This is a genomic window from Collinsella aerofaciens ATCC 25986 (genome assembly GCF_964259375.1).
Taxonomy (GTDB): domain Bacteria; phylum Actinomycetota; class Coriobacteriia; order Coriobacteriales; family Coriobacteriaceae; genus Collinsella; species Collinsella aerofaciens_BO.
Genome location: NZ_CAXVJM010000004.1, coordinates 44,322 through 100,165, shown reverse-complemented (window position 1 = coordinate 100,165; position 55,844 = coordinate 44,322). Strand labels below are relative to the sequence as shown.

56 protein-coding genes and 5 tRNA genes (1 of these 61 only partly in view) are annotated in these 55,844 nt (G+C 58.2%); 23 read left to right on the top strand and 38 right to left on the bottom strand.

The features are described 5' to 3' along the window. From ACEXKH_RS02885 to ACEXKH_RS02875, 3 genes are all read right to left on the bottom strand, one after another. Window positions 1-883: the 5' portion of an L-lactate dehydrogenase gene (locus ACEXKH_RS02885; protein WP_117564413.1), read on the bottom strand. It extends 68 nt beyond the left edge of the window; only the first 883 of its 951 coding nucleotides appear in the window; it begins with the start codon at window positions 881-883; its stop codon lies off the left edge, out of view. Between the two features lie 201 nt (window positions 884-1,084). After that, window positions 1,085-2,248, bottom strand: a complete 1,164-nt coding sequence (locus ACEXKH_RS02880) for a pyridoxal phosphate-dependent aminotransferase (protein ID WP_373573007.1) — start codon at window positions 2,246-2,248, stop codon at window positions 1,085-1,087. A gap of 118 nt (window positions 2,249-2,366) precedes the next feature. Next, window positions 2,367-4,346: an NAD(+) synthase gene (locus ACEXKH_RS02875; RefSeq protein WP_373573006.1), complete on the bottom strand. Its 1,980-nt coding sequence runs from the start codon at window positions 4,344-4,346 to the stop codon at window positions 2,367-2,369. A gap of 203 nt (window positions 4,347-4,549) precedes the next feature. Between ACEXKH_RS02875 and ACEXKH_RS02870 the strand changes: the two genes are divergently transcribed. Both ACEXKH_RS02870 and ACEXKH_RS02865 read left to right on the top strand, forming a co-directional pair. Beyond that, window positions 4,550-5,503 carry a hypothetical protein gene (locus tag ACEXKH_RS02870; RefSeq protein ID WP_373573005.1) on the top strand — a complete coding sequence of 318 codons (954 nt, stop codon included), beginning with the start codon at window positions 4,550-4,552 and terminating at the stop codon, window positions 5,501-5,503. A 136-nt stretch (window positions 5,504-5,639) separates the two neighbouring features. Beyond that, a complete protein-coding gene (locus ACEXKH_RS02865; protein ID WP_373573004.1) occupies window positions 5,640-6,941 on the top strand; it encodes a hypothetical protein in 1,302 nt (433 codons plus the stop codon). A gap of 214 nt (window positions 6,942-7,155) precedes the next feature. Here ACEXKH_RS02865 and ettA read toward each other — a convergent pair whose 3' ends face one another. From ettA to ACEXKH_RS02850, 3 genes are all read right to left on the bottom strand, one after another. Continuing rightward, entirely contained in the window at window positions 7,156-8,835 is a 1,680-nt protein-coding gene (gene ettA / locus ACEXKH_RS02860) for an energy-dependent translational throttle protein EttA (protein ID WP_055251458.1), read from the bottom strand. A gap of 184 nt (window positions 8,836-9,019) precedes the next feature. Continuing rightward, window positions 9,020-9,724, bottom strand: a complete 705-nt coding sequence (locus tag ACEXKH_RS02855; RefSeq protein WP_373573003.1) for an SdpI family protein — start codon at window positions 9,722-9,724, stop codon at window positions 9,020-9,022. Further along, a complete protein-coding gene (locus tag ACEXKH_RS02850) occupies window positions 9,717-9,995 on the bottom strand; it encodes an autorepressor SdpR family transcription factor (protein ID WP_022094448.1) in 279 nt (92 codons plus the stop codon). Before ACEXKH_RS02850 ends, ACEXKH_RS02855 begins: the two co-directional genes overlap by 8 nt. A 460-nt stretch (window positions 9,996-10,455) precedes the next feature. On the opposite strand from ACEXKH_RS02850, the gene ACEXKH_RS02845 reads away from it, so the two are divergent. Further along, entirely contained in the window at window positions 10,456-11,253 is a 798-nt protein-coding gene (locus ACEXKH_RS02845) for a tRNA threonylcarbamoyladenosine dehydratase (protein ID WP_373573002.1), read from the top strand. A 14-nt stretch (window positions 11,254-11,267) separates the two neighbouring features. Beyond that, window positions 11,268-12,050 (top strand): TatD family hydrolase, encoded by a 783-nt coding sequence (locus ACEXKH_RS02840; protein WP_373573001.1) that lies wholly within the window; start codon window positions 11,268-11,270, stop codon window positions 12,048-12,050. Window positions 12,051-12,328: 278 nt separating this feature from the next. On the opposite strand, the gene ACEXKH_RS02835 is transcribed toward ACEXKH_RS02840, so the two are convergent. From ACEXKH_RS02835 to deoC, 4 genes are all read right to left on the bottom strand, one after another. Continuing rightward, the gene (locus ACEXKH_RS02835; RefSeq protein WP_373573000.1) at window positions 12,329-13,192 is read right to left on the bottom strand and encodes a PfkB family carbohydrate kinase; all 864 of its coding nucleotides are present in this window, start codon (window positions 13,190-13,192) and stop codon (window positions 12,329-12,331) included. Between the two features lie 60 nt (window positions 13,193-13,252). Further along, window positions 13,253-13,912, bottom strand: coding sequence for an HAD family hydrolase (locus tag ACEXKH_RS02830; protein WP_373572999.1), 660 nt, complete (start codon window positions 13,910-13,912; stop codon window positions 13,253-13,255). Between the two features lie 63 nt (window positions 13,913-13,975). Then, window positions 13,976-14,818, bottom strand: coding sequence for a Cof-type HAD-IIB family hydrolase (locus ACEXKH_RS02825; protein ID WP_373572998.1), 843 nt, complete (start codon window positions 14,816-14,818; stop codon window positions 13,976-13,978). A gap of 149 nt (window positions 14,819-14,967) precedes the next feature. Continuing rightward, on the bottom strand, window positions 14,968-15,642 hold the full coding sequence (gene deoC / locus ACEXKH_RS02820) for a deoxyribose-phosphate aldolase (protein WP_022094433.1): 675 nt from the start codon (window positions 15,640-15,642) through the stop codon (window positions 14,968-14,970). Window positions 15,643-16,241: 599 nt separating this feature from the next. Between deoC and ACEXKH_RS02815 the strand changes: the two genes are divergently transcribed. The 3 genes from ACEXKH_RS02815 to ACEXKH_RS02805 all read left to right on the top strand — a co-directional run bounded on the left by ACEXKH_RS02815 (window position 16,242) and on the right by ACEXKH_RS02805 (window position 19,266). Next, on the top strand, window positions 16,242-17,288 hold the full coding sequence (locus ACEXKH_RS02815) for a hypothetical protein (RefSeq protein ID WP_373572997.1): 1,047 nt from the start codon (window positions 16,242-16,244) through the stop codon (window positions 17,286-17,288). A 63-nt stretch (window positions 17,289-17,351) separates the two neighbouring features. Then, window positions 17,352-17,969: an ATP-dependent Clp protease proteolytic subunit gene (locus ACEXKH_RS02810; RefSeq protein ID WP_373572996.1), complete on the top strand. Its 618-nt coding sequence runs from the start codon at window positions 17,352-17,354 to the stop codon at window positions 17,967-17,969. Beyond that, window positions 17,962-19,266: a VirD4-like conjugal transfer protein, CD1115 family gene (locus ACEXKH_RS02805; protein WP_373572995.1), complete on the top strand. Its 1,305-nt coding sequence runs from the start codon at window positions 17,962-17,964 to the stop codon at window positions 19,264-19,266. Before ACEXKH_RS02810 ends, ACEXKH_RS02805 begins: the two co-directional genes overlap by 8 nt. Before the next feature lie 141 nt (window positions 19,267-19,407). Here ACEXKH_RS02805 and pgi read toward each other — a convergent pair whose 3' ends face one another. From pgi to ACEXKH_RS02790, 3 genes are all read right to left on the bottom strand, one after another. Further along, complete coding sequence (gene pgi, locus ACEXKH_RS02800) at window positions 19,408-21,102, bottom strand: glucose-6-phosphate isomerase (protein ID WP_373572994.1); 1,695 nt, start codon at window positions 21,100-21,102, stop codon at window positions 19,408-19,410. Between the two features lie 200 nt (window positions 21,103-21,302). Continuing rightward, complete coding sequence (locus ACEXKH_RS02795) at window positions 21,303-21,806, bottom strand: iron-containing alcohol dehydrogenase (RefSeq protein ID WP_373572993.1); 504 nt, start codon at window positions 21,804-21,806, stop codon at window positions 21,303-21,305. Window positions 21,807-21,968: 162 nt separating this feature from the next. Further along, complete coding sequence (locus ACEXKH_RS02790) at window positions 21,969-22,580, bottom strand: phosphatase PAP2 family protein (protein ID WP_195521232.1); 612 nt, start codon at window positions 22,578-22,580, stop codon at window positions 21,969-21,971. Window positions 22,581-22,762: 182 nt separating this feature from the next. Here ACEXKH_RS02790 and ACEXKH_RS02785 point away from each other — a divergent pair, with 182 nt between their 5' ends. Next, window positions 22,763-24,268 carry a Y-family DNA polymerase gene (locus ACEXKH_RS02785; RefSeq protein WP_373572992.1) on the top strand — a complete coding sequence of 502 codons (1,506 nt, stop codon included), beginning with the start codon at window positions 22,763-22,765 and terminating at the stop codon, window positions 24,266-24,268. Next, window positions 24,261-24,686: a hypothetical protein gene (locus tag ACEXKH_RS02780; RefSeq protein ID WP_373572991.1), complete on the top strand. Its 426-nt coding sequence runs from the start codon at window positions 24,261-24,263 to the stop codon at window positions 24,684-24,686. Before ACEXKH_RS02785 ends, ACEXKH_RS02780 begins: the two co-directional genes overlap by 8 nt. A gap of 26 nt (window positions 24,687-24,712) precedes the next feature. On the opposite strand, the gene ACEXKH_RS02775 is transcribed toward ACEXKH_RS02780, so the two are convergent. Further along, the gene (locus ACEXKH_RS02775; protein ID WP_138112100.1) at window positions 24,713-25,096 is read right to left on the bottom strand and encodes a heavy-metal-associated domain-containing protein; all 384 of its coding nucleotides are present in this window, start codon (window positions 25,094-25,096) and stop codon (window positions 24,713-24,715) included. A gap of 175 nt (window positions 25,097-25,271) precedes the next feature. Between ACEXKH_RS02775 and ACEXKH_RS02770 the strand changes: the two genes are divergently transcribed. Further along, window positions 25,272-25,976, top strand: coding sequence for a DUF3793 family protein (locus ACEXKH_RS02770; protein ID WP_373572990.1), 705 nt, complete (start codon window positions 25,272-25,274; stop codon window positions 25,974-25,976). A 46-nt stretch (window positions 25,977-26,022) separates the two neighbouring features. Beyond that, on the top strand, window positions 26,023-26,442 hold the full coding sequence (locus tag ACEXKH_RS02765) for a flavodoxin (RefSeq protein WP_373572989.1): 420 nt from the start codon (window positions 26,023-26,025) through the stop codon (window positions 26,440-26,442). Window positions 26,443-26,577: 135 nt separating this feature from the next. Here the strand turns inward: ACEXKH_RS02765 and ACEXKH_RS02760 are convergent, their stop codons facing one another. The 6 genes from ACEXKH_RS02760 to ACEXKH_RS02735 form a co-directional block, all read right to left on the bottom strand. Next, on the bottom strand, window positions 26,578-27,330 hold the full coding sequence (locus tag ACEXKH_RS02760; RefSeq protein WP_373572988.1) for an amino acid ABC transporter ATP-binding protein: 753 nt from the start codon (window positions 27,328-27,330) through the stop codon (window positions 26,578-26,580). A 12-nt stretch (window positions 27,331-27,342) separates the two neighbouring features. Next, complete coding sequence (locus ACEXKH_RS02755; RefSeq protein ID WP_373572987.1) at window positions 27,343-28,704, bottom strand: ABC transporter permease subunit; 1,362 nt, start codon at window positions 28,702-28,704, stop codon at window positions 27,343-27,345. 118 nt (window positions 28,705-28,822) lie between these two features. Next, window positions 28,823-29,683 (bottom strand): ABC transporter substrate-binding protein, encoded by an 861-nt coding sequence (locus ACEXKH_RS02750; RefSeq protein ID WP_373572986.1) that lies wholly within the window; start codon window positions 29,681-29,683, stop codon window positions 28,823-28,825. Window positions 29,684-29,830: 147 nt separating this feature from the next. After that, window positions 29,831-30,697, bottom strand: a complete 867-nt coding sequence (locus ACEXKH_RS02745; protein WP_373572985.1) for a deoxyribonuclease IV — start codon at window positions 30,695-30,697, stop codon at window positions 29,831-29,833. A 172-nt stretch (window positions 30,698-30,869) separates the two neighbouring features. Further along, on the bottom strand, window positions 30,870-31,889 hold the full coding sequence (locus tag ACEXKH_RS02740; RefSeq protein WP_373572984.1) for a Gfo/Idh/MocA family protein: 1,020 nt from the start codon (window positions 31,887-31,889) through the stop codon (window positions 30,870-30,872). Between the two features lie 93 nt (window positions 31,890-31,982). After that, window positions 31,983-33,170, bottom strand: coding sequence for an aldo/keto reductase (locus ACEXKH_RS02735; RefSeq protein WP_373572983.1), 1,188 nt, complete (start codon window positions 33,168-33,170; stop codon window positions 31,983-31,985). A gap of 162 nt (window positions 33,171-33,332) precedes the next feature. Here ACEXKH_RS02735 and ACEXKH_RS02730 point away from each other — a divergent pair, with 162 nt between their 5' ends. Together ACEXKH_RS02730 and ACEXKH_RS02725 are read left to right on the top strand one after the other, a co-directional pair. Beyond that, entirely contained in the window at window positions 33,333-33,527 is a 195-nt protein-coding gene (locus ACEXKH_RS02730; RefSeq protein WP_138374657.1) for a hypothetical protein, read from the top strand. 114 nt (window positions 33,528-33,641) lie between these two features. Then, window positions 33,642-34,565, top strand: a complete 924-nt coding sequence (locus ACEXKH_RS02725; RefSeq protein WP_373572982.1) for a ketopantoate reductase family protein — start codon at window positions 33,642-33,644, stop codon at window positions 34,563-34,565. Window positions 34,566-34,674: 109 nt separating this feature from the next. Here the strand turns inward: ACEXKH_RS02725 and ACEXKH_RS02720 are convergent, their stop codons facing one another. Together ACEXKH_RS02720 and ACEXKH_RS02715 are read right to left on the bottom strand one after the other, a co-directional pair. Then, window positions 34,675-34,881 (bottom strand): hypothetical protein, encoded by a 207-nt coding sequence (locus tag ACEXKH_RS02720; RefSeq protein ID WP_373572981.1) that lies wholly within the window; start codon window positions 34,879-34,881, stop codon window positions 34,675-34,677. 368 nt (window positions 34,882-35,249) lie between these two features. Next, window positions 35,250-35,813 (bottom strand): ArsR/SmtB family transcription factor, encoded by a 564-nt coding sequence (locus ACEXKH_RS02715; RefSeq protein ID WP_373572980.1) that lies wholly within the window; start codon window positions 35,811-35,813, stop codon window positions 35,250-35,252. A 100-nt stretch (window positions 35,814-35,913) separates the two neighbouring features. On the opposite strand from ACEXKH_RS02715, the gene ACEXKH_RS02710 reads away from it, so the two are divergent. The 3 genes from ACEXKH_RS02710 to ACEXKH_RS02700 all read left to right on the top strand — a co-directional run bounded on the left by ACEXKH_RS02710 (window position 35,914) and on the right by ACEXKH_RS02700 (window position 39,008). Further along, window positions 35,914-36,735, top strand: coding sequence for a class I SAM-dependent DNA methyltransferase (locus ACEXKH_RS02710; RefSeq protein WP_349073662.1), 822 nt, complete (start codon window positions 35,914-35,916; stop codon window positions 36,733-36,735). A gap of 84 nt (window positions 36,736-36,819) precedes the next feature. Beyond that, the gene (locus tag ACEXKH_RS02705) at window positions 36,820-37,860 is read left to right on the top strand and encodes a HesA/MoeB/ThiF family protein (protein ID WP_349073661.1); all 1,041 of its coding nucleotides are present in this window, start codon (window positions 36,820-36,822) and stop codon (window positions 37,858-37,860) included. Continuing rightward, window positions 37,857-39,008, top strand: a complete 1,152-nt coding sequence (locus ACEXKH_RS02700; protein ID WP_349073660.1) for an MFS transporter — start codon at window positions 37,857-37,859, stop codon at window positions 39,006-39,008. Before ACEXKH_RS02705 ends, ACEXKH_RS02700 begins: the two co-directional genes overlap by 4 nt. 113 nt (window positions 39,009-39,121) lie before the next feature. On the opposite strand, the gene ACEXKH_RS02695 is transcribed toward ACEXKH_RS02700, so the two are convergent. The 3 genes from ACEXKH_RS02695 to ACEXKH_RS02685 all read right to left on the bottom strand — a co-directional run bounded on the left by ACEXKH_RS02695 (window position 39,122) and on the right by ACEXKH_RS02685 (window position 41,910). Then, window positions 39,122-39,349 carry a hypothetical protein gene (locus ACEXKH_RS02695; protein ID WP_349073659.1) on the bottom strand — a complete coding sequence of 76 codons (228 nt, stop codon included), beginning with the start codon at window positions 39,347-39,349 and terminating at the stop codon, window positions 39,122-39,124. Window positions 39,350-39,511: 162 nt separating this feature from the next. Continuing rightward, window positions 39,512-40,288: a hypothetical protein gene (locus tag ACEXKH_RS02690; protein WP_373572979.1), complete on the bottom strand. Its 777-nt coding sequence runs from the start codon at window positions 40,286-40,288 to the stop codon at window positions 39,512-39,514. A gap of 311 nt (window positions 40,289-40,599) precedes the next feature. Further along, window positions 40,600-41,910 (bottom strand): O-acetylhomoserine aminocarboxypropyltransferase/cysteine synthase family protein, encoded by a 1,311-nt coding sequence (locus ACEXKH_RS02685; protein ID WP_373572978.1) that lies wholly within the window; start codon window positions 41,908-41,910, stop codon window positions 40,600-40,602. Between the two features lie 273 nt (window positions 41,911-42,183). Between ACEXKH_RS02685 and ACEXKH_RS02680 the strand changes: the two genes are divergently transcribed. The 5 genes from ACEXKH_RS02680 (at window position 42,184) to ACEXKH_RS02660 (ending at window position 45,706) form a co-directional block, all read left to right on the top strand. Continuing rightward, complete coding sequence (locus ACEXKH_RS02680; RefSeq protein WP_373572977.1) at window positions 42,184-43,086, top strand: LysR family transcriptional regulator; 903 nt, start codon at window positions 42,184-42,186, stop codon at window positions 43,084-43,086. 48 nt (window positions 43,087-43,134) lie between these two features. Continuing rightward, window positions 43,135-43,671: a ribonuclease HI gene (gene rnhA / locus ACEXKH_RS02675; RefSeq protein WP_171021500.1), complete on the top strand. Its 537-nt coding sequence runs from the start codon at window positions 43,135-43,137 to the stop codon at window positions 43,669-43,671. Between the two features lie 73 nt (window positions 43,672-43,744). Beyond that, a complete protein-coding gene (locus tag ACEXKH_RS02670) occupies window positions 43,745-44,851 on the top strand; it encodes a Gfo/Idh/MocA family protein (RefSeq protein ID WP_373572976.1) in 1,107 nt (368 codons plus the stop codon). Between the two features lie 2 nt (window positions 44,852-44,853). After that, complete coding sequence (locus tag ACEXKH_RS02665; RefSeq protein WP_373572975.1) at window positions 44,854-45,264, top strand: acylphosphatase; 411 nt, start codon at window positions 44,854-44,856, stop codon at window positions 45,262-45,264. A gap of 61 nt (window positions 45,265-45,325) precedes the next feature. Next, window positions 45,326-45,706, top strand: coding sequence for a Fur family transcriptional regulator (locus ACEXKH_RS02660; protein ID WP_171025146.1), 381 nt, complete (start codon window positions 45,326-45,328; stop codon window positions 45,704-45,706). A gap of 77 nt (window positions 45,707-45,783) precedes the next feature. Here the strand turns inward: ACEXKH_RS02660 and ACEXKH_RS02655 are convergent, their stop codons facing one another. The 3 genes from ACEXKH_RS02655 to ACEXKH_RS02645 all read right to left on the bottom strand — a co-directional run bounded on the left by ACEXKH_RS02655 (window position 45,784) and on the right by ACEXKH_RS02645 (window position 47,675). After that, window positions 45,784-46,581, bottom strand: coding sequence for an HAD-IIB family hydrolase (locus ACEXKH_RS02655; protein WP_373572974.1), 798 nt, complete (start codon window positions 46,579-46,581; stop codon window positions 45,784-45,786). Between the two features lie 83 nt (window positions 46,582-46,664). Beyond that, window positions 46,665-47,243, bottom strand: coding sequence for an urease accessory protein UreE (locus ACEXKH_RS02650; RefSeq protein ID WP_373572973.1), 579 nt, complete (start codon window positions 47,241-47,243; stop codon window positions 46,665-46,667). Window positions 47,244-47,246: 3 nt separating this feature from the next. After that, the gene (locus ACEXKH_RS02645; protein WP_117817160.1) at window positions 47,247-47,675 is read right to left on the bottom strand and encodes an FKBP-type peptidyl-prolyl cis-trans isomerase; all 429 of its coding nucleotides are present in this window, start codon (window positions 47,673-47,675) and stop codon (window positions 47,247-47,249) included. 120 nt (window positions 47,676-47,795) lie between these two features. Between ACEXKH_RS02645 and ACEXKH_RS02640 the strand changes: the two genes are divergently transcribed. Next, window positions 47,796-48,809, top strand: a complete 1,014-nt coding sequence (locus ACEXKH_RS02640) for a dipeptidase (protein WP_373572972.1) — start codon at window positions 47,796-47,798, stop codon at window positions 48,807-48,809. 74 nt (window positions 48,810-48,883) lie between these two features. Further along, a complete protein-coding gene (locus ACEXKH_RS02635; protein WP_373572971.1) occupies window positions 48,884-49,660 on the top strand; it encodes a M48 family metallopeptidase in 777 nt (258 codons plus the stop codon). 6 nt (window positions 49,661-49,666) lie between these two features. Here the strand turns inward: ACEXKH_RS02635 and folB are convergent, their stop codons facing one another. The 10 genes from folB to ACEXKH_RS02585 all read right to left on the bottom strand — a co-directional run bounded on the left by folB (window position 49,667) and on the right by ACEXKH_RS02585 (window position 55,844). After that, the gene (folB, locus tag ACEXKH_RS02630; RefSeq protein ID WP_118226560.1) at window positions 49,667-50,152 is read right to left on the bottom strand and encodes a dihydroneopterin aldolase; all 486 of its coding nucleotides are present in this window, start codon (window positions 50,150-50,152) and stop codon (window positions 49,667-49,669) included. 43 nt (window positions 50,153-50,195) lie between these two features. Further along, window positions 50,196-50,777, bottom strand: coding sequence for an HD domain-containing protein (locus tag ACEXKH_RS02625; RefSeq protein ID WP_195239171.1), 582 nt, complete (start codon window positions 50,775-50,777; stop codon window positions 50,196-50,198). Window position 50,778: 1 nt separating this feature from the next. Continuing rightward, complete coding sequence (gene folE, locus ACEXKH_RS02620; RefSeq protein WP_117766073.1) at window positions 50,779-51,336, bottom strand: GTP cyclohydrolase I FolE; 558 nt, start codon at window positions 51,334-51,336, stop codon at window positions 50,779-50,781. 67 nt (window positions 51,337-51,403) lie between these two features. Next, entirely contained in the window at window positions 51,404-51,985 is a 582-nt protein-coding gene (gene nrdG / locus ACEXKH_RS02615) for an anaerobic ribonucleoside-triphosphate reductase activating protein (RefSeq protein WP_373572970.1), read from the bottom strand. 427 nt (window positions 51,986-52,412) lie between these two features. Continuing rightward, window positions 52,413-54,635 carry an anaerobic ribonucleoside-triphosphate reductase gene (gene nrdD, locus ACEXKH_RS02610; RefSeq protein ID WP_195239173.1) on the bottom strand — a complete coding sequence of 741 codons (2,223 nt, stop codon included), beginning with the start codon at window positions 54,633-54,635 and terminating at the stop codon, window positions 52,413-52,415. Window positions 54,636-55,257: 622 nt separating this feature from the next. Next, a tRNA-Val gene (locus tag ACEXKH_RS02605) sits at window positions 55,258-55,332 on the bottom strand. Between the two features lie 3 nt (window positions 55,333-55,335). Beyond that, window positions 55,336-55,411, bottom strand: a tRNA-Gly gene (locus ACEXKH_RS02600). Window positions 55,412-55,541: 130 nt separating this feature from the next. After that, window positions 55,542-55,617, bottom strand: a tRNA-Gly gene (locus ACEXKH_RS02595). Window positions 55,618-55,659: 42 nt separating this feature from the next. After that, a tRNA-Cys gene (locus tag ACEXKH_RS02590) sits at window positions 55,660-55,733 on the bottom strand. Between the two features lie 35 nt (window positions 55,734-55,768). After that, window positions 55,769-55,844, bottom strand: a tRNA-Gly gene (locus tag ACEXKH_RS02585).

Below are 55,844 nucleotides of genomic sequence, written 5' to 3'. Positions count from 1 at the left end.
GCTCGTCATCGTCCAGCGGCACGGGAACGCGGCAGACAACGCCGTCGCGGCCAACGACAGTCGGCATAGAGATGGCAAGATCGGACAGGCCGTACTCGCCCACCATGAGCGAGGAGACGGGCAGAACGGTCTGCTCATCGCGCATGACGGCGGTGCAGATGCGCTTGACGGCCATAGCGACGCCGTAGTAGGTGGCGTGCTTCTTCTCGATGATGGTGTAGGCGGAGTTCTTGACGTCCTCGGCGATGCGCTTCTCGGCAGCCTCATGCTCCAGGTGGCCGTGAAGCTCACAGAAGGTGTTCAGCGGCACGCCGGCAACCTGGGCACTGGACCAAGCGACGAACTCGGAGTCGCCGTGCTCACCCATGACATAGGCCTGGACATCGCGCGGGTCAACCTCGACGTGGGCGCCAAGCATCTGCTGCAGACGGCCGGTGTCGAGCACGGTGCCGGAGCCGATGACATGGCCCTCGGGCAGGCCGGACATCTTGATGGCGGCATAGGTCAGAACATCGACCGGGTTGGAGACGATGAGCAGAATGCCATCGAAGCCGGACTTCTTAATCTCGGGGATAATGGACTTAAAGATGCTGACGTTCTTGTTGACCAGGTCCAGGCGGGTCTCACCGGGCTTCTGGGCAGCGCCAGCAGTGACGACGATCATGGCGGCGTCGGCGACATCGGAATAATCGCCGGCGTAGATCTTCATCGGCTCGGCAAACGTCATGCCGTGCGCGATATCCAGAGCCTCACCCTCGGCGCGGTTCTTGTCCACGTCGATGAGGACCATCTCGGAGAACAGACCGCTCTGCATCAGCGCGAACGCCGAAGACGAACCGACGAAACCGCAGCCGACAATAGCGACCTTCTTCTCGTTAACCATAAGAAACTCCCATCTCACTCCACAAACAAGCCGCCCGGGAACGACCCGAGCGGCTTGCCGTAATCCCAATACATCCAATCGGGACTTTGATTATGCTCCTATTCGCAGCCAAAAATCGACCGTTTACCGAAATTGTTTGCAGGATTCGTAAAATAACTGCACGAAATCGGTTTCGAGCTATTGACGAGGCGAAATAGCTTTCTAATACAGGCCCGCCTCGCGAATGGCCTCGACAGCCAAAGCAATCTGATCGGGTGGCAGAACCAGCGCCATGCGCACGTGCCCCTCGCCCGAAGGACCAAAGCTCGCGCCCGGCGTCACCACAACGCCGGCCTTCTCCATGAGCTCCTCGCAAAACGCCATGGAATCGGCGCGGCCACCGGGAAGCTTGGCCCACACAAACATAGAGCCATGCGCGTTGGGACGCTCCCAGCCCAGGCCCTCAAGACCGTCGCACAGGGCATCGCGGCGCTCCTGGTACTTCAGACGCTGCGCCTCGACCTCATCGCGCGGACCGTTCAGGCAGGCGATAGCAGCCTTCTGGATCGGGAAGAACATGCCAAAGTCGATCTGGCCGCGCAGCTTGGCAAAGGCAGAGACCACATCCTCGCGACCGACCAAAAAGCCGATACGCGCACCGGTGACGTTAAACGACTTGGAAAGCGAGAAGAACTCCACGCCCACCTCGAGCGCACCGGGATACTGCAAAAAGCTGCCACCCGGCTCGCCGTCGAACACGATGTCGGAGTACGCGTTGTCATGGACGATGAGCAGGTCATGCTCGCGGGCAAAAGCGATGATCTCCTCGTAGACCTCGGGTGTGCCCACCGAGCCCACCGGGTTCGCGGGCAGCGACACGATCATGTACTTGGCGCGGTCGGCGACCTCGGGATCGATGCCTGCCACGTAGGGCAGGTAATTGTGCTCGGCAACCAGTGGATAGTACTCGAGCTTGGCGTCGGCAATCTTAGCGCCCGCCTCAAAGACCGGGTAGCACGGATCGGGAACCAGAATGGTGTCACCCGGATCGAGCAGGGCCAGGCCCAAATGGCCCACGCCCTCCTGCGTGCCGTTGCACGACTGCACCATGGACGGCGTAATGCCCGAAACGCCAAAGCGACGCTCATAGTAATCGCACACAGCTTGCTTGAGTTCGGGCAGGTCGCGCAGGGCATACTTCCACATCTCGGGATCTTGGGCTGCTTGCGTGAGTGCCTCGACCACGTGATTGTACGGCTTAAAGTCGGGCGTGCCCACGCTCATGTTGTAAATGGTCTTGCCCTGAGCCTTCAGCGCGAGCAGTTTGTTGTTGAGCGAGGCGAAGACCTCCGCGCCAAAGCGGTCGAGACGCTGCGATGCCTGCATGGTGCCACCTTTCGATATAAAAAACGCGGCGCTCCGACAAGAGCGCCGCGCGATACGGGCCATCAGATTGCAAAAGTGTAACGCTTGCAACCCCCGCATTGGTTCAATTTGGCCAACCTTAGTCAATTGGATTGAGCGCGTCGATCTGCGCAAGCCACAAACGCGAGCTGGCGTCACTCGGCATACGCCAATCGCCGCGCGGGCTGAGCGTCACCGAGCCCACCTTGGGACCATCGGGCAGGCAGCTGCGCTTAAACTGCTGGGCAAAGAAGCGACGATAGAACGTACGCAGCCACGTGTGGATGGTGGCCTCATCGTAGACGCCCTCGAAGCTCTTGAGCGCCATGTGGTAGATCTTGCCCGGCTCAAAGCCAAAACGCAGCAGGTAGTAGAGGAAGTAGTCGTGCAGCTCGTACGGGCCCACCAAATCCTCAGTCTTCTGCGCAATCTCGCCGTCGCCCGTGGGCGGCAGAAGCTCGGGGGACACCGGCGTGTCGAGGATATCGAGCAAAACCTCGGCAATGCGCCCGCCAAAGACATCGGCCGCATAGCGCACCAGATGGCGCACAAGCGTCTTGGGCACGCTCGCGTTGACGGCGTACATGCTCATGTGGTCGCCGTTATAGGTAGCCCAGCCGAGCGCCAGCTCCGACAGGTCGCCCGTGCCGATGACAAAACCACCAGCCTGGTTGGCCAGATCCATCAGAATCTGCGTACGCTCGCGAGCCTGGCTGTTCTCGTAGGTCACGTCCTGTACGGTCGGATCGTGCTCAATGTCCTTGAAGTGCTGCTCCACAGCCGCGTGAATCGAAACCTCGCGGAAGCTCACACCCAGGTCGCGAGCGAGCGACTCGGCGTTCGACTTGGTGCGATGCGTCGTGCCAAAGCCGGGCATGGACACGGCCGTGATACCGGTGCGCGGCAGCCCCAGAATATCGAAGGCGCGCACGGTCACAAGCAGTGCCAGCGTGGAGTCCAAGCCGCCCGAAAGGCCGATGACCGCAGCCTTGGTGCCCGTGTGGGCAAGGCGGGTCTTGAGGCCAGCAGTCTGCAGGTCGAGGATGGTCTCGCAACGCTCGGCCAGGTCACCATGGTCGGCCGGCACAAAGGGCGCGCGGGGGAAGACTCGGTCAATGTCAAGTGCATCGCGCAGGACAGACTCGTCTGCCAGCACGCCCCCAAACGAAAACTCAACGGTCGTGGCCTCCGGCGCATCGTCCGCGCGCGTCCACGTCGTCGAGCGACGGCGCTCGGCAACCAGACGGTCAAGATCGACATCGGCGATGGCCATGTCGCAGGTAAGCAGCTTGGTCGCGGCGAGCTTGGAGCCGTTTTCGTAGACAAGGTTCTCGCCCGCAAAGACCATGTCGGTCGTGGACTCGCCCTCGCTCGCATCCGCGTAGGCATAGGCGCAGTACAGGCGCGCGCTTTGATTAGAGATAAGGCTGCGGCGGTAATCTGCCTTACCGATGATCTCGTCGGAAGCGGAGGGGTTGAGAATCACCGTCGCACCGGCAAGCGCCATCTCGGTCGAGGGCGGCGCCGGCACCCACAGGTCCTCGCAGACCTCAACGCCCAGCACCATATCCTCGGCACCCTCGTCACAGCAGCGGTAGACAAGCTCCGAACCCAGCGGAACCGGACCCTGACCGGCAAACTCGACCCACACAGGATCTGCGGGCGCCGGAGCAAACCAGCGGCGCTCGTAGAACTCGCCATAGTTGGGCAGATACTTCTTGGCCGTAAGACCCAAAAGCTCGCCCGCGCAGCACACGGCGGCGCAGTTGTAGATATTCTCGGCAACTGCAACGGGAAGACCGATGGTAAAGACAATCGGCAGCTCACGAGTCTCATCGAGGATATGCACCAAAGCAGCCTCGCAGGCATGCAGTAATGTGCGGTTATGGAACAGATCGGCCGCGGTATAGCCGCACAAGTTGAGCTCGGGCAGCACCAGAGCACGAACGCCGCGCTCGACAGCCGCGCGAACAGCCGCTAACGCAACCTCGGCATTGCCCTCGACATCGGCCACGCGAATCTGCGGCGACGCCGCCGCCACACGCAAAAAGCCATCAGACTGAGAAAGATGAAGATTCATAAGAATGCTCCCGTGCGTAGACGCCATTCACAACAATTAGCAAGCCCTATTGTAGTTCAACCGCCGGGTGTAACCGCATCCCACCAACTTGGTGAGCTATTGATGAGTTGATGGTATCTGTTAAACGTCACGCCCGATTCACATCTGGTGGGTACCCTGAGGTCTACACGAAACGAAGCAGATTTACACCGGGAGGACCCCGTATGACAACCAAGTACACCGACGCGCCGCGCACACGTGTCATGACGCCGGCATCGCTCAACAACGGCGTTCACGAAAACCATTCCATCGGGCAGACCATGGCCATCGCGCCCAAAAAGGGCCTGTTCGACGACATTTCCATTCCCCAGATCATCGCCGGCGCCGCAGCTGCCGCCACGAGCGTCGCGCTTGCCTCCAAGATCGGTATCGCCGGATCGGTGATCGGCGCCGCCGTGAGCTCGGTCATCACCGTTGTGTCCTCACAGGTCTACCGCCACTTTATCTCTGCCAGCGCCGAAGCCCTCAAGGGCACGCACGCCGACGTCGACTACCCCGCCGGCGCCTACGAGCCCGTTGAGTTTAATGCCGAGGAGCACCTGGGCGGCGCCGCGACTACGCAGGAGATGCGCCAGATTGCGGGACGCGCGACCACGGCCCGCGTCGCCCCTAACAGCCTGCGCGCCAAGGCCGCGGCAGAGCGCAGCCAGACGCAAAAGAAGGTCATCATCTTCTCGATTGCCATCGCCATCGTCGCGGTCATCGCCTGCGCCGGCGCCATCCTTATCACCACCGCCGGCGAGGGTCTGGGCGAGCGCCCCGAGCCGATTCTGTCGTCGCGCACGACAGAAAGTGACGCAAATGGCAACACCCATTCGCAAGACCAGCAGGCACAGACGGACGGCACGCAAGACAGTTCTACCTCTGCCGACTCGTCATCGAACACCCAAAACCAATCGCAAGGTGCCAATTCCTCTACGAACAGCAGCGGCACGCAATCCGGCACGACCGACTCAAGCCAAACGACTGACAGCTCGCAGCCGAGCACGGGCGACCAAACGAGCGACACCACATCGGGAACGGGATCTACCGACAACAGCAGCACTAACAGCTCGAGCGGAACCGCGTCCGGCACGGCATCTGACAGTTCAAGCCAAGGCACGACATCGGGCAACTAGGCGCTGCATCCCCAGATAGGCAACCTGTACAACGGGCGCGAATCGATAGCGGTTCGCGCCCGTTTGCCTTGGGTGCCGCCATGGCAAACGCTATGCGATGGTAAGATGCTTTACGTGTGTAAAGAGGAGATTTGCCATGAGCAAGACAATAGTTAGGCCCACGCTATCGCTGGGCAACCGCATCTATCTGTATCGCCTGCTGCGCGATGCGATTGGGTGCGGCAAGCAAACGTTTATGACGCAGGTCGAGGAGGCACTCGCCGCTGGCGACATGGCCGCTTATGACCTGGGCTTCGAGTCCACGCGCGAGCTGCTCGAGGAGCTCGATGACTGCATTAAGCTGACCGTCTTTAAGGGCGGTCGCCTGTATGCCACCGTCATCGCCAACGAGGCATGGGATGCCGCCCTTGCCAAGGGCGAGGACAAGCCCAAGGCTGCCAAGGGCGCCAAGCAGTCCTACAAAAAGAAGAAGCGCGGCGAGAAGGACCTCAAGGCCGTGCGCCCCAAGCGCGTTAAGCGTCCCGAGCCCGTGGCCGAAGTCGCTCCGGCGCCCGAGCCCGAGACAGAGATCGAAGTCGCTATTGAGGTAACGGCAGAAGCCGAAACCGAAATCGCCGCCACGACCGATCCCGAAGTCACATCCGAGCAGGAAGCCACTGTGGAGCTCAACGAAGCTCCCGAGTCGACAACCAAAGAAGCCGCTGACCAACCCGAGACGCCTGCGTTCCAAAACAGCGAAGTCTTTGGCGACGAGGCCGAGGACGATCAGTCCGACGAGCCCGCCGATCAAGGCGCTACCGAGTCGGCGCCGGAGCCCGAGACGCCGCAGCCCGCCATCTCGCTCACGGTCGTCTATGACCCCGAGAACGCAAACGCCGGCATCACCACCATGGCATCCACGCCCATCGAGGCAAAGTCGAGCGTCGAGAACGAGAACGCGACGCAGGTTGAGGTTGAAACTGCAGCTGCAGACGCGCCCGTCATCGTGAAGCCTGCAGATTCCACGATCAAGCCGGAAGCGACGCCGGAGCCCGCACCCGTCATCGAGTCCGTGCCCACCGCTGCTTGCGACCAAATTCCCGCACCTGCACCGGCTCCGGTCCCCGCTGCAGCACCGGCCACCGCACCTGCAGTGCCCGCCATCCCCGAGGACTTCCCCGTCGATTTCGCAACCGAGGTTTTCTGCCCCGGCCCGCTTCTGCACCAGCTGTCGACCTATCTCCCCTACGGCGCCGACACGCTCGGCATTGTCGGCGAGTACTACTGGATCGCCCGCGAGCGCGGTACCATCGAGGCCGCGCGAAACCGCGCAAGCTTCCCCCTGCGCTACACGCAGGCCGGCGAGCGCCGCGAGGTTGCCGTGCGCATCCGCCGCAACACCACCGGCGGCCTCGGAGCCGCCTGGGCCATCGATAAAGTCGAAGAACCCGAGCATTAACGACAAACGGCTCAAATCCAAATCAGGATTTGAGCCGTTTTTATTTGTTGATGTTGCGCAACCAACAGCGAGCGGGCCGCAAGTGCCCCAGGTTGCCGTGAAAGAGGAGCGACGCGTACTTCGGTACGCGAGCGACGGCTTGAACGGCAAGATGGGGTGCTTGCGGCCCGCGCAGCGTCGAGCAGTTACGCGGTTTGGAAAACCGCGTAACGATCTAGTCACGCGTGAGCTTGCGGTGGATACGATGCGGCTGGGCTGCGTCCTCGCCCAGGCGCTCGATGCGGTTGGCCTGATAGGCCTCGAAGTTACCCTCGAACCAATACCAGTTGCCCGGATTCTCGTCGGTGCCCTCCCACGCCAGAATGTGCGTGGCGACGCGGTCCAGGAACATACGATCGTGGCTAATGACCACCGAGCAGCCCGGGAACTCGAGCAGCGCCGCTTCGAGCGAGGACAGCGTCTCGACGTCGAGGTCGTTCGTGGGCTCGTCGAGAAGCAGCAGGTTGCCGCCCTGCTTGAGCGTAAGCGCCAAGTTCAGACGGTTGCGCTCGCCGCCGGAGAGCACACCAGCGCGCTTCTGCTGGTCCTGGCCCTTAAAGCCAAAGCTCGCCACATACGCGCGGCTCGGAACTTCGGTCTCGCCGACCATCATGTGGTCCAGGCCGTCCGAGACGACCTCCCATAGGTTCTTATCGGGGTCGATGCCGGAACGGTTCTGGTCGACGTAAGAAATCTTGACGGTCTCGCCCACCTCGAGCTCGCCCGAAGTCAGCGGCTCCAGACCCACAATCGTCTTGAACAGCGTGGTCTTACCGACACCGTTGGGGCCGATGACGCCCACGATGCCGTTGCGCGGCAGGGTGAACGAAAGGTCATCGATGAGCACGCGACCGTCGAACTCCTTGTGCAGGTGATGGGCCTCGAGCACCTTGTTGCCCAGACGCGGGCCGACAGGGATGCGAATGTCAGTCCAGTCGAGCTTCTGGCTAGCGCGCGCCTCAGCCTCCATCTCCTCGTAGCGGGCCAGACGGGCCTTGTTCTTGGCCTGACGGGCCTTGGGCGAGCTGCGCACCCACTCGAGCTCGGCCTCCATGCGCTTGGCGAGCTTGGCGTCGCGGTTGCCCTGTGCCTCGATACGGGCGGCCTTGGTCTCCAGATACGTGGAGTAGTTGCCCTTGTAGGGATAGAGGTGACCGCGGTCGACCTCGCAGATCCACTCGGCAACGTTATCCAGGAAGTAGCGATCGTGTGTGACGGCCAGCACCGCGCCCTGGTAGTTGTGCAAGAAGTGCTCGAGCCACAGGATTGACTCGGCATCCAGGTGGTTCGTGGGCTCGTCGAGCAGCAGCAGGTCGGGAGCCTCGAGCAGCAGCTTGCACAGGGCCACGCGACGGCGCTCGCCGCCGGAAAGTACGTTGACCGGCATGTCGGAATCGGGCAGCTGCAGGGCGTCCATGGCCTGGCCGAGCTTGGAATCGATATCCCAGCCGTCGGCGGCGTCGATCTCGTCCTGGAGCTTGCCCATCTCGGCCATGAGGGCGTCCATGTCGCAATCCGGGTCGCACATCTCCTCGCCGATCTTATTGAAGCGATCGACCTTGGCGATCATGTCGCCAAACGCCATGCGCACGTTCTCGATGACGGTCTTGTCGTCGTCGAGCGGCGGCTCCTGCTGCAGGATGCCCACGGTGTAGCCGGGGGTAAGCCTGGCATCGCCGTTGGAGACCTCCTCGATGCCGGCCATGATCTTGAGCAGGGTCGACTTGCCCATACCGTTGGGGCCCACGACGCCGATCTTGGCACCGGGGTAGAAGCTCAGGGTCACGTCGTCAAGGATTACCTTGTCGCCATGGGCCTTGCGAGCCTGATACATCTGGTAGATAAACTCCGCCATTTGCCTGTTTTATCCTTTCTACCTGCTGTTTCCCTATTCTTGTTTCGCTTTAGTGGAAACGAAATGAAAAAACCAGCTCTGAAACGTAACGAAAAAGGGGCATGGTTGCCCACACCCCCTAATACTACCTGGGAAAAGTCCCCCGGAACATACTATGAACTGCGTACGCTAGTTTTCCGCAACCTTAGCGAACGGCCCGCTGCGATTTGCGCCACAGCAGATACGAGTAGACGTAGACGGCTCCGACCGAACCAAACGCCAGAACCGCAATCACCGCGGCGACGACTTCACTCGAAAGTACGCTGCCTGCCACGCCCATCACAATCAGGCCAATACCCAGCACCATAAAGCAGGCGCCGCCAAAACGCTGCGTACGGCGCCAGTTCTCGGGATCGGCAAGCGCCCAAGGTGTCTTGATACCGAGCGTATAGTTCTGCTTCACACGCGGCAAGTAGTTGCCTACGCCGATGAACAGCAAACCGACAACACCGGAAATCAGCACGTTAACCGAACCGACCGCCGGCACCACGCCCCAGACCGTAAGCTCTCCCAGCCAGCTTATCGCGCACATGAACAAGGTGAAGGCGATTACGAAGCCCTGGTAAAACTTGCCCGAGGTTCGATATGCCTCACCTTTGGGATCGATGCGCGGCACCACGCAGAACATTGCGAGAAGCGCCAGAGGCAACACGCCGAGCGCGGAGGCCATCCAGCTAGGACCCCAACCGTCGACGGCGCCGTTCGCGCCCCAGTGCGTGGGAATCTGCGCCGGCAAGCTCGGCATCACCATGAGGTGCGCAGCAACATTAATAGCACAGACCACAACAAGCATGGCCCACACGCGCGACGATACCCCCGTGGGGTGAACGCCCTTGTTTTCGTTATTCATCCTTATCACCTTCCGTGTTTGTAAAGCCCATAAACCAACCGATCAAGTCCTGCATGACGGTGGTGTTTAAGCTGTAAACGATGTTTTGGCCATGACGTTCGTCAGTCACCAACCCGGCGTTTTTGAGCGTCGCCAAGTGATGGCTCAGCGACGGCTTACTGATATCGAAATGCTCGGCAAGCTCCCCCGCCGTGCAATTGCCCTCGCGCAGCAACTCCAAAATGCGCCGTCGCGTCGGATCGGCAAGCGCCTTAAAACCCTCTCCCGGCATAAGACCTCCTCTCATCATCTCTCATGACGTGCACACTATACTCGATATTTAGATGTTTGTCTAACTGTCTAATACAGTAACATATATAGAACATTCGTTCGTGTTTAGTTACAATGGAAGTTGAAGCAGATGGGCCAGCTCCCTCTACCCGAGAAGGAGATGGACTATGAGTATTGACGATGTCCTGACGTTGTTATTGCTTGTAATCGCGGCTGTGGAGCTCGGCATCCACATTGGAGGTCGAATGAAATAGCCGCCCCCGCGTAATGCGAAGACGGCCACTTCTCACGCCATAAACGTGTTTCGGAGTTGGCCAACCCGCTGCAACGGGTGCCATCTGCTTCAATCTTATGCGAATCCCGATCCCATTTCAACAAGCTCCAAGGGCTCAAATGGAATCGCAATAATACCTATAATGGCGATAGCTAAAACACGACCGACTCCCCATCGGAGGATATCTATGACCGAAACCGCAGCCGCAGCCCCCATCGAGACACGCGACACCAAGCTCGAGATCATCATAGGCCGCGAGGCACTCGATAAGCTCGCCGATGCTACGGTGCTAGTGCTCGGCTGCGGAGGCGTGGGCTCCAACTGCTGCGAGGCACTCGCCCGCGGCGGCATCGGTCATTTCGTCATTCTGGACAAGGACATCATCGCGCCCAGCAATATCAATCGCCAGGCCATCGCCTTTCACAGCACCATCGGAAAGCGCAAAGTCGACGTGATGGAAGCCATGATTCGCGATATCAACCCTACCGCCACCGTTATCAAGCGAACTGAATACCTGTTGAGCGATAACATCGACGAGTTCTTTGCGAGCGTTTTGGAGCAGACAGAGGGCAAGATCGACTACGTCATCGACGCCATCGACACCATCTCGGCAAAGCTCACCATTGCCAAATATGCTCAGGACCACGACATTCGTTTGGTTAGCTCCATGGGCGGGGCCAACAAGCTCCATCCCGAGTGCCTCCGCTTTGCCGACATTTTCGATACGGTACGTGACCCCATGAGCCGCATCATGCGCAAAGAATGCAAGAAGCGCGGAATCAAGAGCCTGCATGTACTGTTTAGCTGCGAGGAATCGGTTAAGACACAGCCCCGCGACCCTTCCAACATCCACGAGCGTACCGAGTTGGGCACCGCCAGCTTTATGCCGCCCATCATGGGCCAGATGATCGCCGGCGAGGTTATCCGCCAGATCAGCGGCCGCGGCACCGAACGCGTACGCTCCGATGGCCAGCGCCTGGACTAGCAGGATGCCCTGCGATGGAACCGCGATTCTTTGACGCGCATTGTCACCTTGATTTGATGCTCAGTCCCGATGCTGCAGCCAGTGAGTCGGCGGCATTGGATCTGGGACTCTTTGACTGCGGCGTCAATCCACACGACTTTTCGGCCGCTAACGAGCGCGCCCGTCGCCAACCAGGCATCATCGCCGGCATTGGGCTCCACCCCTGGTGGCTCGCCGACGGCCGCTGCGGTCCTGCCGAAGTCAATCTGCTTTGCGAAGTTGCTGCCCAAGAGCGCTACATCGGCGAGGTGGGACTCGACTTTTCCGCGCGCTTTGCCGGAAGCGAACCGCTTCAAATACAAGCATTTGACCGGCTTTGCGATGCGCTCGTGCAGCATCCTCTTACCGGGCGCGTGATATCAATTCACGCCGTTCGTTCAGCAGGAGCCGTACTGGACGTCCTCGAATCGAATGGACTACTCGCCCCAAACCCCGACTCCCCCGCTATCATCTTCCACTGGTTTAGCGGTACTTCGGACGAACTCGTCCGCACGCGTAATGCGGGCTGCTATTTTTCCGTCAACGAACGCATGCTCGCGTCCAAAAGAGGACGCGAATACGCACGACAGATTCCACTCGACCGTTTACTGCTCGAGACCGATGCACCAGCGGAGGCAAACACAGAAACAAGCGCGCAGTCGCTCATCAGATCGCTTGCATGGACCTCAGAACGCATCGCCTCACTCAAAAACTGTGACGCAAAGCATATTGAGTCAGCGGTTTTAGCAAATGCACGCTCTGTTTTTAGCCTTCGCTGACCCCTGTGGTCAAAAAACGTCAAATATGAGTACTGCTAGCGAAATGGATACATTACTTTGAGCTTTCCGGCCACCAGATTAATCTATGATTGTCCATTAACTAACACTTTCACAGTCACTCATCCTGCATTTTCGCAATCTTAAACCCCTCCAAACGCTCAAATCACGTCTGAAGGGGTCGATTTTGCTGAGACTAAATTAGTCACAGTACTCATATTTGGCTTTTTTGACCACCGGGTCACGGGAAGGAACCAATACAGCTCCCCGGGACTGCTCACCTATTCGGAAATCGGTGCCCCATGGCCCCAGGAGCCTTCCATACCGCATACGGTCGAAGCAAACCCCGCCGCAAAGTCGAGTGCGCGCTCGACGGCCTCGGCACCATCCTCGCCACGCTTGGCGGAATCGAGATAGCACATCAGAAACGAAGTCAGGAACGAGTCACCCGCACCCATGGTGTCCTTCATATCTGTCACTGGCTTGGCATGCTGCCGATAGTAACGCTCGCCGTCATAGGCAATGCAGCCCTCAGCGCCAGCCGTTGCGGACACAAAACATGGGCCCAAGCCCTTCACCCAGGCAAGACGCTCGCGAATCTCATCCTCGCTCGCAGCGTCTGCCGCGCTAAAGAACGCGAAGTCAACGTAGGGAGCAATCTGCTCGTAGTACTCGTCGGTCGAATCATCCGAGAAGTCAAACGAAACGGTAATACCCGCTGCCTTCAGCTTGGGCAGCTCGCGCTCGGTAAAGCAATAGTTACCCGAATGAACCACATCAAACTGTTTCATATACGCCAGATCAAAACGATCGAGCACATAGCGCGCATCACCACGGATGCCGCCCTCGTTAGACCCCAGAAATACACGGTCACCATCAACCACAGTAACGCGAGCCGCACCGTTCTCGCCGATGAGCTGCTTGCATTTGGCTAGCTCAACGCCCTCATCCTCAAGACTCGCAATCACATGCTCGGCAGCAGCGTCATTACCAAAGATGCCCATATACGCGGAGCTCGCGGCACCGCACTTCTTGGCATACACGGCAAAGTTCACCGCATTGCCACCCGGATACATTGTGTTGATATGCTCGTAGCGGTCGACGACGTTGTCGCCAAACCCAAGAGCGTTAACGTTGAATGTCATAGCGCCGTCCCTTTCTCGTCCTAACGAGATCGCCGTAATGGCCGCCGTGCCACCCTGGCCCTACGCAAGCTTCAGCAAATCGGGCAGCTGGTCGATAATCTTGTCCGCGGCATCCTGGCTAAATCCAAAGCGCTCCTCACGCTTGGCAATGACTGTCAGGCCGGCTCGCTTGCCGGCAGTGATGCCAGGCACCGAATCCTCAACGCAGCAGCAGCGATTCGCGGGCAGCCCCAGCAGGTCCAGCGCATGCAGGTAGATGTCGGGCTCGGGCTTGCTCTCCTTAAACTGCTCGCCGCTCACCACATACTCAAAGGCATCCGACAGCCCGCATGCATTGAGCACTTCCTCGATGCTAACCATGGGAGACGAGCTGGCAAGCGCCACGCGAACGCCGCGGCGCGGCAGCTCTCGAATCGTATCCACGGCGCCTGGGTTAATCAAAGCCTGATAGTCGCGCGGACGCTTATGCGCCCATTCGTCCCAACGGGCCAACGCTTCCTCGCCAGTAAAATGCCCCTTACCGGCACGCTCAAACCAATCGACCAGCATATGCAGGAAGAACTGATGCGAGGTACCTACCTGCCCATTCAACTCCTCTTGAGTCAGATTAAGCCCAAGCTCCTTGGCAAAAGCTGCGGTCTCGCCCAGGTAGTAATACTCGGTATCGACAATCACGCCGTCCATGTCAAAGATAACGGCGTCGAACGGAAATGCGGACACGGCACCCTCCCTAACAAAAGGGCGCCTGTAAGCAGGCGCCCGAACCATGCATTATCGGCGATTCTAACCCAGCAGCTTATCCAGCGCCACCGCAATACCGTCTTCGTTGTTATTGGCGGTCACCATCTGGGCCACAGCCTTGACCTCGTCGACGGCGTTACCCATGGCAACACCGGTACCCGCCCACTCAATCATGGACTTGTCGTTCTGGCCGTCGCCAAACGATACGACCTCGCCGGCATCGATGCCGAGCTTGGGCAGGGCACCCTCGAGCGCACGGGCTTTGTCGATACCGGGCGCCGTAAACTCAAAGTACCAGTCGGCCGTAAACATGCCCGAAAGCGTCTGCTTAAAGGGCGCGTACATCTCCTCGTGATGCGCTTGCAAATAGGCCGGGTCGCCCGCAGTGAGTAGCTTGTCCACAGGATAAGTATCCACGACCTCATGCAAGCTCTCGACCTCACGGATCTTAAGATCGCACGCGTCGCGCTCATACTTGACGATATTCTTCTGCGAGCCGTCAGGCAGCGTGATCATGCAATGGTACGAGTCCTCGACGTGCAAATCGCGACCGAGCGAAATCATAGGGATCACGTCAAAATTACGCAGGTGATCAATCAGGCGATGCAATTCGTCGGCAGGCATAGCCTGATCGAACAGCACCTCGTCGGTCTGGGCATCGACGACGTGTGCGCCGTTAAAGGCCACCAGCAGACCGTCATGGTTTTGAAGGTCGAGCTCTTGCGCCAAGGCGTGCAGCCCCCATGCGGGACGGCCCGAAGCCAAAATGAGCTTAATGCCCGACTCCTGCGCCGCGAGCAGCTTCTCGCGCGTACGCGGGCTAATCACTTTCTGATCGTTGGTGAGCGTACCGTCGATATCCATCGCGATGGCTTTGATTGCCATATATGCCTCCCTGTCATTGAACAACCTTGTCTGAGCCATCATACAGAACACCCATCGCGACTCCGTTTACAACGGGCAAAAAGTCATATTGTCTCGAACATGAACGGCGTGTGGTCGTGAAGCTTTATCGCTCAGGTCAAATACGTCTGCTAGCGACGCTCATCCGTCGGTGCGCCCTCGACGATCGCGATGCCCGCCGATGCACCTAACGCGCTGGCGCCGGCCTCGATGAATGCGCAAGCCTCTTCGTAATTATGGATACCGCCCGCCGCCTTGATTGCCACGGCATCGCCGAGCACCTCGTGCATCAGCCGCACGTCCTCGAGCTTAGCACCGCCAAAGCTTCTGCCGGTCGATGTCTTAAGGAATCCCGGCTTGGCCTCCAGCGCGATCTCGCATACACGGCGCTTGGCGGCGTCGTCGCCGTCCAGCTTGCACATCTCGACGATTACCTTGTCAGTGATGCCATGCGCGCGACAAAAATCAGCAATGGTAGTCATCTCGCGCTCGATGGCATCAAAATCGCGGTTCTCGATCGACCCCTGATTCAAAACGTAGTCAATCTCGGTAAAGCCACACGCAGCGTATTCCTCAAACCTCGCAAGCTTCTCCTCAAGCGTCATAGTGCCCTGGGGAAAGTCGATAGCGCCGGCAAGGATGATGTCAGAGCCCTCGAGCATGGCGCGGCCCGTCTCGTACTCCTGCAGGTTCGCAAATACGCAGCGAAAGTTGTACTTTAACGCCTTCTCGACATACTGCTCAAACGTGTCCTCGGGGGCATCGATATAGTCGATGTATTTATTGATGGGTTTGGCAAGCGTCATGCTGGGCCTCCTTGTTCAGGGCTGGCAACCGATTCGTGGTTTCACGCGAAAAACCACGTTCAATGTACGCCCGACATACAAGGACAGCGTCCGCATTCCGACAAGTGGTATGAAATTAACTGTAAACGTATATTTACAGACAGCGAATGGCACCGCACGCGGATGCCGACAGCAAGACATCCCCCCTCAATACACCCTCATGCCCCTTTACTGTTTGCGACCAGAAATGATGAGCTGCACAACGCCGTTAGCGGTCGAATTCGACCTCTGACGACGTCACGCGACTCATCGTATCCGACCGACAACAGAAAAGGGGCACGTTCGCATAGCGTGGCGCGTGACGGTTGCAAAACCACCCCATTTGAAACAAAGGCAAAAAAGTACTTGCAAAGACGCGTTCCGACATATAAGTTGATAAAAGACCGCCGTTGCGGTTTTAAGTAGATCGAGCATATGAAGTTTGAGTTTTAGCGTGTAAGAGAAGGAAGATCGGCAAAGTACAACCCCAAACGCAATGACAACTTAATGAGGTAACTGCCACATGTGAGGCACCCAGGGCATTGCTGTCTCGATTTTGAGCACGATGCCTTCCGCCTTGCATGGGCCGTTCCATCCCGCCCCTGCAGCAACTGCCTCACGGGCTCATTGAAAACCGCATAGCACCCCAACGTCAGCACATCACCCACGGCAAGCACATCACTCACGACAACCAACACATCAACAAACAGCACGAACATCAACCGATTGGAGAAGCTATGACAAACCACCACGCTGAAGACGGCGATAAGAAAAGCATTCTGGATGCCCGCATTGAGCGAGCATATGCAAACGAATATGACGCCGCCTTTGCCGCCGCGACCATCAAGAACTACGCGTCGCTACCGCTCGCGACGATCTTGGCCGATCACCCTCAACTGCTGAAGCGCTGCACAAAGATCATGGGCGACCCCGACATTCGCAAGCTGACAGACCCCTATGCCCCAAAACGCGACAACGATTCGCACATTCTTACCGTAGGCTGCCTAGCCCATATGCTTACGGCGCTCGACACGAAACTCAAGCTCGAATGGGAACCCGACGAGCGTCATGAACTCGAAAGCAAGCGGAACACCCTGCGCACCGCACTGTTCCTTCCGTTGGACGGCCTCAAGCGCTGCAACGTCGAGCTCAATACACAGGCGCGGCAAAAGCCCGGGACCACGGGGCAGAAAACTCCAAGACCCCATGCGGCCATCGTCGACCGCAACCGATATAACCGCATGACCGCGCACTTTTCTGCCGAGGGAGTAGCCATAAGAACGCTGATCGACCTGCTGTGCCTCCTGAGCATCAACGAGCTATTTGAGGGCTATCTCGCCCTTGTTCCCGCGACGGCACCCAAGTCGGTAGCAAAGATCATCGAAACCTGCAGACGCCAGTTTGAGCGCCATCGCAATGGCAGCGAGATGAACGCCAGCATCGCGCAGTACTACGCGGCTCATTACAAAAATGACGGATGCGCCCCTGTCGAGCATCAGCTGCGGCTCGCCTACACCACGCCCGCCGCAACGCTCTATCGCTTTGGAGCCCTTGGCGCTTGCGAGCCGCACGAACAGGCAGCCTGCCCCACAACCGAGCTCGATCTCAGGCTCGGACGAACCCTGTAGCTCGCCAGCCCCTCCGCGGGCAACAATCCTATTCCACAACACAACCAACGGAAAGGAGTCCTCATGGACACCAATCATTCCCCCATCATCAGCCCCCTCACCATGCGTGAATCCGCCCGAGGTATCACGCTCACCAGCATTTACGATGAGATGCTCGCCCGTCGCGAGCTCTCCGTCATGGGAAACATCGAAACCCCGATGGCCCACGACCTATGCCAGCAGATTCGTCTGCTCGATGCCACCGACCCCAGCCGCCCCATCACCATATTTGTCGCCAGCGCCGGCGGAAGCGTGCGATCGGGTCTTGCGATCTATGACGCCATGCGCCTCGCATCGTGCCCCATCCGCACCGTCTGCCTGGAATTCGCCGCGTCCATGGGCGCCGTGATCTTTATGGGCGGCGACAATCGCCGTATGGCGCCCCATGCAGAGCTCATGATTCACGACCCGCTGATCCCCCAGGGGGCAGGCGGCTCGGCACTTGCGCTACAGGAAACCAGCCGGCGCCTCATGCAGACCCGCAAGACCCTCACGCAAATCCTCTCGGACCGCAGCGACCTCACGCCCAAGCGCATCCAGTCTCTCACTGCAAAAGACACCTACCTTTCGGCCAAGCGCGCCGTCGAGCTCGGCTTTGCCCACGAAATCCTCTCGACCACCAAGGAGGTCGCCCATGTCTAACCTCGCCAGCCGCCTCGCCGCATCTGAGTCCGCATCGTCCACCATCCTCTCCAAGGATCGAACGCTTTCCTGCGACACCCGCCAAACGGGACTCAACAACAACGCACTTGTGATCGGCCCCTCGGGAGCCGGCAAGACCCGAAACGTCCTCAAGCCCAACCTGCTGCAAATGAACGCAAGCTACATCGTGCTCGACACCAAAGGCACGCTCTGTCGCGAAGTAGGACCCGTGCTGGCAGCCCACGGTTACCGCGTGCAATGCCTCAACTTCGCCGACCTCAACACCGTCCCGGCCCTTGCGCCCGGCATCGAGCGCTGCGGCTACAACCCCCTGAGGCACATTCGCCGCAAGGCGGACGGCAGGCCCAACCAGCAGGACATCCTCTCGGTGGCAAAGGCCATCTGCCCCATCGAGGACAACAACCAGCCTTTTTGGGATCATGCGGCGGCAAACCTGCTGTCGTGTCTTATCGCCTACGTCACCGAACAGCTACCCGCCGACGAGCAGACGATCAGCTCGGTCATCAAGCTGATCGAGCACCTGCAGGACGGTGCCACGGGTCGATTGTTTGACGACCTGATCACGACCGACCCCCAAAGCTATGCCCTCTCGCTATGGCGGCGCTACGCCATTACGCAAAATGCCGAGCGCATGCACGCGAGCATCGTCGGCATCCTTGCCGAAAAGGTCATGTGTCTGGGGTTCGACGGTGCGGCACAGCTCTATCGTGAGTGCCATCAGGTGGACTTCGCTTCCATGGGACACACCCCCTGCGCCCTGTTTGTAACCGTGAGCGATATTGACCGCAATCTCGATCCGCTGACCGGCCTCTTTATTTCGCAGGCGTTTATGGGCCTCATTCGTGAGGCCGATAGGCAGCCCGACGGCAGCCTGCCCGTGCCCGTGCGCTTTATGCTCGATGACTTCGCAAATCTGCAGATCCCCCAGATCGACAACGTGCTCTCGATTATCCGAAACCGCAACATCTGGGCAACGCTGCTGTTGCAGTCGACCAACCAGCTCGATGCGCTCTATGGCGAGGCACGCGCACGCTCCATCATGGGCAACTGCGACACGCATCTGGTGCTGGCGTTCCAGGATCCCGAGAGTGCCCGGGTGTTTTCTGACCGCGCCGACGCGCTGCCCAGCACGCTCATGGCGACGCCGATCGATCGCTCGTGGCTCTTTGTACGCGGTCGCATTCCCGAACAGGTCGAGCGCTTTAGGCTCGAAGACCATCCGCTCTACGGGGAGCTGCCCGAGGCGCAGCGAGGCCATGCGGAGACCGAGATCTAGGCGCAGGGTTCTCGCAGCGCGCGGCGCCCCGGCGATGTTCCACAAAGGCCGTGCGCCCCGGGACCACGGCAAAGCAAAGGGGCCCGCATCCGATAGGATACGGGCCCCTGACTATAAGACGCGATGCGTTAACAGCAGCGACTACTTGCGGTGAGCGCGGTAGAACTCAATGAGCGCCTGGGTCGAAGCGTCCTGCTCGGCCTTGGCGGCGTCATCGTGGAAGGCAGGGGTGATCTGCTTGGCAAGCTGCTTACCCAGCTCAACGCCCCACTGGTCATAGGAGTCGATGCCCCAGACCGTGCCCTCGACAAACGTGATGTGCTCGTACAGGGCGATGAGCTCGCCGAGCGCGAACGGGGTCAGCGTGTCACCGAAGATCGAGGTCGTCGGACGGTTGCCCTCAAAGCAGCGGGCCGGGACGATCTGCTCGGGCGTGCCCTCGGCGCGTACCTCATCGGCCGTCTTACCAAAGGCGAGCGCCTTGGTCTGGGCCAGGAAGTTGCCCAGGAACAGCTCGTGGACATCCCGGCCGCTGTCGGTTGCGGGGTTAGCAGTGTTGGCGAAGGCGATAAAGTCGGCCGGAACCACCACAGTGCCCTGGTGCAGCAGCTGATAGAAGGCATGCTGGCCGTTGGTGCCGGGCTCACCCCAGAAGATCTCACCGGTATCGGAGGTCACAGCGCTGCCGTCCCAGCGGACGTGCTTGCCGTTGGACTCCATGGTGAGCTGCTGCAGGTAGGCCGGGAAGCGGTGCAGATACTGGCAGTACGGAAGCACGGCGTGGCTCTTGGAGCCGAAGAAGTTGACGTACCAGACGTTGAGCAGGCCCATCAGCGCGACGGCGTTGCTCTCGAGCGGCGTGTTGCAGAAGTACTCGTCGATGGCATGGAAGCCCTCGAGGAACCGTTGGAAGCGCTCGGGGCCGAACACGACGATCAGCGACAGGCCCACGGCGGAGTCGACGGAGTAGCGGCCGCCGACCCAGCTCCAGAAGCCGAAGGCGTTGGCGGGGTCGATACCGAAGGCCTCGACCTTCTCGAGTGCGGTGGAAACGGCGACGAAGTGCTTTGCCACGGCCTCGGCGTTCTGCTCCTCGGAGCCGTCGATGGCACCCTGAGCCTTGAGCTGCTCGAGCATCCAGGTCTTGACCTCGCGAGCGTTGGTGAGGGTCTCGAGCGTGGTGAAGGTCTTGGAGACGATGATCACGAGCGTGGTCTCGGGGTCCAGACCGCGGAGCTTCTCGGCCTGGTCGTTGGGGTCGATGTTGGAGATATAGCGGCAGTCGATACCGGCGTCGGCATAGGGGCGCAGAGCCTCGTAAGCCATGACCGGGCCCAGATCGGAGCCACCGATGCCGATGGACACCAGGTGCTCGATCTTCTTACCAGTTACGCCCTTCCACTCACCGGAGCGCACGCGCTCAGCGAAGGCATACATGCGGTCGAGGACCTCGTGCACGTCGGCGACGACATCCTGGCCGTCAACGATGAGCTGGCCTTTCTCGCTTGCCGGACGGCGAAGTGCGGTGTGCAGAACAGCGCGGTCCTCGGTGGTGTTGATGTGCTCGCCGGAGAACATGGCGTCGCGGCGCTCCTCGAGCTTCACCTCGCGGGCAAGATCGCACAGCAGCTTGACGGTCTCATCGGTCACCAGGTTCTTGGACAGATCGAAGTGCAGGTCGCCGGCGTCAAAGCTCAACTTATTCACGCGGTCGGCGTCAGCAGCGAACCAGGCCTTGAGGTCGATGCCCTCGGCCTCGAGCTTCTCCTGATGGGCCTCGAGCGCCTTCCAAGCGGCGGTCGACGTAGCGTCGATAGGTGCGGCAACAGTTGCCATAAAGTCCTCCTCAGCATACGGGCGCATTCCTCCATGCGCCCGGATAATCAGATGCCCCTATTCTAACGCAGGTCAAGACCGTAATCAGCGAGCGTTGCCAATCGGCCCCCGAACGGCGACCGACCAAAAAAGGGCAGGTTTATTTTGGCAGGTCAAACGCTTTACCTACCATAATTTACCTGCCCCTTCCTGGTGAGCCATTATGCCGCGGCGCATACGCTGCCGAGCAGCTCGCGCAAGGGAGAGCCGATGCCCTCCAACAGCTCGGGTGCGATAATGGCAAAAACGGGAACCTCGCCGGCACCCACAACGGCGGGCACTTTTCCCTCGGAGACGATACATCCGTAGGGAACAAAGCCGTCCTCGCCGGCATCGAGCACGGCCATGCGACGAGCAAGTTCGCGCACAAAGCTCGCCGTATCGGCATCGCCGATCGCCAGGACAAAATCCACGCCCTCATCGGTCGCCAGGGCTACGGCCTCATCGACCAAATCGTCTCCCCCGTCGCCCCCGACCAAGCCGCAACGAAAGAGTATGCGTTCGAGCAGGGTGCGATCGAGCGAGCCCAGCGCCGCCGAAACAAGCTCATCACGCGTGTGCTTGTCGCCTCCCAGCACGACCAGTGCCTTGGTGCCGCCATAGTGGGCAACCAATCGTCCGCACCAGCGAGCCACATCCCCATCCGCAACCAAGCGCGTCGGCATACCAAACCCATAGTTGACCATTGTCCCCACAACCCTTCCGTGCTTTATGGTGGTATCGATCGTTAGGCTCATGCTACGAAGCGAGCTTTTCCGAGCTGTTTCGCGCTCTTTAGGGCTGCGTTAAAATCAGATTCGATCCGACATGGCGTCCAGTTGCGACAATTAGGCGGTCAAAATCCAAGGGCCAAGACGCACGAACAGGATGAGCCAGACAAAAGACAGGCAAAACCCGCCCAGCACATCCGAAACGTAGTGCACGCCCAGATAGACACGGCTGACTCCCACCGCAAGGATGACGCACGCAAGTGCAACCTCGATGGCGGCGCCGAACGGAAGGCCACACACGCCACACCGCACCAACCATATGCCATAGCCATAAAACGCCATGGCCGCCATCGAGTGGCCCGAGGGGAAGCTCAGCCCCGGTGCCTCGACAAGCCGAAATCCCTGTGGACGAGGTCGACGCACAAGTACCTTTAACAGCTGGTCGATTGCGCTGATAGCACCGACATTGAAGGCGGCCCAGACAACATGGGCCCAATTGGGCGCCCACAGCATCGCCGCGGCTAGCACACCGACGACAAACGGCAGCGACGCCAAACTCGAGGCGGCTTTCATCGCGGCCGTCAACACCGGCGACCGAAGCCTCTCGACAAGCAGCAAGTATCCCACCTCATCGATTCTTATAGCCCGTCCTTTGAGGACCTTGATCAGCAGGTAAACAAAGATCGCAAGGCACAGCACGAACAGTATCAAAAGTGCAAGATCACCCATACCTATGGTCATCCATACCCCCTCAGCGTATTTAACACATTAAGGCTACCGACCCACCGTAAGCACTCGGTAAACCGACCAAAAAAACCTGTCCCTTTTTGGTAGGTTTTGACGGTGTCCGGTCGAGCGGGTATTATCGAACAGGTATTCGATAAGAACATGTGTTTGATGAAAGGGCACAGATGGCGCACGAGCAGCACACCTACATCTGTATCGACCTCAAGACGTTTTATGCCAGCGTCGAGTGCGTCGATCGTGGGCTCGATCCGCTCACCACCAACCTGGTCGTTGCCGACGAATCGCGCGGACGCACGACCATCTGTCTCGCTATCACGCAGGCCATGAAGGACCTAGGGATTCACAATCGCTGTCGCCTGTTCGAAATACCCGATGGCATCGACTACATCAAGGCCGTACCGCGCATGCAGCACTACATGGAGGTGTCGGCGCAGATCTACGGTATCTACCTGAAATACGTCAGCCCCCAGGACGTGCACGTCTACTCCATCGATGAGTGCTTTATCGACGTGACGCCCTATCTGGACCTCTATCACACAGATGCGGAAGGGTTCGCCTGCACGCTGCGCAACGAGGTCCTCGCGCGCACCGGCATCACGGCGACGGTCGGCATCGGCCCCAACCTATTCCAGGCCAAGGTTGCACTCGATATTACCGCCAAGCACGTGCCCAGCCGTATCGGCATACTCGACGACGAGACCTTTCGCAAGGAGATCTGGCCCCATCGCCCCATCACCGACATCTGGGGCATCGGCCCCGGCGTGGCGGCCCGTCTCGAGAAATACGGCGTCTACGACCTAATGGGCGTCGCCGCACTCGACGAGAACCTGCTCTACGACGAGCTCGGCGTCAATGCCGAATATCTTATCGACCACGCCTTCGGGCGTGAGCCGACAACCATCGCCGATATCCAAGCTTATCGCCCACAAGCGACCTCGACCACCACGGGGCAGGTGCTCTCGAAGGGCTATGCCTACGAGCAGGCCTACACCGTCTTGCGCGAAATGGTCGATGCCGCCGTGCTGGATTTGATCGACAAGCACGTGGTGTGCAACAGCATCTCGCTCTTTGTGGGCTATGCAAGCGAGCACGCCGACATACGCCGCCTCGATGCCAGCGGTACAGCGCAATATGTGGACGGATGCGGACACCTACGCTCGAGCACGTCGAGCATCGAACCCACCGTAACCGCCGGCCCCGAGCTCGCGCCCCGTGCACCCAAGCCCGTCCAGCGCGATGACGAACGGCGTCGCCTGGTGCGCGAAGCGCAGGCAATCGATGGCATCTTTGTGGGAGAGCATGGCGGCAAACCGCGCGGTGGCTATGCCGCACTCTTTGCGCACTCTAACGCCTCGCGAAAGCTGCCCGAGCGTACCAATTCGTTTAAGAAGATCATGGGCTATTTCGATGAGCTCTGGGCGCAGACTGTCGATCCCAAACGACCGGTCAAGCGCATCAACCTGGGATTTGGCAACCTCATGCCCGAGGAATTTGCCACCATCGATCTGTTCAGCGATATCGAGGCCGATGAGCGCGAGCGCGACCTGGCGCGCGCCGTCCTGGCCGTGAAAGGCAAGTACGGCAAGAACGCGCTCGTCAAGGGATTAAGCTTTACCGCCGGCGCCACCGCGCGCGAACGCAACGAACAAGTTGGAGGACACCGTGCCTAAACCCAAACAACAGCCCGTGCGCCCGCCGACCGCCTTCGAGCGCCTGGCGGACCCCGAGGGCAGACGCCGCGCCGCCGACCCCAACCTCACTGCCAACGGTGCCGTGCGCGCCAACCGCGCCGCACAGTTTATGCCCTTTGCCGCCCTCACGGGATACTACGAACTCGTGCGCAAGCAGGAAATCACCGTCGAGCCAAAACGTGAGCTCACGGAAGAAAAAGCCCTCGTGCTTTCTAAAAAACTCGAGGGTCTCAAACGTGGCGACTTGGTTCGTGTCACCTATTACGATACATACGGCTATCGCAGCCGCACCGGCATTCTCGACGAAGTACTCCCCGCGTTCAAGCTGCTCAAGCTCCGAGACATCGCCATCGACTTCGACGACATCCAAGACATCGAACTGCGCGGACGAGCCTAGCCAAGGAAGCGCATCCAGAGCGACGCTTACAGCGTCATGACGTAGTAGCCCGCGTCTTTCACGGCCGTCTCGAGGACATCACGATCCACCGGCTGCTTAGAGCGCACGCGTGCCGTGTGGTCCGCATACGTCACCGTTGCCCACACGCCGTCCAGCGCATTGAGGGCATTGGCCACGTTCTGAGCGCAGCCGTCACAGCTCATACCGCCGATGAGCAGCTCATCGCTATAGGGATAGTGTGACGCATCGGTATCCACCACAACAACCTTTTTGGCCTTCTTGCCGCTCGCACCATCGCTGCAACAACTCTTCCCGTGTGTCGAAGCGGCAATGCGACGCAGTCCAAAAAACATGCCGACGGCAATGACGGCCAGCACGATGAGATTCGCAGGGCTGAGCAAGTCACTCATGCGTTCCCCTTTCAAGTAGCCCTATCTAGATACCCCCATGGGGTGTCCCCATCTTAACCCAAAATCATGTCTGTTCGGTCAATTAGTTTCCCTCTTCAAACTTTTTTGTTGACCATGGCTTACTTTCGTGTATAAGTTTTCCTAGGCTAACAACTGAGGACCCGAAAGGGGCATCGTGACTCGAACCATTGACATCCCAACATACCAAACGGCTGTCGTGCGCAACTGCTCCCCTACGCTCGCAGGTATCAAGCCGGCTTCGCTCTTTACCTATCCCGGCGTTTACGCCAACCAAAACGGAAAACCCAGCGCCGCCCATATCGAAGAGCGACGCTCTCGCCTGCTCGCCGTCATAGCCCAATGCAACTGCGAGCTCCAGCCACTCGGGATCCATATGAGCGTTTTGGTCTGGCGCCCCTGCGGAGCGCTCATCTATGTGTACCGCCCTGCAGACCTCATGCGATACCTCTCCGACCCCCGCGCCACGACGGCGCTTGCCGCCGAAGGTTACGATGTCCACAACCTGCCCGCATCGCTGGTGCATCTCGCCGCGCGCATCACGCTGGCAAGCAGCAATGCCGCAGAAAGCGCCTATGACGGCAGCGTCTGCGCACTCGCGCGAAATAGGCACTGCGATACGGGGTGCATGTGCGAGTTTCCACACGAAATTGGCTATTTTTTGGGCTATCCCTACGAAGATGTCCATCAGTTTATCGTCCAGCGCGGCGAGAACTACAAGGTCTTTGGGGCCTGGAAGGTCTACGCAAATGTCGAGCAGGCGCTTGCGACGTTTGATGCCTACCGTGCCTGCACGCAATACCTTACCTACATCTATCAACAGGGCTGCACCCTGGGACAACTTGTCCAGGCAACCCGATAGAACATACAAACCGCGGCCGCACGCCGCACAACCGAAAGGAAAACATATGAGCAAGATCGCCGTCGTCTATTGGAGCGGCACGGGCAACACCGAGGCCATGGCAAACTTCGTTGCCGAGGGCGCAACCGGTGCCAGTGCCGAGGCAGAGGTCATCTCCTGTGCCGACTTCTCCGCAGACAAGGCCGCCGGCTATGACGCCATTGCCTTCGGCTGCCCCGCCATGGGTTCCGAGGAGCTTGAGTATGACGAGTTCCAGCCGATGTGGGACGAGGTCAAGGAGACCCTCGGCGATAAGAAGGTCGTCCTCTTTGGCTCCTACTCGTGGGCCGAGGGCGAGTGGATGGACAACTGGAAGGCCGATGCCGACGAGGCGGGCGTCAACGTCGTCGATTCCGTCATTTGCTACGATGCGCCCGACGACGAAGGCGAAGCGGCCTGCAAGGCCCTGGGAGCGGAGCTGGCCTAACGAAGCCGTCAGAAAGTCGCAAGGCAACTGACAGCCGAGTACCGCACAACAACAGTCGCTCATGCCCAAACAAAAACGGGGACCGGATATTCACATCCGGTCCCCGTTTGTTATATCGATAACCTCGACGCGCCGCTACGAGATGTTGCCCAAGAACGCCTTGGTGCGCTCGCTCTTGGGGTGGTCGAAGACCTCGCTCGGCGTACCCTCTTCCACGATAACGCCGCCGTCCATAAAGACGACGCGGTCGGCAACGTCGCGGGCAAAGCCCATCTCGTGCGTCACGACGATCATGGTCATGCCGTCGCGTGCCAGGTCGCGCATGACCCCCAACACGTCGCGGACAAGCTCGGGATCGAGCGCCGACGTGGCCTCGTCAAAAAGCATGACGTGAGGATTCATCGACAGGGCGCGGGCGATGGCCACGCGCTGCTGCTGGCCGCCCGAAAGCTGGCTCGGCATAAAATCGATGCGCTCGGCAAGACCGACCTTGGTCAGCTCCTCGACGGCGATCTTCTCGGCCTCTTCCTTGCTGCGCTTGAGCACCTTCTGCTGCGCGAGCATGACGTTCTTTTTGACTGAGAGGTGCGGGAACAAATTGAACTGCTGGAACACCATACCCAGATGCGTGCGCACCTTGTTAAGGTCGACGCCCTTGGCGCACACGTCCACACCCTCAACGACAATCGAGCCACTCGTGGGATGCTCCAGACGATTGATGCAGCGAAGCATCGTCGACTTGCCCGAGCCCGAAGGACCCAGAACTACGACGACCTCGCCCTTATGCACATCCAGATCGATATCGCGCAGGACCACGTTATCGCCAAAGGCCTTCTGGAGGTTCTTGATGCTGACGACGACCTCGTTCGAGTTATTGGCTTCGCTCATGATAGGACCTCCTTACAGACCGGCGATGTGATCGGCGGGCGTCGCGACGACCTGTCCGGCACTCTTGGTGGGACGCTTCTTTTTGGTTTCGGCCGTACCCAGCAGCCTCGCCTCAAGACCGCTCACCAAGCGCGCAAGCGGCAGGGTGATGACCAGGTAGAACAGGGCGGCAACCACATACGGCGTGATGGAGCCCGTCGTGGCCACGATGGTGCGGGCGTTCATGACGATCTCGACCACGCCCACGGCCGCGAGCAGCGACGTATCCTTGTAAAGCAGGATGAACTCACTAGTCAGCGTAGGCAGGACATTGCGGAACGTCTGCGGAATCATAACGTAGAGCAGCGTCTGGAAGGCATTCATGCCCAGCGAGCGAGCAGCCTCGTTCTGGCCCTTGGGGATCGACTGAATACCGGCGCGGAAGATCTCGCACAGGTAGGCGGACGAGTTCATGGCCATGACGATGACGCCCAGCACATAGTCGTCCACCTTGACGCCGGCAAGCGGCAGGCCAAAGAACGCGATGTAGATCTGCAGGAACGCCGGCGTACCGCGGATGATATTCACATAGATGCCGGCAAGACAACGAAGGATACGCGACTTGGAAATGCGCATGAGCGACAGCGCAAAGCCAAAGGGAATGGCCAACGGAAATGCCACGAGCACGATCGAGAGCGACATAAGGAAGCCCTTAAAGACGATCGGCAGGCTCTGAACCAAAATGACCGGGTTCAGGAACAGGCGCAGGAACATGTTGGAATTCCACGCCTCGACCCACGGCTGCTCCTTAAGATCGGCCAGGAAGTTATCGAATGCCGTCACGCCCTTGATCTCGACGGAAGGAATCTTGGAAATCTTCTTGGTCGAACCGTCGGCGAGCGTATAGGTGCCGCTAAAGGCCTCTTCGCCGCCCTCGACGGGAAACGTCACGCCGTAGACCTCGACACGGAAAAAGCCGCCGGCAGGCGCCGTCTCGCCAAAGTCGATCTTGAGCGTCTGGCCGTCAGCCTTGCACGTGGGCTTCATGGGCGTACGATCCATGAGGTCCTCGCCCGAGAGCATCGTCAATCGCGTGTCATCGGTACCAAACGTCGTGCCGTCGACAAACGTCAGCGAAAGACCGCTCAGTTCCTCGTCGGCATCGGCCTGAACTTCCCAGGTGATGCGCGTCTCGGTACCGCCGACTACAGCGCTACCCGAACCGGTATTGGGTCGGGCGGTAATCTTTGCGGTCTCAAGCGCCTGGGCGGTCGTGGGCGTATATGCCCCCGCACACACCAGCGCGAGCGCCACGGCCATGACGCAGGCTAGCTTTTGGAGCAAGGCGGGCAGTGGAAAACGCTGCTCCGCGGCCCCTTTGTTCAGTCGAGACAAGGTGGCTCCTATCGTAGAAGTTGCCGGCAAAACGAGACGGAAATGCTCTCCGTCAAGAGAAGCGCAAAGGCCCTCTCCGCCAAAACGGAAAGGGCCTGCGCACAATCAAGTAGCTATTTTACTTGATGTTGTACTTAGCCATGAGGGCGTCGACGGTACCGTCGTCGGTCAGGTCCTTGATGGCCTGGTTGATGTCGTCCTTGAGCTTGGTGTTGCCCTGGTTGATGGCGATGGCGTACTCCTCGCCGGTGCTGATCTGCTTGATGGTCTGGCAGGTGTTGAACTGCTCGGCGGTCAGCTGGCTGGCAACGGAGCGGTTGGTGACTACGGCGTCGCCCTTATCGGACTGCAGGGCACTGAAGCACTCGGTAGCGTCCTTGTAGGGGACGATCTTGGCCTTGGGGAAGTTCTCCTGAGCAAAGGCCTCGGCGGTCGAACCGGACTGGACGATGATGGTAGCGTCGGCGCTGTTGAGCTTCTCGCTGTAGTTGTCGGCCGTGATGTCGGTGTTATCGACCTTGGTCACGATGGCCTGATCGTCCATGTAGTAGGAGTCGGAGAAAGTGACTTCCTTCTCACGCTCGGGCGTGTCGGTAATAGCCGCGATGGAAACGTCGTACTTGGCGCCCGAAGCAACGCCCGGAACCAGCGTGTCAAAGTCATTGTTGACGTACTCGACATCCAGGCCCAGCTTGTCGCCAATAGCCTTGATGAGCTCAAGGTCAAAGCCCTGATAATCGCCGTTGTCATCCTTGTACTCAAACGGAGCGTACTCGGCAGAGGTGCCGACGGTCAGCGTACCGTCCTTGACGAGCGCGTACTCCTTGGAGCCGTCGACCTTCTCGACCTTAGCGTCGTCAGAGCTGCTGGAACCGGCATCAGAACCAGAGGTGGCGTTGGACGAGCCGCAGCCCGTCAGTGCGAGGGCGAGCGCCATGGCGCCCGTGGCGGCAAATGCGCCAAGCTTCTTGAGCTTCATAATCAGTCTCCTTCCGGTGACCCCGTTTGATTCAGAGGTCTGCAAAAACTGTTGGATATTATGCACCCGTAAGTGCGAATCTGCAATTAGAAAACTGATTGAAACAAACCCATAACGTGAATGGAACACTCCACTTTGTGACAGTCATTACTGCTGCAACGACCTTAACAGTTTGATTTCAGCTGCATAACCTGCAAGTTCGTTCGGTGTCTCCAAAATGAATGGCAATACGCGCAAGCGGCTATTCGATACAATATTCTGCATAACCTGCATACCGCCGCCAAACTCTTCACTACCCAGATAACCCTTACCGATGCACTCGTGGCGGTCCTTATGGGCGCCGCAGGGGTTCTTGGAGTCATTGATATGCACGGCGCGCAGGCGCTCGATACCCACCACACGATCGAATTCGTCGAGCACACCATCAAGATCGTGGACGATGTCATAACCGGCGTCATTCACATGGCAGGTGTCCAGGCAAACGCCCAACTTGGCCGACAGCTCTGGACGCCTGGCAGCAGCACCCTCGATAATGCGCGCCAGCTCTTCAAAGCTACGGCCCACCTCGGTACCCTTTCCCGCCATGGTCTCGAGCAGCACCGTCGTCTGCTGCCCCTCAAACATCACCTGACACAAGGTGTCGACGATCATCTGAATGCCAGCATCAGTCCCCTGCCCCACATGTGCGCCGGGGTGGAAGTTGTAGTAGTTGCCGGGCAGCGCTTCCATGCGCCGCAGGTCCTCCGCCATGGCCTCCAGGGCAAACTCGCGCGCCCGCTCTTTGGCCGAGCAGGGGTTATAGGTATACGGGGCATGAGCCACGAGCGGGCCAAAGTCATTTTGCTCCATAAGCTCGCGCAGGGCCGCCACGTCATCCATGTCAAGATCTTTCGCCTTGCCGCCGCGCGGGTTGCGCGTAAAGAATGCAAAGGTATTGGCGCCAATGGATAGCGCCGTCTCTCCCATTGCTCGATAGCCCTTCGTCGTCGAAAGATGGCACCCAATCGTCAGCATCTCCAGCTCCCCCTCATCAGTTGCGGTGAAATAGTTCCTGTTTGGCCCCTATTCTGCCGCAAACAGGAACTATTCCACCGCAACTTATAAAAGGGGCATCAGAGATGCAGGCCACCAAGCACTACGGCTACGGGCGCCGGCGTCATGATCCCCTATGCGTCAGCGCCAAGTCCTAGGGGGCTAGACGGATTGCATCGATTATGCGCGCGCAGCGCTGTGTGGCGGCAAGGGGCATGACGGGACTCTCGAGTTTCCCCGCCCGGATGAGCTGGGTCGCATGCTGGATTTCGCCGTAGAAATCATCGACCTCAAACGGAGCATTTATTTCGAGCGTTCGCCCGTCGGAATACTTCACATGGGCGAGCTCGGGGCGATGGAGACGGTCGATTTCCAACGAGCCCCGCTCGCAGGCAATCGTTAAGCGGCTTTCATATGCTGCTTTGCCGTCGCACACCATATGAATGGGTATACCGCCGACACTCATATGGATCTCGTCGGCCCAATCGACGCGGCCGCCCGATCCGTCACGCCAGCGAACTTCACGAGACGAAACATCGCACGCACCCGCAAGTAGATCCTCAAACCACCCGACCGCATAGCAGCCCATGTCATATAGACAGCCACCCTGCAACGGGTCGAGCAGATAACTCGAAGGGGGCTCACCATAATCGAGTTTTTGCACGCTTTCAATCGAGACGATACGGCCGAGCTCGCCCGACGCAAGCAAGTCCTTCACGCGAGTGCGCATCGGGCAAAACCGATTTTTCATCGCCTCCATAAACAGCACGCCGCACTCACGGGAAACCGAGGCGATCACATAGGCCTCTTCTTCATTCAAAACGGCCGGCTTTTCGCACAGCACGGCCTTTCCGGCGCGCAGCGCGCGACAGGCCCAACGCGCATGCATGCCATGCGGAAGAGCCAAGTAGATTACGTCGACATCGGGGTCGGCAATCAACGCATCATAAGCCGCATCGCCGCTATCGTCAGCCGTGGCATAACTGTGCGCGGCATCAATCGAAAACGCCCTGCAAAACTCCTCAACATGCGAAGGAGTGCGACCGGCGGCAGCCACAAGCCGTGCCCCGTCCACCTCCTTGAGCGACGATGCGAATCGATGCGAAATGCGCCCAGCGCCCAAAACGCCCCAACGAACCTCACGCAAATCATCACATGAATCCCGATGGCCCACGACAGCCCCCTTCAGTTGCGGTGGAATAGTTCCTGTTTGGCCCCTATTCTGCCGCAAACAGGAACTATTCCACCGCAAGTTATAAAAGGGGCATCAGGAGCGCGTTTTGCAAAAGGCTTTAAGTGCGGCCGTTACGGGGCCAGGCTGGAAACGTCGGCGCACATCGTCGAGACGCTCGGGAATATCGATGTGCTGCGGGCAGTGACGCGCGCATTTGCCGCACTTGACGCAGTTGCTCACCAGCTTGGGCTCGTTCGTCCGCACCGCGCTCGCCGTAAAGTATTGAGACAGCCCCGTAAACCAACTATGCGCATAGCTCGCGTTGTAGGCGCCAAAGCAGCCGGGAATATTGATACCCTTGGGGCACGGCATGCAGTAGCCGCACCCCGTACAGGGCACGCGATTCGATTTCTCAAACTCTCCCAGCACACGTGCGATGGTATCGAGCTGCTCTGTCGTCATCGAATCCGGCAGTGCACGATCAGCCAGCGCCGCGTTCTCATCCACCTGCGCGGTATCGGTCATGCCCGAAAGCAGCATCGTGACTTGAGGATGGTTCCACACCCACGAAAGGCCCCAAGCAGCCGGCGTCTTCAGATACGGATCGCGTACGTCATCGAACACGGCGCGGGCCCGCGGAGGTAGTTTGCCCGCCAGGCGTCCACCCAAAAGCGGCTCCATCACAAACACCGCGAGCCCGCGCTCGGCGGCTGCCATGAGTCCCGCCGTTCCCGCTTGGTAGTGCTCTCCAGCGTAGTTATACTGGATCTGGCAAAAGTCCCAGTCATACGCGTCAAGCATCGTGAAGAAGTCCGCCGCACTGCCGTGGTACGAAAAACCTATCTGGCGAATACGCCCCGCAGCCTTTTGGCGCGCAATCCAATCCTCGATACCCAGCGCCACCACGCGTTCCCACTGGGCGGGCGAGGTGATGTTGTGCATGAGGTAGTAGTCGATATGGTCAGTCCGCAGGCGGCGCAGCTGCTCATCAAAGAAACGGTCGAAATCCTCCGCGCACTTGCACGAGGCGTGCGGCAGCTTGGTCGCGAGCAAAACCTGGTCGCGCAGGCCCAAGCGTTCAAGCGAAGCGCCCACGCATGCCTCGTTGCCGGGATAAAGGTACGCCGTGTCCAGGTAATTTATCCCCTGCTCCACGGCGCGGGAAATGATAGCATCAGCTGTCTTCGCATCGGGGCGTCCCGGCGCGCCGGAAAACCTCATGCACCCCAGCCCCAACGCCGAGATACGGTTACCGCCTTTGGGGTCAACGCGATACTGCACGGCCCCTCCTCTCCCATCGAAGCCCTGACAAGGCGAAACAAACCCGTCACGCCACCGAAACACATCAGAATCGCAATCGAGAACGTATCGTAACGTAGCAGAAATCGAGCCGTCACGACACCGCTTTAACATCAGCAAAAAGCCCGATGAAAGGAGGCGAGCGTGACCACGCGCGAGGACGCCTACCCCTACCCCGGTGAACAATACATCCTCTCGGTCGACCGTTATCAGATCGAGGTCATGGACCATCTGGACGAGCTTCCCGCCACAGGCGCTGTCATCTTCTGCACCTTCCCCAAGGTGCGCGATGGCGTTGGATATCCCGCACGCGTTTTCGCGGTCTGCCCTGCGGCATAAGCGCACAGCGCAACAGTTTCTTTTTCTTAACAGCAGCCCCGCGCGCTCACCAAACGTCCCGGCGACATACAATCCATCAGGCGCCCCTTACGCGGGCGCCTTATATATGGGGAGATGATTCACGTGCAGATCAACAAGGTCGCCTTTATCGGCAAGGGCGGCGTCGGCCTGCTCTACGGGAGCATGATTGCCAAGGCCCTCGGCAATGACGCCGTCGAATACGTTATGGATGACGCCCGTTTTGAGCGTCACGCGGGCGACGCGCTCACCGTCAACGGCAAGCCCTGTGCGCTAAAATCCGTCCGCGTCAGCGAGGCAACGCCCGCCGATCTGGTCATTCTTACGGTCAAGACGACGGGACTCAACCAAGCGCTCAAGACTATGGAGCGCGTCGTGGGACCCAACACGCTCATCGCCTCGCTGTGCAACGGCATTACGAGCGAGCAAAAGACTGCCGAGCGCTTTGGCTGGAAGCACACCGTCCTGGGTATCTGCCAGGGCATGGACGCCGTATTCCTCGACGGCGCGCTCACCTTTACCAATGCGGGCGAGATTCGCTTTGGCGCGGCAGCGGGCACCGAGCCTGCAACCGTTACCGCCATCGACGAGCTCTACACGCGCTGCGGCATCGCCCATACCGTCGAGAGCGACATTGCGCACCGCATGTGGGCCAAACTCATGCTCAACGATGGCATCAACCAGACGTGCATGGCCTACGGCGGGACCTACGGAAGCGCCACGGAGCCGGGCTCCGAGCAGCGTCGCTGTTTTGTTTCCGCCATGCGCGAAACGCTTGCGGTCGCCAACGCCGAGGGCATTGAGCTGACCGAGGCAGACCTGACGCAGATGGTGCATCTCATCGAGGGAATCGACCCCGCCGGTATGCCCTCGATGGCTCAAGACCGCGTCGCAAGGCGCAAAACCGAGGTTGATGAGTTCGCGGGCACCATCTGCCGCCTCGCAGCCAAACACAATATCCAGGCGCCGCAAAACGAGTGGCTCTATCAGCGCATCCGCGATATCGAGAAAAGCTGGTAGCGCCAACGTGCCGCATTCAACAGCCTTAACAGCAAAGCCGCCGCAAGGGAACCTTTCCCCTGCGGCGGCTTTTATCTTCGTCTATGACCGGCAGCCAATCTCACAACAGTTAGCGTTGCGGCTCCGGCACCTCGTCCTCGTCATCGCGGCAAAGAACCACGCCCGCGCTTCCCAGCAGTGCGGTTGCGATCAGCGCGCCAACCACGATGGGAGTAGCCCCGCATGACCCCTGCATGCCCGCAATGAGCGCGGCCGTAGGACCAAGGCAACCAAGCACCAATGCGACGGCGGCAACGGCAATATCTCGAGCATTCACAAGACCACTTCCTCCACGAGAAAGACCTTATTTCTCATGAACTAGTGTGCCCCGCGCCCATATGCGCGGCGTACTGCCACGGTAAGCGCTCTGTTAGCTCAAGCATACACAAAAAACGGGCGCCCTTACATTGCCCAAAGGCTCGGTGAAGACGCCCGTCCATCATGTGCAATCGATGCCGGCAGATTACCAACCGGCGTAGCAATCGGTAGTTCCGGCTGCGTAACACGAACTCGACCTGGCTAATGCGGCCCGCCGTACACAGTCAAGCCCCATCGCAGAGAGTCAGTTGCCACATTCAGGGTCAACGTAAATCTGCATGTTCGTTGTTCGCGCCCCAAATCCAAAAAACAGTAATCTATATAAAGCTAAGGAATCCAAGGGAAGCCGCGCAGGGTGACGGCTACGGCTTTCTTGTTTTTTCCTTCTGATTCTTTGGGGGAGTTTGCCCATCGTTCGATAACTGCTTCAAGCTCCTCGCCAAGTCTAAATAGCTCGTCAGAATTCAGATGAAGGACGGTGTCGAAGCCAAGCTCAGCCCCGTGCCAGCAATCATCATAGTCATCAAACTTGTCGAGATATCGTGAATAGGCGGCAAAATAAGACTGGCTCGAGGCCCTTCGAACAGCAAGCAGATCGGTAACTTCCGCTCCATCATCAAATTCTTCAAGCGGACCTAAAGGCAGGGGGGTAATGGTCCACCAGCTTTGACGTTTATCGCCTTTGCCTTCGCACTTCGTTATAAGCCCCGCGGCGCTCAACCTCTTAAGGTGATAACTCACGCTTCCCGGAGCAAGCCCAATCTTATCGCTAATCATTCCAACATTACATGGGCCAATATTGCGCAATACTGCAAGGATTCTCATTCGCTCAGAGTTTGCATAAACCCTCAAAGTGGAAGAATCAGTCGCCCTGTTGATACGATCCACCATTTCTACCTCCAATCATCATTCTCCCATAGAAAAAGAAAAGATTTGTTGTAGATTTCTACAACAGTCGTTGTACAATTCTATTTCGAAAGGAGTCTCGCACATGCACATCAATTCACTAAGCGAGTACAACGAGCTCGCCAAGGCATACGACATATTTAAACGGGACGATAATTATCCCGCCTTCTTCTCCCTCCTAAAAAGGGAGTTTATCGATGTCTGCAAGCTGGGCAGGGATGTACATTCACTCGAAGTTGGCTGCGGTACGGGGACGTTCACACATCTCTTCAATGAAGCCGGATTTAACATTGATGGAGTCGACCTTTCTCCAAACATGATTTCTGTAGCACAAAATAAATACCCGGATTTGCGCTTTGCCGTAGCAGATATTTCGAAAGACCCTCTCAATACTAGCGAATACGGTTTATGCGTAGCTCTCGATGATGTTTTGAACTGCTTGCCCGACGAGATTTCTCTAAGGTCTGCAATTATCAATATCGCATCAAGCCTTACTGCGGGCGGTTACTTTCTCTTTGATCTAGTTTCACTTAGCTCTTTCAAAAATTACATGGGCTCAGTCGATTTTCGCAAATATGAAGACGCTTGCGTTCTTTCCTATCCCCTATCCTCGTTATATAACACAGGTCGAGACCCCTTCGTCTTAGGCTTCTCAATCCTGACCTTTGACGGTCGTGCGGCCACCTGGAACAAAAATGACTACACAGCAACCGAGCGCTTCTACCCAAAGGAAGACGTTGAGGCGATTCTTCTCAAAGCGGGGCTATCCATCGCCGCAAAGCGCGATCTCGTTCAGGGCGAACTTGTCGCCCCGGATTCAACAAGCGCTTCTTGCATACAGAAACACCTTTACTTGTGTAGAAAGGAAGCAACAAATGACGATCGAAGAGCAGGCCAAAAAGCTTGATGCGTCTGAAATTATCAAGAACATCTAGCGCAATGGGGCGGCATGCCGAAACGGCATGCCGCCCCATAATCGAAAGGGGAAAAGATGGAGAATATCAGACTAAAATCTGGCGTAGATTTCTTTATTTCTGCTCATTCAAAATCACTGATAATTAGCCCCACATTCGGAACATCCACATTTCAGATAAATGAGCCTTATGATTTAGCGTGGCAAATGCTGAAAACGCTTTCAGAACCAATATCAGTAGCGAATCTAAAGAAACAATTCAGATCTGATGATCCAAATTCATTCGACGTATTCCTTAGCTTTCTTGTAGAGAAAGGGCTAATCACCAGCCAAAGTAACGACTCACAGCTGAATAATCACGACGCGATTAAATACAAACGGCAAATGGCCTATTTCGAGCAATCTGAGACCTTTTCAGAAGAATCCTCTAGATGTCAAAAAGGGTTAGCCACAAAAAGCATTGCAATCATAGGTTGTGGGGGCGCTGGAGCGCCGATAGCGGAGCTGTTGGCGGCTTCAGGTATTGGGACAATTGAATTAATAGACGGCGACACAGTCGAATTAAGCAACCTTGGACGACAGATAGCCTATGACGAACAAGATGTAGGGCAACCAAAGACCACATGCCTTTCAAAAAGGCTCAAGCGCATCAATCCCGATATAGCAGTCAAAACGACCGAGCGCTTCGTTACAGAAGAAAATATATGCGGGGTCCTATCCGAAAATGACTTCACGGTAGTCGCTGCAGATTGGCCAATGCCCGATTTACTCTATTGGGTTGATAAAGTTTCCTTCAAAAATCAAACATGCTATGCCTGCATCAGCAACTCTCTTCCGACAATACGTGTCGGGCCCATTTTCGACCCAAGCAAATCTCTTTGCTATCAAAAATACGAAAATGCGTTAGAACAGAAATGGCCAGAGGTTAAAGAATACGAAAGAGTTGCGAATTCATTCGAATACAACAAATCGGCAACGCCCTGGGCCTGCTATTCCGCAGCATCAATTCTTGTTGGCCAGATTATCCAGAAACTACTAACGGGACATTCCACTTTAGATGGAAAGACATTCCTGCTGAATCTTGAAACTTTAGTTGCCCGCAAGGGAATTGAAATATGAAATCGAGCTATTCCACCTTTCTATCATCCGTTGCGATAGGCCAAATCTGTGATGCTCTTTTACTAACCTACTTGTCTATTTGGGCACTGGCGCTTTCAAATGACGCTTTAGCCCCATCACTCGTTCTCTCGGTTTCATCGATTGCCCGCTCACTTCTATTCCTCCCTGCGGGGAGAATATGCGACAACCATCCCCCTAAAATAATATTTACAACGATTTCGCTAATTCGACTTCTTGCGTTTTTTGGTTATTTCGCAGTAACCGTATTATTTCAACAGAACTTAATAAGTATCCTAATAGCCTCGGCAGTTTTAGGAGGTATAGAGGCTCATTATGCGACTTCATCCCAAGCTGTGGTCATTCAATCCTCCGCCCACCAAGGCATTGCAAACCTTCAAAGGCGCTATTTAACGGCCCAAAAAGCCGCTGCCGTAGGCTCCGCCCTTCTTCTTGGATTGCTTTCAGGGTCAACGGCCAAGCATGTTATGGCCTTACTATCGGCCCTCGCGCTGTTGTCCACTAGCCTCCTCTGGATTAGCCCGATTCTCAAGTTAAGCCCCGAAACGTCTCAGAAAAAGGTCGAATCGGAACCAAAAACTATAGTCGAAACCGTTAAAGCGGTCATGAGCAGCAGAAGCGCCCGTTTGATGTTGCTGTTTATTCTAATTGCCGAAACAGCGACGTCATCTATTCAAGGGCCGGGCTACATATCCTTGTGCGCACAGAATAAGTGGGGGGATGCAATACTGAGCAACCTGCTTCTTGCTTTTTCAATCGGAACAACAGCTGGATCGGCAGCAACGCGTTTATATAAAAAAGGCCCATTGACGTTACGGATACCGTTGCTAGTTCTTGTAATATCTTTTTGCGCGATAGCGTTCTTTTCATTATGGCAAATAGCGATCATCTTATCGTTGCTTTCAGGCATTTGTTGCGGATTGATCTCAACGCAACTTATAACTGAATACCTGAGAAACACGAAAGAACTAAATCGGCCGGGCACGATAACCTCAGTTCTCAACCTCGCCGCTTTCGGTGCCGTTTCCATAGGAGCTTTACTGTTTGGATTTATTGCCAACATAGCAGGCCTGGGAATCGCCTTTGGATTTTTCAGCGCATCTTTACTTTTGGTAGCGTTGCTCATGTGAGCAGCGAAAGAACGGAAACGCAATTGGCTCGAATCGTAATCTTTCGAAGACCCCTTCAAGCATAACTATGACAAAAGCATCAGACATATTTCGGACAGGTCGGAAGCAGATCGCTACGTCTCAGCAGCGCCCTCTTCATTGCCACGGCAGGAATGAAGCCCGACGCCAGAGAGGATGACAATCGCAAAGGCCACAAAGCCAGCGACCATCGCCGTCGCGGCGAAGCTCAGACGCACCTGCGCCTCGACAACCAAGACCACCGCCGACTCCAGACCGCCCACCAAAAAGGGGAATGCCGCAATCAAGACATCCTTCATCTTCACGAACGCATCTGCATCCATACCGGGCTCCTTGCCCGCGGGTACGGACGTGAGATGTTTGACGCCTGCGTCGCAAACGCCAGCACTCCGTTAACTCAAGCACGCACAAAAACGGACGCCCTTACGTTGCCCGAAAGCTCGGCAAAGGCGCCCGTCTGTCATGTCCTATTGGCTTATGACAGATTACCAACCGGTATAGTAGTCGGTGGTTCCGGCAGCGCAGCCGGAGTCATAGACCTTGCACTCGCCCTTGGATCCGGTAAACGTGGAGCCCTGAGCCTTATCGCCCGCGGCCACGACGTAGTAACCATCGGAATCGCGCCAAAAGCCCTCGGAATCCTGGGTCCACTCGCCCGTGCGGTGGTGATACAACACGTTGCTGCTGTAATAAGTCTCGCGGCGGCCGTTATAGTTATTGACGCCGCTCGAGCGCGTCAGGCCCGAGCCGTTCGCGTAATACGCAGCAGACGCGTAAGACGAGCCGGAGCCGGCGTTGTAATACGAAGCCTGAACGGCCTCAGCGGCCTCGGCTTCGGCTGTGGCAGCCTCGAGCGCCTCGCGCTTGGCATCCTCGAGCGTAGAGCGAAGCTCGTCGAGCTCGGTCGACTTGGCGTCGACCTCCCCCATCGTCAACAGGCTACTCGCGCCGTCGATGCAGCCCTGCAACACAGCGCGCTCGTCATCGGTAGCATAGTCGCCATACATATTCATAATGATCTGAGCGCGCATCTCCAGGGAATCGCGCTTCGCCCCCATCGAGGCGTTCCACTCCTGCATAGAGCCATAACCGTCACCGCGGTAGTCGACGGGCTGCACCAGCGTCGCCTCGGACGGCGTAGATCCGACCGTATCGGATAGTGTTGCCGCGTGGGCATCAGTTGCGCCGACGCCCGCCAAAAGTGCCACGGTCAGAGCGGCGGAAAGGGCGGCGGCTTTCGGTTTTCGTGAATCGATCCTCATGTAGCTGGAAACCTCCGTAGTGTGTTTTTGCTGCGTTTGAGCGGCGTGTGATTCGATCGCGCTGCATAGTACCCCGAGCAAATCGAGACCTGCGGTTTTACTCAAAAGGCGCACGTCAATTGCGTAAAACTCACATCCTCTTAACAGGAGTTTTCCACAACTCGAATGCATAAAGCGTGCCAAAAACCCTGTTTTTGCACCCTCTCTATGCAAAAAGGCACCTGTGCAACCATTGTTCGCACAGGCGCCTTGAGCAGGCATTTTATGCAGCTATACCTATCGAGTCGCAAGGGGTCCTTGCACAAGTCGCCTTACTCGTCCAGCGCGGCGAAGGCCTGCTTCAGATCCCAAATGATATCCTCGGCGTTCTCGGTACCGATGGAAAGACGGATCGTGGAGGGCGTGATGTTCTGCTCGGCGAGCTCCTCGGCAGAGAGCTGGGAGTGCGTGGTGGTAGCCGGGTGCACGACGAGCGACTTGACGTCGGCCACGTTGGCGAGCAGCGAGAACACCTGCAGATGATCGATGAACTTCCAAGCTGCCTCCTGGCCACCCTTAATCTCGAAGGTAAAAATCGAGGCACCGCCACGGGGGAAGTACTTCTGATAGAGCTCGTGATCGGGGTGCTCAGGCAGGCTCGGGTGGTTCACCTTGGCGACGTGGCTGTCACCAGCCAGGAACTCAACGACCTTCTTGGTGTTCTCGACATGACGGTCAACGCGCAGCGACAGGGTCTCGGTGCCCTGGAGCAGGACCCAGGCGTTGAACGGGCTGATGCAGGCGCCCTCGTCACGCAGCAGGATAGCGCGGACATAGGTTGCGAAGGCGGCGGGACCGGCAGCCTCGGCAAACGAAATACCGTGGTAGGAGGGGTTGGGCTCAGCGATCTGGGCGTACTTTCCGCTCGCCTTCCAATCGAAGTTACCGCCGTCGACGATCACACCGCCCAGCGAGGTGCCGTGGCCGCCGATGAACTTGGTTGCGGAGTGGACGACGATGTTGGCACCATGCTCCAGCGGACGGAACAGATACGGGGTGCCGAAGGTGTTATCGACGACAACCGGCAGACCGTGCTTCTTGGCGATCTCGGAGATGGCGTCGATGTTGGGGATGTCGGAGTTGGGGTTGCCGAGTGTCTCGAGATAGATGACCGTGGTGTTGTCCCTGATGGCACCCTCAACCTCTTCAAGGTTATGGGCATCGACAAACGTGGTCTCGACGCCAAACTGGGAGAGCGTATGCTCCAGCAGGTTGTAGGAGCCACCGTAGATGGTCTTCTGAGCCACCACGTGGTCACCGGCCTGGGCAAGAGCCTGCAGGGTATAGGTGATGGCAGCAGCACCGGAGGCGACGGCAAGACCTGCCACGCCACCCTCGAGGGCGGCAATACGGCCCTCGAAGACGCCCTGGGTGGAGTTGGTCAGACGGCCGTAGATGTTACCGGCGTCGGCAAGACCAAAGCGGTCGGCGGCGTGCTGGGAGTTGCGGAACACATAGCTCGTGGTCTGGTAGATAGGCACGGCGCGGGAGTCGGATGCAGGATCGGCGCTCTCCTGGCCAACGTGCAGCTGCAGGGTATCGAAACCAAAGGTGTGCTCGGGGTTGTTGATAAACTGGCTCATGATGATCTCCTTGATCGAACAAAAGTAAATAAAAAGAGAGAAGTAAGTCGCTGTCTCCTGATCACGCCAACGGGCGCAAACAGGAGCCCGGCATTCGTCTTGGTAAGCAATTCATATGCGGGCCTCCTTTCGCATCCCGGTTCCGTGGTTGGCTTAATTACCTACCGCCTTTGTGTGTTTTGAATAGTACGAGCATTGTTCCCCTCGGTCAATCACTTAAAAGCGCTAACCTGTTATCGGTTTTTTAGATAGCTATCGAAAGGACGGGCGCCGATGACCCTCCAGCAGCTTCGTTTTCTGATCGCCGTGGCAGAGTCCGGCTCAATCAACGCCGCAGCTCAGCGCCTCTATACCGCACAGTCCAATATCTCCAACGCCGTCAAAAGCCTGGAACAGGAACTTCATATCGAAATCTTTACGCGCTCTAGCCGCGGTGTTGCACTCACCAACGACGGCACCGAGCTTTTGGGCTATGCGCGCCAGGTCGTAGAGCAGGCCGACATGCTCGAGGCCCGCTACGAGGACGGCGGCACCCCGCAAGCCCGCCTCGCCATTTCCGCCCAGCACTACGCCTTTTCGGTCGAGGCCTTTGTCAACGTGGTCGAGCGCTGCCGCGACAGCAAGTTCGAGTTCATCATGCGCGAGACCACCACATCGCAGATCATCGATGACGTCCGTGCGTTTCGCAGCGATATCGGCATTCTGTATCTGGACGACTTTAACGTCCGCGTTCTGCAGAAGGCTTTTGCCGATGCCCGCGCAAGCTTCCATCCCCTATTCGACGCGACGGTCCACGTGTTCGTCAGCGAACGTCACCCGCTCGCACGCCGCCCTCAGCTGTCCCTTGCCGACCTCACGCCCTATACGCGCTACAGCTTTGAGCAGGGAACCTCAAACTCCTTCTATTACGCCGAGGAACCTTTTAGCTATATCCCTTGCGACCGCAACATACGAATCTCGGACCGCGGAACACTTACTAACTTACTTATCACGTCGAACGGTTACACCCTGTCGACCGGCGTCCTCTCCAATGAAATGCAATGGGGTATGGCATCGATCCCGTTAGCAGACGCCTCAACGATGCACGTAGGCTATATCATGCACGACGAGCGCAAGCCCTCTCCCCTCTTGCAGCAATACCTCGATGAGCTCAACCGCATCATCCATGCCAACTAACTGTCGGAAGACGGGGTAGAAATCATAGATTGCTAGCCCCCGGCGGGCATGGCGCTACAATGGTCACTCGCACGAAACATACCCAACGAAAGGAACCATGTGAAGGTCATCATCTATACCGACGGCTCGGCCCGATCAAATCCGGGACGCGGCGGCTACGGCGCCGTGCTCAAATACACCAACCCCGCCGGCAAGACCTTCACCTCCGAGCTTTCGCGCGGCTACGCCAAGACCACCAACAACCGCATGGAGCTCATGGCCGTTATCGTGGCGCTCGAGGCACTCAACCGCCCCTGCGACGTCGAAGTCCATTCCGATTCGCAGTACGTCGTCAACGCCTTCAACAAGCACTGGATTGACGGATGGAAAAAACGCGGCTGGAAGACTGCCAACAAGCAACCCGTCAAGAACCGCGATCTGTGGGAGCGCCTGCTCACCGCAAAGAGCAAGCACAAAGTGGAGTTCATCTGGGTTAAGGGCCACGCCGGTCATGAGCTCAACGAGCGCTGCGACGAGCTTGCCACCACGGCGGCCGACGGCAGCAACCTCGATATCGACGCCGGCTTTAACGAGAGCGACCTGTAATAGCGTTTTCGCGCAGCTTTATATCCCCACGCGCTACACTCATCCTGTAGACCAAACAACGCAAGGGGGACGTATGCTGCGCATCGCGACCATCGGCACATCCATGATCACCGACGACTTTATCCAAGTCGTCAACGCCAACGACCAAGCCGCGTTTGTGGGCACGCTTTCACGCGATGCCAATCGCGGTGCTGCCTTTACCGCCAAGCGCGGTGGCGAGCGAAACTTTACCTCACTCGATGAGCTTGCGGCAGCCGCCGACGTCGATGCCGTCTATATCGGCAGCCCTAACGCACTTCACTACGAGCAGGCCCTTGCCTGCATCGCCGGTGGCAAGCACGTCATCGTCGAGAAGCCCTTCTGCGCCACCGAAGCGCAGGCGCTCGAGGTCTTCCGCGCTGCCGAGGCAGCAGGTGTCGTGGCCCTCGAGGCCATGCGCCCCCTCCACGATCCCGCCTTCCACGCCATCGAGGACGCCCTGGGCGAGATCGCCCCCATCCGCCGCGCCTCATTGCGCTTTGGCAAATATTCCTCGCGCTACAACGAGATTCTCGCGGGACGCGCCACCAATATCTTCGACTGCAATATGGCATCGGGTTCCCTCATGGACATTGGCGTCTACACCGTCGAGCCCATGGTCGAGATTTTCGGCATGCCCTCCGGCCTTACGAGCATGGCTACTCTGCTCGACCCCACCACGCGACAGCTCACGCACGGCCCCATCGATGGCTGCGGTTCCATCCTCGCCAGCTACGGCGGTGGCCGTATCTCCGTCGAGCTCGCGCACTCCAAAATTACGAATGACCTACTGCCCTCGCAGATCGAAGGCGAGCGTGGCACTATCCAGATCGACCATCTGTCCACGCCCCGCAACGTCCGCATCGACTATCGCGGCGACGTCGTACGCGGCTCGGCGACCGAGGCGCCGCGCGAACAGGGCGATAACGGCCGCGTGCTCGACCTGCCCAAATCGAGCAACACCATGGAATACGAACTCGCAGACTTCATCACCGCCATCGGCGGCATCGATAACGTCAAGGAAGAGATTTGGGAGACCCCGGCGGGACGCCACGAGCTTGGCCACTACCGCGATGTCACGCTCGTCTCACTGCGCATCATGGATGCCGTGCGCCAGCAGGCCGGCATAACCTTCCCGGCCGACGCAGGCAAGCAGGCATAGCGATGGGCTTCTTCGATACGTTCTTCTCCAGCGTCACCAGCGGCAGTCGAGAGCCTCAAAAACCATCGAACGTCGAGCTCGAGCTGCGCCGCAGGCTTACTGTGCTCGCAAGCGACGAGGCCACTCAAGACGCTCCCCTGCGCTATTTCCTGCGCTGGGAGGGGCAAGTCCAGGGCGTCGGTTTTCGCTTTACCAACACCAACCTCGCGCAGACACGCGCACTCACCGGCTGGGTGCGTAACATGGAAGACGGCTCAGTCGAGATGGAGATACAGGGGGCTCCGGCAAACATCCTATCTCATCTCGAGGCGCTTCATGCCTCCTACGAGCGCATGGGAACGCGTTTTCGCCTCGTAGACGCCCAGACCCGAGCCCCACTTGCCAATGAAGACGGTTTCATTCCTCGTTATTAGTATTGTGTGCTAAATACGGTATCATTTACCTACGACCGTTGATAGAAAAGAGGCGAGGCGCATGGCGGTGCAAAGAAGGAATACCAGGCAGCGAAAGCTGGTTCTTGACGCCGTGCGCCAAAGCTATAACCATCCCACCGCCGACGAAATCTACAACGCCGTACGCGAACAGGATGACAAGATCAGCCGCGGTACGGTCTACCGCAATCTCAATCTCTTGGCCGACGCCGGCGAGATCCTCTCCATCAAGACGCCGGGCGGCAGCCGCTTCGATCGCACCATCGAGCCGCACGCACATATCATCTGCACCTCGTGCAGCCGCGTCATCGACGTACCGCTCCCCTTCGATGCCCAGCTCGACGCCAAGGCGTCCGAGCAAATCGGCTGGCACGTCACGTCGCACTACACCATCTTCGAGGGTCTCTGCCCCGACTGCCGGTAGCCCTTAGTGGCATGCCCGCAAATCTACTTGCCCATCCGCTACAGCAAAAAGTAGATTTCTAGGTATGTCCCGAAAACCTACTCGGCGAGCAGACGGCGCAGTTCCTCTTCGACCGTGCGCACGTAACGGACGCGGTCGTTGATGCCTCGCATGGTGGGGTTGCAGCTCTCCATCAGATAGGGATGGCCCACGACGTTGAGCATGTCGCGATCGTTCTCATTGTCGCCAAACGCCATCATCTCATCGGGCGAAATCCCCAGGGCACGACCGTAATCGGCAAGCGCGGAGCCCTTGCCCGAACCGAAACCGATAAAGTCCGTCCATTCGGTTCCCGACGTCATCACGTCGACACGGTCGCTAAAGAGGCGCTCGAAATACTCCAGGGCCGCCGGCTGATCCACCTCGGGCGTCTGGAAGGCAATCTTAATGACGTCCTCGTCGATGTCCTCGGGACGGTCGACCACCGCCACATCGCAGTGGACCTCATAGCGCAAATGGTCGACGAACGCATCGTTGCCGCTCATGGTGTAGAGGTGTCCCTCGCACGAAAGTGTCACGTCGGCATGGGGATACGCAACCACGGCATTCGCGATATCCATAGCAAGGCTACGCTCCATGGAACGCTTGACAACGGCACGCCCCTCGCTCATCACCAGGGCTCCGTTTTCGCATACATAGGCGAGCTCATCGGCCACCGGGGCAAACAGATAGCGCAAGCTCGCATATTGACGGCCGCTCGCCGGCATAAACACGATACCGCGACGATGCAGTTCATCGATGAGCCCAAAGGCCTCGGAACGCGGCTCGCGCTCCCCCGGATGCAGCAAAGTGCCGTCCAAATCGCATGCAATCAGCTTGATTCCCTCAAGACCCATATGCTTCCCCCAAAGCCTCTTATCAACAGCAAGACGGACTTTGATTGGTCGCCCCTCAAAGCCCGTCTTGCGCATACGCGCGCTTAGCCGCGCGTCTTTTTTACGATGGTAAAGTCGGGAGCCATGCTCACGACGACCTCCGCCGCACTCGACGCAAAGCGCCGGCTGGCATCGAGCTCGCGCGTGACCACCGAGAGGCGAACGCCCTCGATACCCCGGAGCATGCGGCCCAAAACAGGCTGCACCGGCGTATACATGCGCACGGTATGCTCGTCCGAGTCGCCCCGGAAGAGCGGCGCATGCATGTTGCCGATCTCCCAGCACGCATGCGCGAGCGCAATCGGATCCATGCGGTCGACTTCGACCAAATAAACCTCGGCGCTGCGCAGGCGCACGACAACCGCCACGGGCACCACACCCGAACGGTCAATGGCGAGCACGTCGCCGTCGGCAAGACGACCACCGTCGGTAGCATCCGGCCGAACATCGATCGTGCGCCCCAGCTCCGTCACGCCCGCAAACGCGCATACATCTGCCTGGTCCCAATCGAGCAGTAGCTCATCGACCTCAAAGACACCGCCCAGCTCCCGGCGAAGCAAAAGCTCATAGGACGGGTCGTTGAGATTTCCGAGGCACGTTGTCGAAACCAGATTTGCAGGCATAGCCTAATCCTCGACCTCGACGAGCTCGATATCGAAGTTGAGATCCTTGCCGGCAAGCTCGTGGTTGGCATCGAGCGTCACAGCCTCGGGCGTCACGTCAATGACGACGGCGGGGACGGGCATGCCGCTCGGCGTGGACAGGAAGAGCTTCATGCCCTTCTCGATCTGCTCGATGTTGGGAACCTGCTCGGCCGGGAAGGTCAGAACCATCTCGGGATTGTGCTCGCCGTAGGCATCGGCAGCAGGAATGTGCACGGTCTTCTTCTCGCCCACCTGCATGTCGACAACAGCGGCGTCGAAGCCCTTAATCATCTGACCGGCACCGCAGGTGAACTCCAGCGGCTCGCCGCGATCGTAGGAGCTATCGAACTGCGTGCCGTCGTCGAGCGTGCCGCGATAATGGGTCTTGACCTTCTTGCCCTGGTTGGACATGGTAACCTCCGTGATAAGGGCGGCGCACAACGCAGGCCGCCGTGAACATATGGCGCTAACTATACCCTAGTCATACAATTCAATGACAGTTTGCAAAGAAACGCTGCAACCGGAGGAACCATGGCATATCCCGTATTTGACCTACACTGCGACACCGCCGACCGAATCGGCTGGGCCACGCTCGATCTCGACCTGCGCTTTACCGCCGGCACCGACGGTTATTTCCCCGGCGACGAAACGCATCCGCAAGATTTCGACCTCATCGAGGGCAACGCCTGCGCCATCTCGCTCGCAAAGATCGGCAACACGCCGTGGGCACAGTGCTTCGCCACGTTTGTCCCCGACGAGATTCCCACCGCCCACGCCGCGCGCTTCCAGGCGCAAATCATGGCGCATATGAGCGGCCAGGCAATGCTCAACCACGACCGCATGGTCAACGTACGCAGCGCCGCAGACATTCGCCCCGCGCTCAAGGACGGTAAAGTCGCTTGCATCCACACCATCGAAAACGCCACGTTCTTTGCCGAGGACCCCGCACTGATCGAGGTGCTCAAGAGCTTGGGCGTGCTTATGTCGTCACTCAGCTGGAACGCGCAGGGACCGCTCGCGAGCGGACACGATACCCACGCCGGCCTCACCGCCGCCGGCATCGAGGCGCTTGCGCAGATGGAGCACGCCGGCATGGTACTCGACGTCTCCCACCTCAACGATGAGTGCTTTGACGAGGTTGTCGCCCACGCCACGCGTCCCCTCGTCGCCAGCCACTCCAACTCCCGCACCGTCTGCAGCGTCAAGCGCAACCTCACCGACGACCAGTTCCGCACCATTCGCGACATGGGCGGTATCGTCGGCCTCAACTACTGCAGCGAGTTCCTATCCAACGACGCAACCGACAAGACCGCCGCAGACGTCACCTTCGACCAGCTGGCGGCACATATCGAGCACTGGCTCGACCTGGGCGGCGAGGACGTCATCGCGCTCGGCGGCGACTGGGACGGTGCCACGGTGCCCGCTTTCCTCTCCGATGCCAGCATGATGCCCGAGTTCCAGAACATGCTTTCCAAGCATTTTGGCAAGACCGTGATGCAGAAGCTCTGTAGCGACAACGCGCTTGCCTTCTTTGAGCGTTATTAATTTCACATCCCTTGAGCGGGCCGGCATGCCGAACGGTCGACATGCCGGCCCGTCCCCAATCTGAAGGACCGCTTTTGACGCAGCAGTTTACGATTTCTGTATCCCGGCCGGATGGGACGCCCATCTTCGTCGTCGTTACCAAAAAGCGCGTCAAAAACTTCAACCTACGCGTCACATCAAGCGGTGAGGTCCACGCCAGCGCACCGCTCGGCGCCAGCCGCGAGCGCATCGAGGCATTTGTGAAGCGCAACAGCGCCTGGATTGTCAGCCGACTTGCCCAGCGCAAGCAACGTCAGGCGGCAGCGCGAGAGCCACTCAGTCCCTCGTCCATCATTGCACTTTGGGGCAAGCCCATCACGGTACAGGATGCGCTCGATCACAACTTTGCATCACCCGCACCGCGACCCAAGCAGGCTACTTTCGCAAGTTTTATGGGTACCGACGAAACGGACGAAGGCCCACAGGCCAAGCGGCGCGCAATCCTCGACGGCCTAACGTCCGACGAGCTCCAAGCCCACATCAGCCAGCTTTATACGACCGAGGTCACCGCAGCGCTACGCGACATCGTGCACGCGTACGAAATCGCAATGGGCGTCACCGTGGCCCGCATCTCCGTGCGCAGCATGAAAACGCGTTGGGGCTCATGCACGCCCAAGACCGGAGCCATTCGCATCGCACGCGAGCTCGCCGCCTATCCCATCGAGTGTCTCGACATGGTTGTCGCCCACGAGCTCGTCCACTTGCTCGAGCCAAGCCACAATCAGCGGTTTCACGCCCTGCTCGGCACATACTGCCCCAACAATAGAGCTCTGTCGCAGCGGCTCAAGCAGCCACCCATAGAGACGTATTAGAACCGGTTAGCGCACGCGCTCGATCTCGACGCCGCAGCTTGCCAGGGGAAGACCGACGGGCGCCCAAGGCTTATCGAGCTTAACACGCACGCCAAGCAGCAAGGGGTAACGACGCAGCAGCATCTGGGCCACACCCTCGGCTGCCGCCTCGATGAGTTTAAACGTATGCTCGCGCAGATAGCCATCGACATCGTGGCACACCGAGCCGTAGTCAATCGAGGCGTCCAGGTTATCGTGCTCCCCCGCTGCACGCAGGTCGGCATAGAGCACCAAGGACACGATGAACTTCTGGCCCAGCGCGTTCTCTTCGGGATACACGCCGTGGTTGGCAAAGACCTCGAGACCGTCGATAGTAATGCGATCGGCATGGCGCAGATCGTCATAGCTCACGTGGGGAACCGCCGTTGCGGTGGATATTTCGCCCCTTCCACGGCGGGCGAGCTCGGCGCCTTCAGTCTTGGTTGCATTCTCGGGCAGTTTCTTGTTGCTCATCGCGATCGTCTCCTTCGTTTAGAACCCCGACCGCGTAAAATAACTACACGCGAATCGACAGGTTCTTTTTATCATCGCTCCAGTTGCAAGCATTGCGCGCGGGGCATGCAAAGCAGGCGCGCGACGCTTTGTCGGCTGCATAGAGCAGACGCTCAAGCGGTTGGCTGTTCACGCGCAGCTTTCGATGGCCCAGAATGGCCGTCTTAATGGCTGCGGCATCGGCCGGCTCAAACGCCACGTCATCGGGCATGCCGCCGAGAATCGCATCAGCGACGCGTTCGCTTGCAACATCATGGGATATACCCGATTCATACTGTTCATCTTTGCCGATATCGTGAAGAAGTGCCGTGGCGTAGATGATCTCGCGGTCAAATTCGAGCTGTTCCTCGAGATTCTTAATCCACATAATGCGCGCGACATCCAGCAGATGGTCAATACCGTGGCGGCAAAAGATGCGCCCCGATTCCAACTGTGCAATGTTGCCCAGGTGCCGCCGGAACAGGCCATTGGCACAGATGTAATCGATACGAGGCATGACGCCAAAAGGCGCCAGGCCCGAAGCCATAAAACCGCGACGCGACGTCCCCTCATCGGTCTTCGATGTAAAGTCGTTGACGACCCTCATGCTAACGACCCAGCATCCTAAAGAACCGCTCCTCGAGCGCGGGATCGGTCTCAAAGACGCCGCGACGAGCGAGCGTCACGGTCTTGGTGCCGGGCTTTTGCACGCCGCGCATGGTCATGCACATGTGCTCGGCTTCCATCAGCACAATCGCCCCTTGGGGAGCAAGATATTCCATGAGGGCATCGGCAACCTGCGCACACAGCTGCTCCTGCAGCTGCAGACGACGGGCATAGACCTCAACCGTGCGGGCAAGCTTAGACAGACCTGCCACGCGACCGTTAGGGATATAGCCGATCGCAGCCTTACCATAAAACGGCAGCAGATGATGCTCGCACAGCGAGTAGAACGTAATGTCGCGCTCGATAACCAAATCGTTCGAAGCGACGGCAAAAGTTTTGGACAGGTGCTCCTCGGCACTCTGGTCCATACCGCCGGCAATCTCGCCATACATACGGGCGACGCGTGCCGGAGTCTCCAGCAGGCCCTCACGAGTTGGGTCCTCGCCTATACCTTCAAGCAGCAGCTTAATGGCAGTCTCGACTTTTTCCTGATCGACCATCTGGGCCTCACTTTTTTCGATTTCGCGTTCGCGCTATGGTACCACGCCCTCCGGCATCGACCGCAAGCTACATAGTATGGGTCGAATAGACCGGATCGTCCCGCCAAAGCTCCACAGCATCGCAAAGCGCAACGCCCTCACGTGCAGCACGAGTGCGCGTGGCGTTCATGTCGATCACGCGCTGATTGCTCGAGCCCCTAAAGCGCAACGAGATATCGTACAGATCCTGAACGAACGGGCCGTCCACCAACATGTCGAGGCAGGCCAGGATACGGTCCGTCACCTCGGTATGATGACGGCCACCCGGCATAAGCTCCTCGAGCACGTCACCGGTAAAGCACCAAATGGTCTTGCCCGACCCAGCAGGATAGGCCGCACGCACGCGCTCGATAAAGTCAACAAGCCCCGCCTGATTCTCGGGCTCCATAGGCTCGCCACCCAGAATCGTCAGGCCATCGATAAAGGGATGATCGAGATTCTCGATAATCTTATCCTCGACGGCGCGATCGAACGGCTCGCCCGCAGCAAAGTCCCACGCGACAGAGTTAAAGCAATTCTTGCACCCACGACGGCACCCGCTCACAAACAGAGAAGTACGAACGCCTTCACCATCAGCAATATCGAAATACTTAATGTTCGCGTAGTTCATAAGTAACTCTCCCGGGAGGCCGGGACATATCTTCCCGTCCTCAAACATTCTCGGCCTTCGGCCTGCGAAACTGCGGGCGGGACGATATGTCCCGGCCTCATGCAAAGGGTAACTCAATGAACGAAGCGAACATCGAGCATAGGGTTCGAGGTCCAATAAAAACTGGGTTGCGGCTCAACCGCCATCGCAAGTAAATCGCAGCTGCAGCTCAAATTATTTCCGCTAAGAACTTCGAGGAGTGAGCAGACCGCGCGCTGCATCTCAGCTACGTTAACTTGGCTGAACCGAGAGGGCCGCTTGGGCTTTTGCTCGATATGAGTTCCGCACGCAAAGAAGGCCACTTAATGTGGCCTTCGTCTTGCGCAGGACTGTCCGAAATAGCGAGCAAATGCCCAAGCGGCCCTCTCGGTTCAGCCCCGGAGCGGTATTAGAGATGCAGCACGCGGTCGCGGATCTCCTCGGTTCGACCCTGGTTCCAGAACTGGGTACCGATGTAGCCGCACGTACGACGGGCGACGTTCATCTTCTCCTGGTCGCGGTTGCCGCAGTTGGGGCACTCCCATACCAGCTTGCCATCGTCCTCGACAATCTTGATCTCGCCATCGTAGCCGCACACCTGGCAGTAGTCGCTCTTGGTGTTGAGCTCGGCGTACATGATGTTGTCGTAGATGTACTGCATCACGCGAATGACAGCCTTGAGGTTGTCCTGCATGTTGGGAACCTCAACGTAGGAGATGGCGCCGCCCGGCGAAAGCTGTTGGAACATGCCCTCGAACTTGAGCTTATCGAAAGCATCAATCTCCTCGGACACATGGACGTGATAGCTGTTGGTAATGTAGCCCTTGTCCGTCACGCCCGGGATAATGCCAAAACGGCGCTGCAGGCACTTGGCAAACTTGTAGGTCGTCGACTCAAGCGGGGTGCCGTACAGCGAGAAGTCGATATCGCTTTCGGCCTTCCACTCGGCGCACTTGTCGTTCATGTGCTGCATGACGGCCATGGCAAACGGCGTGCCCTCCTTCTCGGTGTGGCTGTGACCCGTCATGTACTTAACGCACTCATACAGGCCGGCATAGCCCAGGCTGATCGTAGAGTATCCGCCCACGAGCAGCTTGTCGATCGTCTCGCCCTTCTTCAGACGCGCCAGGGCGCCGTATTGCCAAAGAATCGGCGCGGCGTCAGAAAGTGTACCCATCAGGCGCTCATGACGGCACAGCAGGGCACGGTGGCACAGCTCAAGGCGCTCATCGAAGATCTTCCAGAACTTGTCCATATCCTGGTGCGAGCTCAGTGCGACATCAGGCAGGTTGATGGTCACAACGCCCTGGTTAAAGCGACCATAGTACTTGGGCTTGTTCGGGTCGTAGTTCAGCGCGTTGGCAACGTTGTTAAAACCGTTGCCCGAACGGTCGGGCGTCAGGAAACTGCGGCAACCCATGCAGGTGTAGCAATCGCCGTTGCCGGCGGTCTCGCCCTTAGACAGCTTGAGCTCGCGCATCTTCTTCTCGGAGATGTAATCGGGCACCATGCGCTTGGCGGTGCACTTGGCAGCCAGCTGGGTCAGGTAGAAGTACGGGGAATCCTCGTGAACGTTATCGTCCTCGAGTACATAGATAAGCTTGGGGAATGCCGGGGTAATCCACACGCCGGCCTCGTTCTTAACGCCCTCGTAGCGCTGGCGAAGCGTCTCCTCCACGATCATGGCAAGGTCGTGCTTCTCCTGAGGCGTACGGGCCTCGTTAAGATACATAAAGACCGTCACGAACGGCGCCTGGCCATTGGTGGTCATAAGGGTCACGACCTGATACTGAATCGTCTGGACGCCGCGACGGATCTCGTCACGCAGGCGATCCTCAACGACCTCGCGAACCTTTTCGGGAGATGCGGAAACGCCGAGCTCCTCGAGCTCGCGGGCGACCTCGCCACGAATCTTTTGACGGCTCACCTCAACAAAGGGGGCAAGATGGGTCAGCGAGATGGACTGGCCGCCGTACTGGGAGGAAGCAACCTGGGCGATAATCTGCGTCGCAATATTGCAGGCGGTCGAGAAGCTGTGCGGCTTCTCAATCAGCGTGCCCGAAATAACAGTGCCGTTCTGGAGCATGTCCTCCAGGTTCACCAGATCGCAGTTGTGCATATGCTGGGCAAAGTAATCCGAATCGTGGAAATGGATCAGACCCTCATTATGGGCATCCACGATCTCCTGAGGCAGCAGCACGCGCTGGGTCAGGTCCTTGGAAATCTCGCCAGCCATATAGTCGCGCTGAACGGAGTTGACGGTCGGGTTCTTGTTGGAGTTCTCCTGCTTGACCTCTTCGTTATTGCACTCGATCAGCGACAGGATCTTGTCATCGGTCGTGTTCTTCTGGCGCTTCAGGCTCTGAACATAGCGATAGATGATGTAGTGGCGGGCAACCTCGTAGCAGTCGAGACGCATGATCTCGTCCTCGACCAAATCCTGGATCTCCTCGACCGAAACGGTGTGGCCCGCGTTCTCGCATGCCTCGGCGACGTTTTGCGCCGCATAAACCACCTGGCGGTCGGTTAGACGAGAGCTCTCCTCGACCTCCAAGTTAGCGGCGCGGATGGCATTGACAATCTTATCGATGTCAAAGACAACCTCGGTGCCGCTGCGCTTGATGATCTTCATCCTCTTGCCTCTTTCGCGTCGTAGCCTCATTGCGCTTCAGAGCCAAACGATGCCCGGCAGGGCTTGCCCCTGTCTTGCGGCGCCGTCGCGCAATCTGTGTTCTCGATAAACCATAAGCCTCTATGCGGACATTCCCAGGAGCCGATCAAGCGGCTCAAGGACACGTTCAAAAGAGGCAATTAAGGTCTTCGTTCTCTGTCCGCCATCTATCATACGACAAAGATGCATCTATATCCTGTATTCTTTTTTTAGGTCAAACACAACATATAGTGTTTCAGCAGGTCAAAGCAATTAGTCATTTTGCAGACGCATTATAAATGAGGGGTATTTGACAAGTCGGTAAAACGTTACCAACACGGCTACCTGCATGGCAGCTATAAAACCCCCTTAGTCAAGCCACTGACAAATCCTACTAAAACCAAGCCACTCACGCCAAAAGAATCCAAAAGATTATGCTTGACCAACATGTTGCGGTCACGCTCGGCCAGGACGTATGCAATCTGCCGGCACCCCTACGGGATACGAAGACCATCGCATACAGACCTTGGATCAAAATTTGCTGGCATGTTTGGCGGCATAAAACAAAACAGTCCAGAAGCAAAGCCTCTGGACTGCGAACATTTGGTGGGCGTTAGAAGATTTGAACTTCTGACCTCTTCCGTGTCAGGGAAGCGCTCTCCCCCTGAGCTAAACGCCCAAATGGAGCGGACAACGGGGCTCGAACCCGCGACCCCAACCTTGGCAAGGTTGTGCTCTACCAACTGAGCCATGTCCGCCTGCGAGGATTTAATATACGGGATGATCCACCCGAATGCAAGAACTATTTTCCAATAATTTGAAAAAAGTTCGAGCCAATGTGATGGGTACGAAAAAGCCCGGCTACCGTAGTAGTCGGGCTGTTGCGCTTGGAGCGGACAACGGGGCTCGAACCCGCGACCCCAACCTTGGCAAGGTTGTGCTCTACCAACTGAGCCATGTCCGCATATGTAAAACAAAACGGGCGCCGGAGCGCCCGGATGTTGCCTGGAGGCGAAGCCCGGATTCGAACCGGGGGTAAAGGCTTTGCAGGCCTCTGCCTTACCACTTGGCCACTTCGCCGAAAAAGGACCGCTTGAGACGGTCCGGAAATGCAATGGAGCGGACAACGGGGCTCGAACCCGCGACCCCAACCTTGGCAAGGTTGTGCTCTACCAACTGAGCCATGTCCGC

What these genes read in the sequence shown, in the direction of transcription:
- ACEXKH_RS02700 (WP_349073660.1), top strand. Translation starts at nt 37,857, where the DNA reads ATGAAATCGAGCTATTCCACCTTTCTATCATCCGTTGCGATAGGCCAA.
- pgi (WP_373572994.1), bottom strand. Translation starts at nt 21,102, where the DNA reads ATGGCAACTGTTGCCGCACCTATCGACGCTACGTCGACCGCCGCTTGG.
- folB (WP_118226560.1), bottom strand. Translation starts at nt 50,152, where the DNA reads ATGAGCAACAAGAAACTGCCCGAGAATGCAACCAAGACTGAAGGCGCC.
- ACEXKH_RS02725 (WP_373572982.1), top strand. Translation starts at nt 33,642, where the DNA reads ATGATTCACGTGCAGATCAACAAGGTCGCCTTTATCGGCAAGGGCGGC.
- ACEXKH_RS02680 (WP_373572977.1), top strand. Translation starts at nt 42,184, where the DNA reads ATGACCCTCCAGCAGCTTCGTTTTCTGATCGCCGTGGCAGAGTCCGGC.
- ACEXKH_RS02705 (WP_349073661.1), top strand. Translation starts at nt 36,820, where the DNA reads ATGGAGAATATCAGACTAAAATCTGGCGTAGATTTCTTTATTTCTGCT.
- ACEXKH_RS02655 (WP_373572974.1), bottom strand. Translation starts at nt 46,581, where the DNA reads ATGGGTCTTGAGGGAATCAAGCTGATTGCATGCGATTTGGACGGCACT.
- ACEXKH_RS02710 (WP_349073662.1), top strand. Translation starts at nt 35,914, where the DNA reads ATGCACATCAATTCACTAAGCGAGTACAACGAGCTCGCCAAGGCATAC.
- ACEXKH_RS02880 (WP_373573007.1), bottom strand. Translation starts at nt 2,248, where the DNA reads ATGCAGGCATCGCAGCGTCTCGACCGCTTTGGCGCGGAGGTCTTCGCC.
- folE (WP_117766073.1), bottom strand. Translation starts at nt 51,336, where the DNA reads ATGGTCGATCAGGAAAAAGTCGAGACTGCCATTAAGCTGCTGCTTGAA.
- nrdD (WP_195239173.1), bottom strand. Translation starts at nt 54,635, where the DNA reads ATGAAGATCATCAAGCGCAGCGGCACCGAGGTTGTCTTTGACATCGAT.
- ACEXKH_RS02845 (WP_373573002.1), top strand. Translation starts at nt 10,456, where the DNA reads ATGACCGAAACCGCAGCCGCAGCCCCCATCGAGACACGCGACACCAAG.
- ACEXKH_RS02795 (WP_373572993.1), bottom strand. Translation starts at nt 21,806, where the DNA reads ATGCCGACGCGCTTGGTTGCGGATGGGGATGTGGCTCGCTGGTGCGGA.
- ACEXKH_RS02855 (WP_373573003.1), bottom strand. Translation starts at nt 9,724, where the DNA reads ATGAATAACGAAAACAAGGGCGTTCACCCCACGGGGGTATCGTCGCGC.
- ACEXKH_RS02625 (WP_195239171.1), bottom strand. Translation starts at nt 50,777, where the DNA reads ATGAGGGTCGTCAACGACTTTACATCGAAGACCGATGAGGGGACGTCG.
- ACEXKH_RS02690 (WP_373572979.1), bottom strand. Translation starts at nt 40,288, where the DNA reads ATGAGGATCGATTCACGAAAACCGAAAGCCGCCGCCCTTTCCGCCGCT.
- ACEXKH_RS02865 (WP_373573004.1), top strand. Translation starts at nt 5,640, where the DNA reads ATGAGCAAGACAATAGTTAGGCCCACGCTATCGCTGGGCAACCGCATC.
- ACEXKH_RS02645 (WP_117817160.1), bottom strand. Translation starts at nt 47,675, where the DNA reads ATGTCCAACCAGGGCAAGAAGGTCAAGACCCATTATCGCGGCACGCTC.
- ACEXKH_RS02815 (WP_373572997.1), top strand. Translation starts at nt 16,242, where the DNA reads ATGGGCCGTTCCATCCCGCCCCTGCAGCAACTGCCTCACGGGCTCATT.
- ACEXKH_RS02825 (WP_373572998.1), bottom strand. Translation starts at nt 14,818, where the DNA reads ATGGCAATCAAAGCCATCGCGATGGATATCGACGGTACGCTCACCAAC.
- ACEXKH_RS02875 (WP_373573006.1), bottom strand. Translation starts at nt 4,346, where the DNA reads ATGAATCTTCATCTTTCTCAGTCTGATGGCTTTTTGCGTGTGGCGGCG.
- ACEXKH_RS02640 (WP_373572972.1), top strand. Translation starts at nt 47,796, where the DNA reads ATGGCATATCCCGTATTTGACCTACACTGCGACACCGCCGACCGAATC.
- ACEXKH_RS02670 (WP_373572976.1), top strand. Translation starts at nt 43,745, where the DNA reads ATGCTGCGCATCGCGACCATCGGCACATCCATGATCACCGACGACTTT.
- ACEXKH_RS02870 (WP_373573005.1), top strand. Translation starts at nt 4,550, where the DNA reads ATGACAACCAAGTACACCGACGCGCCGCGCACACGTGTCATGACGCCG.
- ettA (WP_055251458.1), bottom strand. Translation starts at nt 8,835, where the DNA reads ATGGCGGAGTTTATCTACCAGATGTATCAGGCTCGCAAGGCCCATGGC.
- ACEXKH_RS02760 (WP_373572988.1), bottom strand. Translation starts at nt 27,330, where the DNA reads ATGAGCGAAGCCAATAACTCGAACGAGGTCGTCGTCAGCATCAAGAAC.
- ACEXKH_RS02790 (WP_195521232.1), bottom strand. Translation starts at nt 22,580, where the DNA reads ATGGGTGATCTTGCACTTTTGATACTGTTCGTGCTGTGCCTTGCGATC.
- ACEXKH_RS02810 (WP_373572996.1), top strand. Translation starts at nt 17,352, where the DNA reads ATGGACACCAATCATTCCCCCATCATCAGCCCCCTCACCATGCGTGAA.
- ACEXKH_RS02775 (WP_138112100.1), bottom strand. Translation starts at nt 25,096, where the DNA reads ATGAGTGACTTGCTCAGCCCTGCGAATCTCATCGTGCTGGCCGTCATT.
- ACEXKH_RS02660 (WP_171025146.1), top strand. Translation starts at nt 45,326, where the DNA reads ATGGCGGTGCAAAGAAGGAATACCAGGCAGCGAAAGCTGGTTCTTGAC.
- rnhA (WP_171021500.1), top strand. Translation starts at nt 43,135, where the DNA reads ATGGCGCTACAATGGTCACTCGCACGAAACATACCCAACGAAAGGAAC.
- ACEXKH_RS02685 (WP_373572978.1), bottom strand. Translation starts at nt 41,910, where the DNA reads ATGAGCCAGTTTATCAACAACCCCGAGCACACCTTTGGTTTCGATACC.
- ACEXKH_RS02765 (WP_373572989.1), top strand. Translation starts at nt 26,023, where the DNA reads ATGAGCAAGATCGCCGTCGTCTATTGGAGCGGCACGGGCAACACCGAG.
- ACEXKH_RS02785 (WP_373572992.1), top strand. Translation starts at nt 22,763, where the DNA reads ATGGCGCACGAGCAGCACACCTACATCTGTATCGACCTCAAGACGTTT.
- ACEXKH_RS02840 (WP_373573001.1), top strand. Translation starts at nt 11,268, where the DNA reads ATGGAACCGCGATTCTTTGACGCGCATTGTCACCTTGATTTGATGCTC.
- ACEXKH_RS02695 (WP_349073659.1), bottom strand. Translation starts at nt 39,349, where the DNA reads ATGGATGCAGATGCGTTCGTGAAGATGAAGGATGTCTTGATTGCGGCA.
- nrdG (WP_373572970.1), bottom strand. Translation starts at nt 51,985, where the DNA reads ATGAACTACGCGAACATTAAGTATTTCGATATTGCTGATGGTGAAGGC.
- ACEXKH_RS02715 (WP_373572980.1), bottom strand. Translation starts at nt 35,813, where the DNA reads ATGGTGGATCGTATCAACAGGGCGACTGATTCTTCCACTTTGAGGGTT.
- deoC (WP_022094433.1), bottom strand. Translation starts at nt 15,642, where the DNA reads ATGACGCTTGCCAAACCCATCAATAAATACATCGACTATATCGATGCC.
- ACEXKH_RS02745 (WP_373572985.1), bottom strand. Translation starts at nt 30,697, where the DNA reads ATGCTGACGATTGGGTGCCATCTTTCGACGACGAAGGGCTATCGAGCA.
- ACEXKH_RS02805 (WP_373572995.1), top strand. Translation starts at nt 17,962, where the DNA reads ATGTCTAACCTCGCCAGCCGCCTCGCCGCATCTGAGTCCGCATCGTCC.
- ACEXKH_RS02750 (WP_373572986.1), bottom strand. Translation starts at nt 29,683, where the DNA reads ATGAAGCTCAAGAAGCTTGGCGCATTTGCCGCCACGGGCGCCATGGCG.
- ACEXKH_RS02850 (WP_022094448.1), bottom strand. Translation starts at nt 9,995, where the DNA reads ATGCCGGGAGAGGGTTTTAAGGCGCTTGCCGATCCGACGCGACGGCGC.
- ACEXKH_RS02835 (WP_373573000.1), bottom strand. Translation starts at nt 13,192, where the DNA reads ATGACATTCAACGTTAACGCTCTTGGGTTTGGCGACAACGTCGTCGAC.
- ACEXKH_RS02650 (WP_373572973.1), bottom strand. Translation starts at nt 47,243, where the DNA reads ATGCCTGCAAATCTGGTTTCGACAACGTGCCTCGGAAATCTCAACGAC.
- ACEXKH_RS02665 (WP_373572975.1), top strand. Translation starts at nt 44,854, where the DNA reads ATGGGCTTCTTCGATACGTTCTTCTCCAGCGTCACCAGCGGCAGTCGA.